At 69.4% G+C, this 57,671-nt stretch carries 26 protein-coding genes and 2 pseudogenes (1 of these 28 running past the window's edge); 16 read left to right on the top strand and 12 right to left on the bottom strand.

Annotation, left to right across the window (positions count from 1 at the left end; genetic code table 11):
* A partial coding sequence (locus tag ABIA32_RS30440; protein WP_370102490.1) for a ricin-type beta-trefoil lectin domain protein occupies window positions 1-6,692 on the bottom strand: 6,692 nt, incomplete at its 3' end.
* A 386-nt stretch (window positions 6,693-7,078) separates the two neighbouring features.
* On the opposite strand from ABIA32_RS30440, the gene ABIA32_RS30445 reads away from it, so the two are divergent.
* The 5 genes from ABIA32_RS30445 to ABIA32_RS30465 all read left to right on the top strand — a co-directional run bounded on the left by ABIA32_RS30445 (window position 7,079) and on the right by ABIA32_RS30465 (window position 17,896).
* Entirely contained in the window at window positions 7,079-11,542 is a 4,464-nt protein-coding gene (locus ABIA32_RS30445; protein WP_370102493.1) for a LamG-like jellyroll fold domain-containing protein, read from the top strand.
* Between the two features lie 79 nt (window positions 11,543-11,621).
* Window positions 11,622-13,916 carry a YncE family protein gene (locus ABIA32_RS30450; RefSeq protein WP_370102496.1) on the top strand — a complete coding sequence of 765 codons (2,295 nt, stop codon included), beginning with the start codon at window positions 11,622-11,624 and terminating at the stop codon, window positions 13,914-13,916.
* Between the two features lie 155 nt (window positions 13,917-14,071).
* Window positions 14,072-14,341, top strand: coding sequence for a hypothetical protein (locus ABIA32_RS30455; protein ID WP_370102499.1), 270 nt, complete (start codon window positions 14,072-14,074; stop codon window positions 14,339-14,341).
* 79 nt (window positions 14,342-14,420) lie between these two features.
* On the top strand, window positions 14,421-17,396 hold the full coding sequence (locus ABIA32_RS30460; protein WP_370102606.1) for a Helicase associated domain protein: 2,976 nt from the start codon (window positions 14,421-14,423) through the stop codon (window positions 17,394-17,396).
* Between the two features lie 176 nt (window positions 17,397-17,572).
* Window positions 17,573-17,896 (top strand): hypothetical protein, encoded by a 324-nt coding sequence (locus ABIA32_RS30465; RefSeq protein WP_370102502.1) that lies wholly within the window; start codon window positions 17,573-17,575, stop codon window positions 17,894-17,896.
* Here ABIA32_RS30465 and ABIA32_RS30470 read toward each other — a convergent pair.
* The 4 genes and pseudogenes from ABIA32_RS30470 to ABIA32_RS30485 form a co-directional block, all read right to left on the bottom strand.
* A pseudogene (locus ABIA32_RS30470) lies at window positions 17,888-18,233 on the bottom strand (transposase); the annotation flags it as partial. The gene ABIA32_RS30465 and the pseudogene ABIA32_RS30470 overlap by 9 nt on opposite strands.
* Window positions 18,234-18,292: 59 nt before the next feature.
* A pseudogene (locus tag ABIA32_RS30475) lies at window positions 18,293-18,355 on the bottom strand (hypothetical protein); the annotation flags it as partial.
* A 397-nt stretch (window positions 18,356-18,752) separates the two neighbouring features.
* Window positions 18,753-19,547, bottom strand: coding sequence for a hypothetical protein (locus tag ABIA32_RS30480; RefSeq protein ID WP_370102505.1), 795 nt, complete (start codon window positions 19,545-19,547; stop codon window positions 18,753-18,755).
* Between the two features lie 37 nt (window positions 19,548-19,584).
* Window positions 19,585-20,709 carry a hypothetical protein gene (locus tag ABIA32_RS30485; RefSeq protein ID WP_370102507.1) on the bottom strand — a complete coding sequence of 375 codons (1,125 nt, stop codon included), beginning with the start codon at window positions 20,707-20,709 and terminating at the stop codon, window positions 19,585-19,587.
* A 449-nt stretch (window positions 20,710-21,158) separates the two neighbouring features.
* On the opposite strand from ABIA32_RS30485, the gene ABIA32_RS30490 reads away from it, so the two are divergent.
* The 10 genes from ABIA32_RS30490 to ABIA32_RS30535 all read left to right on the top strand — a co-directional run bounded on the left by ABIA32_RS30490 (window position 21,159) and on the right by ABIA32_RS30535 (window position 48,935).
* The gene (locus ABIA32_RS30490) at window positions 21,159-21,482 is read left to right on the top strand and encodes a hypothetical protein (RefSeq protein ID WP_042379983.1); all 324 of its coding nucleotides are present in this window, start codon (window positions 21,159-21,161) and stop codon (window positions 21,480-21,482) included.
* A gap of 283 nt (window positions 21,483-21,765) precedes the next feature.
* Window positions 21,766-22,302 (top strand): hypothetical protein, encoded by a 537-nt coding sequence (locus tag ABIA32_RS30495; protein WP_370102510.1) that lies wholly within the window; start codon window positions 21,766-21,768, stop codon window positions 22,300-22,302.
* Window positions 22,292-23,791: a hypothetical protein gene (locus ABIA32_RS30500; protein WP_370102513.1), complete on the top strand. Its 1,500-nt coding sequence runs from the start codon at window positions 22,292-22,294 to the stop codon at window positions 23,789-23,791. Before ABIA32_RS30495 ends, ABIA32_RS30500 begins: the two co-directional genes overlap by 11 nt.
* Before the next feature lie 32 nt (window positions 23,792-23,823).
* A complete protein-coding gene (locus ABIA32_RS30505) occupies window positions 23,824-25,320 on the top strand; it encodes an SCO6880 family protein (protein ID WP_370102516.1) in 1,497 nt (498 codons plus the stop codon).
* 122 nt (window positions 25,321-25,442) lie between these two features.
* Complete coding sequence (locus ABIA32_RS30510; RefSeq protein WP_370102519.1) at window positions 25,443-26,690, top strand: ATP/GTP-binding protein; 1,248 nt, start codon at window positions 25,443-25,445, stop codon at window positions 26,688-26,690.
* The gene (locus ABIA32_RS30515; RefSeq protein WP_370102521.1) at window positions 26,687-28,507 is read left to right on the top strand and encodes a type IV secretory system conjugative DNA transfer family protein; all 1,821 of its coding nucleotides are present in this window, start codon (window positions 26,687-26,689) and stop codon (window positions 28,505-28,507) included. Before ABIA32_RS30510 ends, ABIA32_RS30515 begins: the two co-directional genes overlap by 4 nt.
* The gene (locus ABIA32_RS30520; protein ID WP_370102524.1) at window positions 28,500-29,153 is read left to right on the top strand and encodes a hypothetical protein; all 654 of its coding nucleotides are present in this window, start codon (window positions 28,500-28,502) and stop codon (window positions 29,151-29,153) included. Before ABIA32_RS30515 ends, ABIA32_RS30520 begins: the two co-directional genes overlap by 8 nt.
* 22 nt (window positions 29,154-29,175) lie before the next feature.
* Window positions 29,176-29,697: a hypothetical protein gene (locus ABIA32_RS30525; protein ID WP_370102527.1), complete on the top strand. Its 522-nt coding sequence runs from the start codon at window positions 29,176-29,178 to the stop codon at window positions 29,695-29,697.
* Between the two features lie 51 nt (window positions 29,698-29,748).
* Window positions 29,749-48,306 (top strand): UvrD-helicase domain-containing protein, encoded by an 18,558-nt coding sequence (locus ABIA32_RS30530; RefSeq protein ID WP_370102530.1) that lies wholly within the window; start codon window positions 29,749-29,751, stop codon window positions 48,304-48,306.
* A gap of 104 nt (window positions 48,307-48,410) precedes the next feature.
* Entirely contained in the window at window positions 48,411-48,935 is a 525-nt protein-coding gene (locus ABIA32_RS30535; protein ID WP_370102533.1) for a hypothetical protein, read from the top strand.
* Between the two features lie 4 nt (window positions 48,936-48,939).
* Here the strand turns inward: ABIA32_RS30535 and ABIA32_RS30540 are convergent, their stop codons facing one another.
* Both ABIA32_RS30540 and mobF read right to left on the bottom strand, forming a co-directional pair.
* Window positions 48,940-49,218, bottom strand: coding sequence for a hypothetical protein (locus ABIA32_RS30540; RefSeq protein WP_370102536.1), 279 nt, complete (start codon window positions 49,216-49,218; stop codon window positions 48,940-48,942).
* A gap of 21 nt (window positions 49,219-49,239) precedes the next feature.
* A complete protein-coding gene (gene mobF, locus ABIA32_RS30545; protein ID WP_370102539.1) occupies window positions 49,240-54,018 on the bottom strand; it encodes a MobF family relaxase in 4,779 nt (1,592 codons plus the stop codon).
* Between the two features lie 370 nt (window positions 54,019-54,388).
* Here mobF and ABIA32_RS30550 point away from each other — a divergent pair, with 370 nt between their 5' ends.
* Window positions 54,389-54,805, top strand: coding sequence for a hypothetical protein (locus ABIA32_RS30550; RefSeq protein WP_370102542.1), 417 nt, complete (start codon window positions 54,389-54,391; stop codon window positions 54,803-54,805).
* A 77-nt stretch (window positions 54,806-54,882) separates the two neighbouring features.
* Here the strand turns inward: ABIA32_RS30550 and ABIA32_RS30555 are convergent, their stop codons facing one another.
* The 5 genes from ABIA32_RS30555 to ABIA32_RS30575 all read right to left on the bottom strand — a co-directional run.
* Complete coding sequence (locus tag ABIA32_RS30555; RefSeq protein WP_370102545.1) at window positions 54,883-55,236, bottom strand: hypothetical protein; 354 nt, start codon at window positions 55,234-55,236, stop codon at window positions 54,883-54,885.
* Window positions 55,237-55,394: 158 nt separating this feature from the next.
* Window positions 55,395-55,844, bottom strand: a complete 450-nt coding sequence (locus ABIA32_RS30560; RefSeq protein ID WP_370102548.1) for a hypothetical protein — start codon at window positions 55,842-55,844, stop codon at window positions 55,395-55,397.
* A gap of 32 nt (window positions 55,845-55,876) precedes the next feature.
* Window positions 55,877-56,596, bottom strand: a complete 720-nt coding sequence (locus ABIA32_RS30565; RefSeq protein ID WP_370102551.1) for a hypothetical protein — start codon at window positions 56,594-56,596, stop codon at window positions 55,877-55,879.
* A 196-nt stretch (window positions 56,597-56,792) separates the two neighbouring features.
* Window positions 56,793-57,299: a hypothetical protein gene (locus ABIA32_RS30570; protein WP_370102553.1), complete on the bottom strand. Its 507-nt coding sequence runs from the start codon at window positions 57,297-57,299 to the stop codon at window positions 56,793-56,795.
* Between the two features lie 187 nt (window positions 57,300-57,486).
* Window positions 57,487-57,671 carry the 3' end of a hypothetical protein gene (locus ABIA32_RS30575; RefSeq protein ID WP_370102556.1) on the bottom strand. The gene runs 199 nt beyond the window's last position, so only the last 185 of its 384 coding nucleotides appear in the window; its start codon lies beyond the right edge, outside the window; it ends in the stop codon at window positions 57,487-57,489.

Here is a 57,671-nt window from a genome sequence, read left to right on the forward strand (position 1 = left end):
GTGGTCTGCTCGAGGAGCTTGCCGGAGGCGTCGTAGAGGTAGCTGCTGGCCTGGGCTCCGGTGCTGGCGGAGTCGGTGACGGTGCTGGTGCGGCCTTCGGGGTCGTAGGTGAAGGTCTGTGGGGAGGCGAGGGTCTGGCTGGCGCCGGGGGTGGTCCAGGTCTGGCCGCCGGAGCCGCAGGTCCACACGATCAGCTGGGTGCTGATGGTGGCGCTGGCGCCCGGGTCAGCCAGGCAGAGGTTGGCGGTGCCCAGGTTGGCGAGGTTGCCGCCGGGGGTGGGCTTCCAGTGCTGGGTGGTCTTGCTGCTGTCGCAGGTGTCGACCACGACCTTGGTGCCGTTGGCGACCGCGTCGCCGGCGGTGTCGAGGCAGACGCCCTTGCCGGTGAGCTGGACGGTGCCATCGGTGGCCATGGTCCACTGCTGGGAGATCCAGCTGTTGCAGGTGTAGATCTGGACCTTGTTCTCGGGCGTGGTCAGCGCCTGGGCGTCGTCGACGCAGAGCTTGCCGCCGCCGGAGAGGGCGAAGGCGGTGGCCAGCGGTCCGCTGGTGGTGCGCTTCATCGTGTTGCCGGCGTTGACGCCGCTGTAGCTGGGGTCGGTGTAGCTGGGTGTCTGGGTGGTGCTGCCCAGGGACGGGTTGGTGCTGGTGATGCTGGTGGCCTGGTTCGGGGTGGCGGCGCTGGTGGTGCCGTCGGTGCCGGGGTAGGCGATGGTCTGGGTGGTGTCGTTGGCGGCGTTGCCGGTGGTGTCGTGGTTGACCATGCCGGTGCGGTCGCCGAGCAGGTCGTAGCTGTAGGACTGCCAGTAGGGGGCGGGTCCGCCGACCGAGGTGGTCTTGATCGGGGCCGTGCTGGTGGTCTGCGGGGTGGCGTTGATGCAGCTGCCGGTGTCGCCGACGGTGGGGTCGGTGATGTTGGGGCTGGTGGTGCCGCCGGTGTCGCTCCATGCCTGGGTGAGGCGGTGGAAGGCGCCGTAGGTGAAGCACTGGGTGTCGTGGGTGGTGTTGTTCTGCAGGTCGTCGACGGCGGTGATCTCGCCGGCCTGGTTGTAGCGGTAGTTGACGACGTCCAGGGCTTGGCTGAGCGTCTGGAGGGAGGCGCTGGTCTGGGTGAGTGCGCCGGTGGTCTGGTCGTACTGGGCGGTGGTGGCGAACTGCTCGCCGCTGGCCTTGGTCTGGTAGTTGGCCTGGGTCTCGCGGCCGAAGGGGTCGTAGCCGGTCTGGCCGAGGTAGGCGGGGGCGCCGGAGATGCTGCTGCCGAAGCCGTTGAGCTGGCCGGTCTGCCAGTAGCCGTAGTTGACGGTCTCGGCCGGGAGGTTGCCGTCGGCCTGGTAGCTGGTGGTGTCGAGCTTTCCGATGGTGGGGGTGTAGGTGCTGGCGAGGGTGTAGGTCACCGTGCCGCTGGCGGGGGCGACGCTCTGGCCGGCGGCCGCGAAGCCGTCGCTGGCGGGGATCGTGAGCGTCGAACCAAGCGGCTGGTAGGCGGTGTTGTAGCCGGTCACGGCCTGGATGTAGGCCTTGCCGCTGGCGCCGCCGACGTAGCGGGTGGAGGAGGTCGGGTAGCCCTTGACCAGGGTGTCGTAGAGGGATCCGGTCAGCTGGTTGGCCGCGCTGGGGCTGGTGGTCCAGGCGCCGGTGTAGGTGCCGGTGACGCGGTTGTCCCAGTCGTACTGGTAGGACAGGGTCTGGCCGCGGCTGTCGGTGGTCTGCTGCAGGTTCCCGAGCACGTCGTAGGGGCCGAAGGTGCTGGTGCCGGTGTTGGGGTCGGTCTGGGAGGTCTTCTGGCCGAGCAGGTTGTACTGGTAGGTCCAGGTGTTCCCGGCGCTGTCGGCGATGGTGTGGACCTGACCGGTGGGCCAGTAGGTGTAGCTGGTGGTGGCGTTGCCGCCGGGGTTGGCCGACCAGGTGTTGCTGGACCACACCGAGGTGCCGGCGCTGTTGTAGATGACCAGGTTGGCGTCGTTCTGCAGCTGGATCACGGAGCCGCTGGAAGCGGTCAGGCCCGAGGTCCACAGGGAGGTGCCGGTGCTGCTGTAGACGTGCAGGTTGCCGTCGGTCCCGAACTGTGCGTAAGCACCCGCGCTGGCGGTCCCGGTCGCCCAGAGGGACTTGCCGGTGGCCAGGGAGTAGATGACCAGGTTGCCGTCGGCCTGCATCGCCAGGCGCACCGCGCCGGAGGTGAGCGAGGTGCCCGACGGGATGATCTGGCCGCCGGTCAGCTTGACCAGGGCGTCGGTGTTCTGGACGACGGTGGAGGTGGTCTGCCCGAGCGCGTTAGTGAAGCTCTGGGTGGAGGTGCCGCCGCTGCCGGTGATGACGTTGCCGTTGGCGTCCTGGATCTGGCTGTGGTCGGTCTCGTCCGCGCCAGGGTAGCTGGTGGCGGTCTGCCACTGCTCCACGCCCTGGTGGTAGAGCACCGCGTTGGTCGGCCGGCCCTGGCCGTCGTAAACGGTCGCCGACTCGGAGGGGACGTCGGTCTCCTTGGCTGCCCACAAGGTCGTGGACGGCGAACTGGTGGGCTCCGAGTACGTGCTGTAGCTCACCCGCGGCCAGCCGTGGGAGTCGTAGAAGCTGTCGCTGATCAGACGCCCGTTGATGCTGCTGCCCACCGGAGTGGTCTGGGTCTGGCGGGGCTGCAGCATCCCGTCGTAGATGGTGATCGACGTGGCGTAGCTGCCGTCGTCGCGCAGCGTGTTGGTGGTGACGGAGGTGGGCGCGCCGGGGGTCACGGTGGTGCTGCCGGGGGCCGTCGGGACGGCGCCGGGGTCGATCGAGTAGGAGAAGGATGTGTCGGGGGAGGTGGGGTTGGCGCTCATGGAGCGGCCGGGCAGCCAGACGGCGGTGCGTCGTCCGAGTGCGTCGTAGGTGATGTCGGTGACGCGGCCGTTGGTGTCCTTGTTTTCGGTGGCAAGGCCGCGCAGTGGGTCGAGCTGGCTGGTGGTGGTCCAGCCCTGGGAGTTGGTGGAGACGCTGGTGGTGGGGTTGGTGTTGTTGCCCGCACTCGTCCAGGCCGGGGTGAAGGTGCTGGTGGTGGGGTTGCCCTTGGCGTCCAGGGCCTTGGTGATCCGGCCGGCGCTGTCGTAGGTCATCGCGCCGGTGGTCTGCCAGTTCTCACTGCTGCCCGAGCACATGGTGCCGCTGGTGCAGGAGGTGGCGGCACGGGTGCCGGTGGCCTGGCCGGTGGTGTCGAGCTGCCCGAAGGTGCCCAGGTTGGTCAGGGTGCCGTCGCCGCCGTAGTAGACCTGCTTGTCCGAGATCAGAGTGGTCGGGGAGCTGCAGGAGCCGGCGACCTTGGTGGTCTGGTCGGGGTAGATGAGCATCATCGGGCTGCCGCTGGCGGGTGCGGCGTAGCCGGTGGTGGTGCAGTATTCGGCGGGGCTGGTTCCGGTCAGGTCGGCGGTGGCGTCGACGGCGGTGGGGCGGCCCTGGCTGTCGTTGGTGGTGACGGTCTGGTTCTCGCGCCAGCCGCCGTTCTTCAGCAGCGTGTAGGTGCGGCTGGTGGAGTCCTTGGACCGGTAGGACACGAGCGGGGGGAGGGTGGACAGGGCGGGCTGGGTCTGGCCGGCGTTGTCGGTGGTGTTCCAGTCCGTCCACGGGGTCTGTGTCACCGAGTCGGTCTGGGTGACGTCGACGACCGGGGTGACGGTCTTGGCGTCGATAGTGCCGCCGGCCGCGGTGTAGGTGTCGCTCTCCAGGGCGGCGCCGGCGAGCCAGTTGCTGTCGGTGACCGAGTCTCCGACCGAGTCGCTGACCTTGATGGAGCGCTGGGTGCCGTCCGACTTGTAGTCGCCGTCCATGCCCTGCAGATAGGTGGTGGTGGTCTGCGTGATCGGGTCGGGGGCGGTGCCGGTCTGGACGGTGACGGTGTTGTAGCCGCGGAACTGGTCCCAGGTGCGGTACTGGTCGTCCGTCAGCGCGGAGTCGTCGCGGTGCCAGGCCGGGGTGCCGTAGGAGTAGAGGGAGACCTGCGGCGCGGAACCGGCCGGGATCTTCGTCTGGCTGGGGGTGTAGGTCCCGGCGATGGTCAGGTCGGAGGCGGTGACCTGGTGGACGGTGACCTTGTTGAACCAGTCCTGGACCGGCTTGGAGTTGCCCGGCGGGTTCCAGTAGACCGGGTAGCACGAGTGCGTGTTTGAGTCCGCGCTGGCAAACGACAGGGTCAGGCCGGAGCAGGGGGTGCTGTTGTACTCGACGGTGATGCCTTCGCCGGTCTCGGTCTGGATCGAGGCGATCCTGGGCCGGTACAGCGGCGGCGCGGCGGGGCTGGCGTCGTTGACGCGGTTGTCGATCTCGGTGCCGGTGAAGGAGACCTGGTTCAGGGTGATCGCAGTGGTGCCGCCGTCGTAGGAGTCGGCGTTGCCGGTGTGCGCGATGGACTGCAGCCACATCACGGCCTGCAGCTGGCCCGCGTCCTTGGCGTCGACGGTGGTGCCGGTGACCGGGTCGACGGTGCCGCCGGCGTTGGAGTACAGCTGGCCGAGCTGGTAGGTGTCGACCGGCACCAGGCCCTTGTCGGCCTTGCTGGTCGGGTCGATCACGTGGACCTTCGTGATGACCTGGTCCAGGCGGGTGGTGGTCCAGAACGTCGGCGAGGAGGTGATGCACACCCCGGCCGGAACCGTGGTCGAGCCCTGCGGCAGCGTGGTCGAGTCGGTGGAGTTGCAGTTCAGGTCGTAGGGGACGTCCGGCCAGTTGGTGGCATTCGAGGAACTGATCGCGGCGGTGCAGTCGAAGCTCTGGCTGGTCTGGCAGCGCTGCTTGGAAGCGAACACCACCTGCGCCGCCGGGGTCCGGCCGGCCAGCTCGTCGGCGAGCTGGTAGCCGTAGGAGATCTGCGCGAGGGTGCCGCCGCGGGTGTACTTCGTCAGCGTGCCCGACCCGTTGGACGCCGCGACCTGGCCGCCGCCCAGGTCGTAGTAGCTGGTCTCCGTACTGTAGTCGTAGCGCTGCACGAAGCCGGTCGATGAAACGGTGAAGTCCAGGTTCCAGCGCCAGCCCTCAGGGCTCGAGCACTTGGACGCCTTGTCGTCCGTGGAGTTATAGCAGGGGTCCCCGGAGACCGGGTGCAGGACCGGGACACCCCAGGCCGAGTTCGTCGAGGAGTCGCCCGGGGTGGTCTGCGGGCTGGCATTCTCAGCGGTCGTGGCGGGGGCGTGGTTCGAGCCGAAGTAGGCGATCGACCCATCCGTGCTCAGGACCCGGTAATAGATGCCCTGGTACAGGCCGTTCTGCGCGCCGGACAGCTCCTGGACGATGGTGCCGTCATCGCCCTGCAGCCTCCACTGCGCCACGATCCCGGGAACCGAGGTGTCCTTGGTGGTGGACACCAACGTGCCGGAGTGGGAGCCGAAGGAGATGGTGGCGTTGTCGCCGCCCCAGCACTCGTCCCCCGAACCCTTGACGATGTGGTTGCCGCTCGAGTCGAGCAGGGAGTTGCAGCCGCGGTAGGTGCGCTCGACGAAGCCCGGCTGGTAGTTCCAGCCGTCACCGATCCACGAGGCCTGGGAGTTGCGGGCCGAGGTCTCCCCGTCCACCGCCTGCGAGTCGTAGGAGAACCCGACGCTGGGGGCGTTGCCGCCGATCGCCGAAGGCACAGCGATCGGGTAGGAGTAGGTGAACGCCCCGGTACCGGACGCCTGCCAGGACCCCGACGGGCTGAGCGAGGTCGCGGCGTAGTTGCCCTGCGAGCCCGCGTCACCGGACGAGATGCCGACCAGCGTCATCGACGAGGTGGTGTCCATCGGAGCCAGCGCGGTCCGAGCGGCAGAGCGCGAAGCGACAGTGCCGCTGCCCGCGGTCGCACTGCCGGATCCGAGGGTGAGGGTGGCGACCAGTTGGTCCGCGGTCGCGCGGTTGGTGAAGGCCAGCGGGGTGCGGGTGCTGCAGCCCTTCGCGCCGGGGGTGGTCAGTGCGCAGGCGGGGAGTTGGAACAGTTGCAGGCGGGAGCCGTAGCCGCCGCCGTAGGCCTTCGCCAGCGCTGAGTAGTCCAGGACCACCTGCACCGTGCCGGTGCCGGTCGCGCCGTCCGCTCGCCCGAGGCTGACCAGCATGCCGTTCGCGCCTGCGGCCAGGGCCTGTTGGTGCGACGCCACCTGCACCCTCACCTGCGTGGGCATCACCCCACCGGTGTTGGCGTGGGCGGTATGCGGGGCCGGTGCGGGGCCGACCCACACCGGCAGGGATCCGGCCTTGACCGGGCCGGTCACCGGCACGCTGCTGGTCGCGCCAGCAGTGCCGGCGCGCTGGGCCGCGGCCGCGCTCCTGCGGGCCGAAGCGCTGGCCGACGCCGCAGTTGCGCTGGTCGAGGGGTGCGCACTGGCCCGCGCGGTGGCTGAGGCAGTGGGACTGGGCGCGGTCGCGGTGGGCGCGGCAAGTGCGCGGGTGAGCGCGACGGTGCTGGTTCCGGCCGTGGGCCAGACGGTGGCCTGGGGCTGGTAGCGGCCGAGCGCCTTCACGCCCTTCGCCGCAGTGGCCGTCGGCAGGCCGGTCAGGGCGTGGCCGCCCACGGCCGGCGTCGCCGGCAGGGTTCTGGGGTTCCAGATGCCGCCGGGGAAGTGGTAGCCCGTCACGCCGTCGGCGACCGCCATCGGCGCGCACACTGCCAGCACCGCGGCCATGGCCGTCACGGTCGTCGCCGTACGCCCGAAGACCCGGTGCCGCACGCTCGCGAACCAGCGCCGCCTGCCACCCATCGAGAACCCCTTTGAGAAATGCGACGGCCTCTGACGGTCCGTCGATTGCGCAGACCATCCAGCACAGATGATCAGCGGGAGGCTATTGATGCCCAGGCGATCGCGCCATACCCTGTCGCGGCGCTATGACCTGCCGAAACGTCAAGTGCGTGTCGCAAGTGTCCGATTCATGCGGGGGCGAACGGCACGTTCGGGAGGCAAATCGGACATCGCAGCAGTGCTGCACCTAAAGCAGATGTGATAAAGCTCACTCCGCTTATCTGACGACTTATCAGAGGAATTTCTGCCCCATGCTGTCCGCTTCTGTCCGAAAGAGTCCACGGCGCGGGCGACCGCCCCGGTGGGCCCTCGCATCCGCCGTCGCCACCCTCATGCTGACCGGCTCCGTGACGCCCGCGTTCGCCGACGCCAGCACCCCGCTCCCCGATCCGTCACCGACCGCGAGCCCGGCACCGGCCGACCCGAGCACACCCACCGGGCCGATCCCCACAGCACTGGCCCAGGCCGCCGCCACCGGGCAGCCCGTCACCGTCACCGCCGCGACCACGCAGACCCACCAGCTGGTCGCCAACCCCGACGGGACGCTCAGCTCCACCGACAACCCGCTGCCCGTCCGGGTGCAGAAGAACGGCGCCTGGACCCCCGTCGACGGCACCTTGGGCAAGAACAGCGACGGCAGCTACAGTCCGGCCGCGACCCCCAGCGGCGTCACGCTGTCCGGCGGCGGCACCGGCCCCCTGGCGACGCTGACCGACCCGGCCGGCCACCAGCTCTCCTACAGCCTCCCCTTCACCCTCCCGGCTCCGACGGTCAGCGGCAGCACCGCGCTGTATCCGTCGGTGCTCCCCGGCGTGGACCTGTCGGCGTCGGTGACAAACCAGGGCGGCTTCTCCGACGTCCTGGTCGTGCACGACGCCACGGCGGCCGCCAACCCGGCCCTCAAGTCGCTCACTCTGGCCGCCTCGACCCAGGGCCTGACCCTCGGCACGGACACGGCCGGTGATCTGACGGCGAAGGCCGCCGACGGCAGCTTGTCCTTCGCCGCCCCGAAGCCGGTCATGTGGGACTCCTCCACCACCGCCTCGGGCAGCGCCTCGACTTTGAGCGCCCCCAGCTCCCCCTCGCCCTCCCCCTCGCCTTCCGGCGGCACGACGAGCGACGGCAGCGCCGCCACGTCCTCCGCTGCGGGCCCGGGCTCGAGCGCCAAGGTGGACCCGGTCGCCATGGCCGTCACCCCCACCGCGGTGACCCTGACGCCGAACGCGACGCTGCTGGGCGGTTCCGGAACCATCTACCCGTTGTACATCGATCCGTACACAAACCCTATTACCAGTGCGACCGGCGGCTATGACGAGGTGTACTCCAGCAGCACCTGCTCCGGGTCGCCGCAGTGGGACACCCCGCAGACCAGCGGCGAGGGCGTCGGCTACCAGCAGTGGGGCGGCAGCTGCGGCAACGGGCTGGAGCGGTCCCTCTACCAGGTGCCGCTCGGCGGTATACCCAGCACCGCGGTGGTGCAGAGTTCGCAGATCACCGCGCCGGACACCTACGCCGCTAGCTGGAACTGCTCGCAGAACCAGCCGGTCACCCTGCACACCACCGGGTCGATCAACTCCGGCACTGACTGGAACAATCAGCCCGGTCTGGACGACGCCAACTACGCGCCGGTGGCCACGACGGTAGCCAGCGGGTCGAACTCGAACTCCAGTTGCAGCAACAAGGACGCCGTCTTCACCGTCACCAGCCAGGTGCAGAAGCTGGTCAAGGCCGGCGTCACTTCCTGGACGATCGGCCTGTTCGGCGACGAGTCGCAGACCAGCGGCAACGTCAACTACCTGCGGTTCTCCACCGCGCTCAGCATCACCACCACGTTCGACGTGCCGCCGGACCTTCCGACCAACCCGCGGACCGCCCCCAACTCGGTCAACCCCGCGGACGCGGCGTGCAACAACGGCACCGTCGGCTGGATCGGCGCGGCCGGCGCCAACGGCGTCAGCTTCTACGCCGACAGCAAGGCCGAGATCACCGGTGAGCACGTCGGCATGAACCTGGACCTGTGGGACAACAACGGCGACAACGGCAGCGGCGGACCGAAGGTCCTCTACAACAAGTTGATGAACGGGAACTATCCGATCGGCACCGCCCTTGGCTCGGCCAGCGTCGCCAACCCGGTCACACTGCAGGACGGCCACCAGTACGGTTGGGGCGTCCAGGCCGTCACCAACAGCTCCGCGCACCTGACGTCCGCATGGGTATCGGAGTGCCACTTCAACCTCGACACCACCCCGCCCGCCACGCCCACCGTCACCGACAGCACGGCGTTCCCGCGGATCGGCGGCGGCGCGGGCACCGGCACCGCCGGCATCACCGCGCAGCTCAGCCTGCCGGTCAGCGCCGTCGACCCGCTGCCCGCCGCCACCTGCACCCTCTACCCCGTCAGCGGCACGACCAACGGCTGCTCCGCCTCCGGCGTGGACCACTTCCTGTGGAAGCTGGACGGGCAGCCCACCGCTGCCGACAACAACGGCTCCCAGAACGCGACTGCGGCGGGCAAGGACGCGGCCGGCGACCCGCAGGCCACCGCCACCATCACCGCGCCGGTCGTCAACTGGGGCGTGCACACGCTCTACATCGCCGCGGTCGACAAGGCCGGCAACCTGTCCCAGGTCCCGGCCAGCTACACCTTCTACGCCCCCTGGAACCCGAACCAGAAGATCATGGCCGGTGACCTCAGCGGCGACGGCATCCCCGACCTGGCCGCGGTCACCAAGACCGGCGATCTGAATCTGATCGCCGGCGGCAGCGCCCCCGGCACCACCCCCACCCTGCTGTCGACGGCCGCGCAGAGCCCGACGAAGGACAGCTGGGCCAACTACTACCTCGCCCACCGCGGCACCGCGTTCACCGGCGCGGTCGACGACATGTACGCCTACAACCACAGCACGACCGGCCCCGGCGCCGGCCACATGTACGTGGCCGAGAACGACCTCAACGTCCTCAACACCAGCGCCACCAAGGGCGGCTTCACCCAAGGGAACAACGCCGACGTCTCCAAGAAGGCTTGCCTGACCAGCGACACCACCCGCTGCGGCACCACGGTCGGCTACAACGCCACCGATTGGACCGGCGTCAAGCAGCTCACCGCCCCCGGTGACCTGTTCCAGAACGGCTCCAGCTTCGTGATCACCGCCGAGACCGTGCCGGGCAGCACCGTCCAGCAGCTGTGGCTCTACCAGGCCACCAGCGGCCCGGCCCTGATCAACCCGATCCTCCTCGGAGACGGCGACTGGTCCCGCTTCACGCTGATCGCCCCCGGCATCGTCGGCGGCACCGTCAACAGCGCAGGCGCCACCAAGGGCGGCACTCCCACCCTGTGGGCCCGCGACAACTCCACCGGCACCCTCTACACCTTCCCGCTGACGATGAACACCAGCGTCGGCCTCATGGCCGGAGGCACCGAGCAGGTCCCCGCCCTGATCCACGCCCCCACCACGGTCCTGCAGTCCAAGATCACCCCGCCCGGCAACCTGTGCCTGGACGACTTCGGCAACGGCAGCGCGGACGGCAACAAGGTCGACATCTACACCTGCAACAACAGCGCGGCGCAGGTGTGGACTCTGCAGACCGACAAGACCGTTCGCATCAACGGCAAGTGCCTGGACGCGGCCAACAAGGGCACCGCGAATGGCACTCTGGTCGACCTGTGGACCTGCAACGGCGGCACCAACCAGCAGTGGACCCAGGGCAGCACCGGCAGCCTGGTCAATGTCAACTCCGGAACCTGCCTGGCCGACCCCGGCGCCAACGCCACACTGGGCACCCAGCTGATCCTGTGGACCTGCGAAACCGGCCACGCCGAGCAGAACTGGGCCGGCCTGACCGCCACCGGAACCCTGCCCACCCCGACCGACCCGGTCGTACTGCCACTCACTGTCCCCAACGGCGGCACCATCGCCTCCCCCGGCGACGTCAACGGCCCCATCACCACCGCCAACCCGAACGGCAACCCGGACGGCAACCCCGACCTGTACACCATCGACGCCGCCGGACAGCTCACCGAATACCCCGGCGCGGCCCCCAGCGGCGGCGTCGCCACCTTCGCAGCGCCGCTCAGCCTGGGCACCGTCACCAACACCGCCACCAACTGGTGGAACCTCGCCGACGGCACCGGCACCACCGCCGTCGACTCGGTCACCGGCACTACCAGCGCCACCCTGAACGGCAACGCCACCTGGAACACCGACAGCGCCCTGGTGACGGCGAACCCGTCGCTGACCACGTCGAACCCCACCGGCACCAACCTGCAGCTGGACGGCACCACCGGCTACGCCGCCACCAGCGGACAAATCGTCACCACCAGCGGCAGCTACACCGTCTCCGCGTGGGTCAAGCTCAACACCGGCTACGACACAGCCAAGTACGACACCGCCCTGTGCCAGCGCGACACCACCGGCGCCCGCTGCGCCTTCTACCTGCAATACTCCCCCGCCCTGCACGGCTGGACGTTCGTCTCGCCGAACACGGACAGCGCCAGCGCCACCGCCTACCCCGCCGCCGGCAACGGCAACACCCCCACCGCCGGACAGTGGACCCACCTGGTCGGCGTCTTCGACGCCACCACCGGCAACATGAGCCTGTACATCAACGGGCGCCTCGCCGGGACCGGCAACAACCCCAGCCCCTGGAACGCCACCGGCCCGTTCCTGATCGGCGGCTCCGACAACGGCGGAACCGGCAGCCAGGCCGACTTCCCCGGCCAGATCGCCGACGTCCACGTCTACAACACCGCCCTCCCGGCCGCCGACGCCGCAGCACTGGGCGACAACACCCCCTTCGCCTGGCTCGGCTAACCCCAACCCACACACGCGGGTGCCCCGACCGGAACCCTCCGGTCGGGGCACCCCTCCCACTCCGGAGCACCCACGCGTCATGCGATCCCCCCGCATCCCCCTGGCCGCCTGCGCCACCGCCCTGGTCCTCGCGATCACCGGCGCCACCGGCCCTGCCGCCTCCGCCGCCGCGACCGGCACGCCGCTCGCGATCGCGCACTTCTCCCACCTGGTCGTCGACCAGGCCCACGGCCACCTGTTCGTCAGCGGCGGCACCGGCACGTCCGGCATCCTGGTCACCGACCTCCAGGGCGCCACCGTCACCACCATCCCCGAGACGACGGGCGCCACCGGCCTGGCCCTGTCCCCGGACGGCACCACCCTGTATGCCGCACTGCCCGGCGGCGACCAGATCACCGCGATCGACACCAGCACCCTTACCCAGACCGCGAGTTACCCCACCGGCCCGGGTACCCGACCGGACTCGCTGGCCTACGCGGGCGGCAGCCTCTGGTTCGGCTACGGCGTGGCCGGTTCCGGCGGCATCGGCTCGCTCACCGCCTCCGGCACCGTCACCCTGGCCGCCGACCCGAACCCGTGGCCGACCCCGCCGACCCTGACCTCCACCCCCGGCCCGTCCGCCGCGCTGGTCGCCGCCGCCCAGAACGGCGCAGCCTCCACGGTCTCGGTCTACACCGCCAGCGCGGGCACGCTGACGCGGACCGCGAACGGGCCACTCGCCATCCCCGACCTCGGCGACATCGCGCTCACCCCCGACGGCCACGACATCGTCGCCGGCTCCGCCACCGGCGTGGACGGCCGCTTCCACACCACGGACCTCACCCCCGACGGCCACTACCACTGGCCCCTGGCCGGCAACGTCCTCGCCGTGGCCCCCGACGGCACCGTCGCCGCAGCCTTGAACGACACCACCTACCGCACCCTGTCCGCGGACAGCAGCGGCGAGTACAACATCTACGCGACCGCTAACCAGGATCATCTCGCCCCGCACGGACTGGCCTGGGCCCCCGATGAGAGCCACCTGTACGCCGTCGGCCAAGACAGCACCGGCGGCGCTCCCACCCTGCAGGTGCAGTCCCAGCCCGACATCGCCCCGGTGGCGCTCCGGCCGTACCAGTCAGCGAGCGCGCCGGGTGAGCCGGTCTCGGTGGCCATAGGCCTCAACTCCGGCATGCCGTTCCCCGACGGCACCACGCTCCACGTGACCCGGTTCGACGCCACCCACCCTGGAGGCATCGCCCAAAGCGACATCGTCTACACGCCCTCAGCGGTCAACGGCTGGTCCTGGCCCACGATCCACGACACCGCGCCCCTGCAAGGGCCCTTGAGCTACCGCGTCGACTACCCGGGCGACGCGACCCACGCACCGGCCACGTTGAGCTTCCCTGTCGACGTGGCGAAGTACGCCCCCTACTTCACCCTCACCGCACCCACCACCAGCGCCCGCGGCGCCCAACTCGCCATCACCGGGCACCTGAACTGGCCCCACCCGGGCAACGCCCACCTGACCACCGGCGCCCTGACCGTCACGCGCACCGACCTGGCCCACCCCCACGGCACCGTGCTCGGCACCCTGCCGGTCGCCACGGACGGCAGCTTCACCCTCCACGACACCCCCACCATCGGCGCCGCCAACACCTACACCTTCAGCTACGACGGCGGCAGCGCCTACCTGCCCGCCAACACCACCGCCACCGTGCAGGTGGCACGCGCGAACACCACGCTGAGCGTGACCGCCAACGCCGGCGCCTACAGCTATGGCGCCTGGGCCCACGTCACCGCCCATCTCGGCGCCACCTACAACAGCCGCCAGGTCACCCTGTTCGCCCAGCCCTACGCCGGCACCAAGACCGTGATCGCCACCGGCAGCACCGACATCCACGGCAACTTCAGCGCCTGGTACAAGATCACCCGGAACACCGTCTTCACCGCCGCCTACGCCGGCGACTACCGCACCAACCCCGCCACCGCCACTAGCCGCACCGCCTGGGACTGGGCCCAGGTCACCACCCAGATGCTCCTGGGCATGAGCACCACCACCATCAACAGCAACCACTACACCGTCTACTACCGCGACGCCCCCGCCCAGGCCCCCCTGTTCCGCACCACCCTGGCACCGGTCCACACCGGCGGACACCTCCAGATCGTGCTGCAGCGCTACTACTCCGGCGCCTGGCACAACACCAGCGTCCAGACCGTCAGCTGCGCCGCACTGACCGACTGCCACTTCTACCAGGAATACCTGCCCTGGAAGTCCCTGCCCGACTACGCCCTCTACCGCATCACCGCGCAATACGTCCACGACAACACCGACACCACCAGCCTCGACACCTGGGGCACCTGGCAGTACTTCACCACCCACCCCCACCCCTGACACACGGACTGGTGGCAGCCCGACTTCGGCTACATCTGGCACGAGTAGCAGCGCATGACTGACCGGTGGGGGCGGGGGTGCCACTGCTCGCCCCCGCCGGCACCCGACTGTTCTCACGGAAATCCGATCGCATCACCGAGTCACCCGGAGCAGAAGTGTCACTCCACACCGCGGGCGTCATCAGCTACAGCGCCGTATTCACCGTGGCGGCGGCATGGATCATCGTCGGACTGCTGATCCTTAAGGGCGTGATCTGGCGCAAGCCCGTGCCCCGCAGCAGAGCCATCCCCACGATGCTCATCGGCGCGGGTATCGCCCTGACCACGGCCGCCCGCATCCCTACCGGCCCGTGGGCCGTGCTCCTGTCCCTCCCGGGCGTCGCACTCATCCTGGCGGGTGCTTACCGCCTCTGGCGCTCACGGTAGACCTGGTACCTAGCCCACTGACCCCACAGACCGGCACCTAGAGCCAAATGACATCCAGCGATCGGAGCGGCACGTCGTGATGGAGCTTCGCGAGCACCAGCGTCAGGCCCTTGACGCGATATCGGCCGCTCTGACCAGCGGCGGGCGGGGCCAGGTGGTGATGGCGTGCGGGGGCGGGAAGACGCTGGTGGCCGTCCGTGCCGCGACAGCTCTGGTCGGCGCGGGTGGGACGGTGTTGGTGCTTCTCCCGTCGCTAGGATTGCTCGCGCAGACGGTGCGCGCGTGGCGGGCCGACGCCGGGGTGCCTTTGACGGTGCTGGCGGTGTGTTCGGGCCAGGCGGCCGAACGCGACAGCGACAGCCCGACCGGTGAGACGCTGGCGGAGCTGGAGGCCGAGCTCGGCCTGGAGACGACCACCCGCCCAGACCGGATAGCCGCGTTCCTGACAGTGCCCCACCGCACGGGTGATGGTCTGCGGGTGCTGTTCGGCACCTACCACTCCTCGCCGCGCATAGCCGAGGCCTTCGCCGCCCACCGTGACGGGGTGCTGGCTCCGTTGGATCTGGTGGTGTGTGACGAGGCGCACCGCACGGCCGGTGACCGCGAGGCGGCGTTCGCCGTCGTGCTGGACGACGCGAGGATCCCCGCCGCGCGCAGGCTGTTCCTGACCGCGACTCCGAAGGTCCACACCGGCGCCGAGCGCGACCAGGACCTGGTGGGGATGGACGACGAGCAGGTATACGGGCCGCGCTTGCACACGTTGTCGTTCGCGCAGGCGATCGCCCAGGGGTTGCTGCAGGACTACCGCCTGGTGGTGGTCGGCGTGACCGGGCGCGAGGCCCACCAACTGGTCCTGGACAACTCGGAGCTGGACCTGGCGGAGCTCGGTGCGGGCAGACTCCCGGCGGCGACCGCCGCGGCGCAGATCGCCCTGGCCCAGGCCGCCGCTACGTTCGGCCTGCGCCGGATGCTGGCCTTCCACAACCGCGTTGCGCAGTCCCGGGCGTTCCACCGGAGTCTGGCCCGTACCGTGGCGGCGCTGCCCGCCGACCGCCGGCCGGTCGCCGCGCTGACCTCGCTCCACCTAGACGGTGCGATGCCCGGAAAGCAGCGCGCCGCCGCTCTGCAGCGGCTGCGGGACACCGGTCCGCGGGAGTGGACGGTGGTGAACAATGTGCGGGTGCTGGCCGAGGGTATCGATGTGCCCGCGCTGGACGGCGTCGCGTTCATCGCCCCGCGCGGCTCCCAGATCGACATCACCCAGGCCGTCGGGCGGGCGCTGCGGATCAGTCCCGACCGCGCCGCCCCGTCGGTGATCCTGGTGCCGGTCTACCTGGCCGAGGGTGAGAGCGGCGAGGCCGTGTTGGAGGATTCGGCGTTTCGGCACGTGTGGCAGATCGTCCGCGCGTTGCGCGACCATGACGACCGCCTGGACACCGCACTGGGTGTGCTGCGCCGGCGTCTCGGCGGCTACGGCGAGGGCGGGGAGCCGGCCCCGGTGCTGCCGGAGCAGATCCAGGTGTGTTTCCCCGGCGAGGTCGGTGCCCGGTTCCTGACCGCGTTCACCACGCGGGTGATCGAGCACGGCTCGGATTCCTACGAGTACGGGTACGGCGCCCTTCAGGCCTACGTCGCCGCCCATGGCGACGCGCGTCCCCCGGTCGACTACCGCACCGAGGCCGGCTACCGCCTGGGTGTCTGGGTCGGCCAGGTCCGCACCGCCCGGCGCCGCGGTCAACTGCGCCCTGGGCGCGCCCGCGACCTGGAGCAATTGCCCGGCTGGACCTGGGACCCGGAAGAGGCACGCTGGGAAGCGGGTTACGAGGCGCTGCTGGAGTTCGTCGCCGCGCACGGGCACGCCCGGGTCCCGCAGCGGCACCGCAACCCGGGCGGCTACCTGGTGGGCCGCTGGGTGGACAAGCAGCGCGCCTACGGCACCAGCGGCCACCACGTGATGACCCGCGAGCGGCGGGAGCGGCTGGAGGCGTTGCCGGGCTGGCTGTGGGTGCCCAGCCAGGAGCGCGGCTGGCCCCAGGGCCTGGCCGAGCTGCGCGCCTACGCCGGCCGGCACGGCAGCGTGGCCGGTATCAGCTCCGGTCTGGTGACAAAGGACGGCTACCAGCTCGGCCGCTGGCTGCACGCCTGCCGCACCCGCCACCGCCGCGGCGAGCTGAAACAGGCGCAGATCCGCGAGCTGGAGGCCCTGCCCGGTTGGCGCTGGCGCGTCCAGGAAGACCTGTGGCCCGCCGCGATCCGCGCCCTCCGTGAGTGGAGCCAGCACGACGGTCAGATCCCGATCCCGCACTCCTACGTCACTAAGGACGGCTTCGACCTCGGGGCTTGGGCGGTGCGGGCCCGGCAGCGGTTCGTCGACGGCCGGCTCCCCCTCGCGAAGGCGGCGGAACTGGCCGCCTACCCGGGCTGGACCTGGAGCCTGCCCACCGGCCACCGATGGCGGCAACTCCTCACCCACACCGAAGCCTTCCTCCGCGACCAGGGCCACGCCCGGATCCCCGTCAGCCACACCACCGCGGACGGCTACCTGCTCGGCCGCAACATCCTCGTGGTCCGCTCCCGGCACACGGCAGGCACCCTCCCCGCCAGCCTCCGGGCTGAACTCGACGCGATCCCCGGCTGGAGCTGGAGCGAGCCCGTCGACTACCGCGACGACGACCACTGGCACCGCCACCTGCAGGCCCTCCACGACCACGCCCGCACCCACGGCACAGCCGATCTCCCCGAAGACCTGATCACCCCGGACGGCTTGATGCTGGGTGCGTGGTCCGCCGACCAGCGCCGCGAACACCGCACCGGCCGACTCCACCCGGCCCGCGCCCAGGCCCTGGAAGCCCTCCCGTGCTGGGACTGGACCCGCGGCACCAAGTCCTGGCATACCCGCCAACACCACCAGGCCCGCGCCCGCGAACTCGGCTACCCAGACATCACCGCCCTCCTCGCCGCCAGCACCCACCTCACCCACCGCCAGATCGGCACCCAGATGCGCGTCTCCGACGCCACCGTCGCAAAATGGCGCACCACGACGGCGGGGCGCTGACCCGATTTGCCCCACCCATGCGCCATCCGGGACTGCCCGACCTCCAGCTCGCGCCCTGACCATCATGCGGGTGTCGAGTGGATGGTGGTCGACGAGTCCATCGAGCCGCGCCGTCCCAACCCGCGCGGGGGGGTGCCCCTATGGGTTTGGTCAAGGTCATGGGTGAGGATGGCGGCATGACGACCTGGTTCCGCACTTACTACGAGGACGAGGATCTGTGGCTGTACTTCGAGGCTGACGATGGCGGTTGGGCGGCGCGCCAGGTCGAGGTCCGAGGGCAGGACTCACGGCCTGCAACGGCTGCTTCGTTGGCCGAGGTGCTCCATCTGCGCGATCACGCTGATCTTGCGGCGATGAGTCGCTATGAACGGCAGTTCGGTGTTCTCGCCGAAGGCCGTATGGAGGGCTGGCAGGACCAACCCGAGGCCGCCGAGATTTCCGCGGCAGAGTTCGAGCGGCTGTGGACCGAAGCGAGGCGGACGCTCGGCGAGTCAGCCTGACCTGGCGAGTTGGGGCTCGTAGAAGGTGCCGTCTCGGAGCATGGCGAACAGGACGTCGGCTCGGCGGCGGGCGAGGCAGAGCAGGGCCTGGGTGTGGTGTTTGCCCTGGGCGATCCTTGTCGTAGTAGGTCCGCGAGGCGGGGTCGGCCACGGCGGCGAACGCGGACAGGAAGAAGGCCCGTTTGAGCTGCTTGTTCCCGCGCCGGGAGGGTTGTTCGCCGCGGATCGATGACCCGGAGCTGCGGGGCGCGGGGGCGAGGCTGGCGTAGGCGGCGAGGTGGGCGACGAAGGGGAAGCTGCCGCCCTCGCCGACGTCAATGAGGATCCTGACTCCGGTGCCGGACGGGTGTGTGCCGCTCGCGTCCGACCTCCCTCCAGAGGTGCCGCGCATCGCGCTCCGACGGCTCGCTTTCGGCGCTCCCGCCGCTCGATCCACCTGTCCAGGGGTTCGTCCTCCATGGCGGCCCTCCGCGGTTCAGATGCCCCAGCCTCTCAGAACTCTCATGCCAAGACAGGTCTTTGGCCGCGCAGTGCACTCGATCGAGTCCAGGCGAGGAAACCAAGTGGCCAAACCGACGGCGACTCTCCGACTCCCCACTGGCCAACAGGCGGCACCTTAGCGCCGAGAGCCCCGGCGGGTACGCCAGCCTCGAATGCTCACCCAGCTCACTCCGACCGCAGCGATGACGAGGGCCTCGAACGCCACATGACCGCCGCCGGCCTGTCCGTGAACCTTGCCCGCAACAAGGACGCCCGCGGCCACCAGGACATAGGGCAGGAGGAAAAGAACGAGGCGGCCCACGCGTATTGGATTCATGGAGCCCATCCTTCCTGAATGAACATCAGCTATCCAGTGTTACAGCTTCGTTCGCGACTCAATCAGTCGATGCGCAATCTCGGCCCGCGGGATCGGAACCTGATTGAGCAGCTCGATCAGTGCCCGGCTCGTTGTGACGGCGTCGGCGGGTCCGAGCTGCCGCCAACACCCAACCGCGTTACCAGCGGCTCGCACAGTGCTTGGATGCTTGGAGCCGAGCTCCCGTCCCCACAGCCTGGCTACGAAGGACCAGAGCTGCAGCCCATATTGGAAGTCGCCACTGAGATGCGCCAGGTCACCGCGAACGGTCAGGGCTGCCAACATGGAGACGTGGGTGGATGCGTAGATCGCGGATAGCTCGCCGATGAGCTCGTCAGCGCTGCGGCTGGCCATAGCGAGATCTCCACCCCGCGCCAGGCTCAGCACGTTCACCAGGCGGGTTCGGTAAGGCTCGACAAGTGGTTCATACGGCCGGTCCGGCCGCACAGGTTCCCAGGTAGTGGAGGGATCAGCCAGTTGCTGGGAATCACGCTTTGGGATCCATGGCTGACCTGCATCCTGCCCGTCCCCTGGCAGGTTGGCGGAGACCGTCGACGGAATGGAAGCGGTCTCCGGGTGACCGATGGGCAAGCTCGCGCCGTCGGGACGAACTTCGACCTCAACGGTGTAGTCGGCCTGTTCATCGTGAATCAGAGCCCGTACCGGCGCCTCAAGAGCGGCGGCCTCCAGGGCGAGGTGTCGAAGGACCGCCTCGTTCAAGGACGCTCCCGGCGGTACCGGGAAGAACTCGTCGTCGATGAAGCAGCTTCCGTCAGTGGCGATGCGTACGTGCACTGAGCTCTCCATGAGCTTTGTTGCCTCCCCCGTGATGTCAGAACGTTGCTGCTCCGCCGGCTCCGGGGAAGCTGGGCGCTGCCCAGCCCCGATAGCGGAGCCTCCAGTGCCCGTCGGTGATATCTGAGCGGTGGACGATGGCGATCACGCCTTCGCCCTTGTAGGAGTCGAAGACGTCGTTGCTGGCGACCATGTCGCCGCCCAGGTACAGGGCTACGTGGCCGGCTGGCTCGCCACTGTCGTAGAACAAGAGCGCCCCGGCAGGCGGACTGTTGTCCCCCGGGTGGGCCAGGCCCGCAGCCACGAGTCGTTGCCAGTGCTCGTTCGCGGTATTGGAACCGGAGTAGAGCCAGCCATAGGACTGGGCGACGAAGTTGTCGCACCTCTGGTACCAACCTCTACTTCCCGCCTCCTTGCGGGCAGCCGCGATGGCCCGGGCCGCTGTGCGCGGGTTCTTGACGTTGAAGTTGGCGACCGGATCGTTCCCGCCGGTGCTTGCGCATCCGGTTGAGATTGACGTCACTGCCGACGTTCCCCAGGTCATCGAGACCACGGCGCCGGCGGCCCGTTCCCACTTGGCGTAGGCGTACGGGAAGCCGCTTCGTTGTACCGACTGAGCGACGGTGCTGAGAGCGCCGGTCTGCCAGTCGGGAACCTTGACGAGTGCATCGTAGAACTTGTTGGAGGCGTAGACCGGGTCGGTCAACTGGGCGACAGTTCCCCAGCCTTGGCTGCGGCGCTGCTGGAAGAGCCCTACCGAGTCGAGGTTCCCGGAGTCGAGGTTGTTGAGGCTGGACTCCTGCATCGCAACGGCCACGGCGATGACGGCAGCCCGCGGCGAGAGTGACCGGGTCCGGGCCACATTGGTGATGGTGGCCGCGTTCCGCAGTTGACTCGCGTTCCACGCCGCGACGGCCTGGGGCCCCTGAGGGTTGAGAGGCACGATGACCTGGCCGCTGCCCGACTTCGTTGTGCCCTCAAAGACCGTGCTGCTTCCGCCTGTCCCGGCCCCCTGCTGTCCGGTGCCGACCGATTGAAGTCCTCCCGTACAGGTCTGCGCGTTCGCAGTCCCCGTCACTTCCGCAACGATGAAGAGGGGCAGGGCCAGGACAGCGAACACGACGACGAGAGCTGCGACGACCCCGCAGAGGGTGGCCTTCATGCTTTCCTGCTCGTACACATGTGTTTATGCACAGCCCCAGTAGAGCATCCATGGCGCATGTCGAGCCAGGGTTCGCATACCTCATACGACTCGCACCCGGCCGGACGGTGGCGAGCCAAGCCCGGAGCCCTCCCCCCTCTGGATCAAGTCGAGGCAGTCAGGAATCGTGGGGCTCCCGGGGCTGCGCGCCTGCCTCAACATCCAGATTAACCATGGCCGACCTGGCAATTCCATGTCGCTCACCAAGCACCATGCCCGAGCAGTGACTCTGGGAGCTGCGGGAAGTCGATGTTGGCATTCCACTTGTTCGCCCTTTATTTGGCGCCATCAAGAGCGCCGGTCTCTCTCGCCATAACGTAAACGTGTGTTTATACTGTGGCCTCTGGCGTCGTTCCGAGCTGCCTCGCCGGGATGCACGAATCCGTCGAGGCCTGGGAGGGAGTTGAGTTATGTCGGCTGTGCACCATCTGGTGGAGCTCGCCGCGAACGGCAACATCGGGGGGCTCGTCAACGGCGTCGCGCCGAACTGGGGCCCCTTCTCGGCGCTCGGAAACACAGCAAAGACCGTGATCGACATCGTGATGGCCGCCGTCATCAGTGCACTTCTGGGCAGGGCGGCGCTGGGCTCCTTCCACATCAAGATCGGGGAGGGGCAGAACGACATTGCCCAGGTCAGCAAAGGCAAGAAGGAGGTGGCCGGCTCCCTGATAGGCGCCTTCGTCGTCGCCTCTCTCGGCACTGTCTTCACCATCGTCTACGGGATGGGGATCTGAGATGGCAGCCCGAGGACGCCAGGAACGGCGCGGCACGCGAGTCATCACTGACGAGACCTCGCCGTCCAGCGCGAAGCAGCCGCCGTGGTGGCGTGGACTCGCTATTGCCGGATCGGTGCTGGCGGCCCTGCTCGTCATGGCGTTGGCGGTCAATCTGACGAAGGGGAACCCGTCTACCCCTGCCAGCGCGGGCACTCCATCGCCCACTTCGAGCGCCGGGACTCCCCCGCCCCAGTCTGTTACTGGCGCTGGCGGGAACCCCAGCACAGCAACCCAGAGGCTCGTGGCCGGCGTCCCCGTGGGCTACCCCGACACGCCGGCAGGTGCTGTCCAGGCGGCGGTCAACTACGAGCTTGCTCGATCCTCCGCGAGCTACTTCACCGGCCCTGCGGCGCGGCACAAGATCATCGACGCGATGGCGGCCTCCGGGGCGCGCCTGCAGATGATCAGCAACGAGGACGCAGCGATGAAGCCGCTGCTGGTGTCACTGGGTATCAACGGCTCCAACGCGAACACGCTGGTCGCGCGGGCTGCGGCCCTGGGCACCAAGTCCGACAGTTACTCGGACCAGGTGGCCACGGTCGAGGTATGGATGGCCGGAGTGATCGGCACGACCTCGAAGAGCGCCCCGCTCCCCGTCTCAGCCTCGTGGGCCACCTACACGCTGACCCTCCAGTGGGAGACGGGCGACTGGAAGCTGGTGTCCGTGACCTCGGCCGACGGCCCGACGCCGTTGGACACCGGGTCGGGCAGCCCGAGCTCCGTGGACGACTTCCGTTCGGCCAACTCCTCATTCGATGCGCCGCCCTATGTCGGCTGAGGCGATCAAGCGCCTGGCGGCGCGACTGCGACTGGTAGCCGTGATGGCGACCGTAATGCAGCTCTTGTTCTTCGCCGGCCGGGCCCGAGCAAATGGAAGCAGCGGGATCTGCAAGGGCATCCCGTTCGCCGACAAGCTCTGCGGCATCGTGCAGACGGTCAACAAGTCGATCGACTTCATGAACGACCCGATGGGCTACATCGCGCAGTTCTTCAACAACGCCGTCGCCAGCTTGTTCCACGAGATGGTCAAGGCGCTGCTGTCGTCAACGACCATCGACTGGAGCAATGCCGGCTTCCTCCGGACGTACGGCCTGGCCTTCGGAGCTTCGACGGTCCTCACCGTGATCCTCTGGCTGATCGCGGTTCTGAAACGAGCGCTGCAGGGAGTTCCGCCTCTGCAGGCCGCAGGGGAGTCGATCGGCTTCCTGATGCTCTCCGTCTTCGTCACCGCACTGGCCCCTGCGGCGGTCGCCTACGCCACCGAACTCGGCGACCAGGCAGCAGCCGTCATGTTCGCCCCGGTCTCGTCGGATATCGGGAGCATGGCCAGCAGTGTGTCGGTCGCCCTAGGGGTGCTGATGGCTATCCCCGGCGGCCAGGTCATCGTGATCTTCCTGGCGCTGGCGATGCTCTCCGCCGTCGCAGGAGTCTGGATGGAGCTCATCATCCGAGACGCACTCATCCTGTGCGGACTGGTCTTCGGCGCCACGGCGTTCAGCGGACTGGTCGACAGGAACCTCTGGGGCCACTGCAAGCGGTGGATCGGGGTGATCGCCGGGATCATCGCGTCCCGGTACGTCACCTTTACGACCCTCGCCCTCGGCACAGGACTGGTGTCCACCAACGGCACCGGGCCGCCCTCCATCGGCCAAGCATTCGCCACGGTCTTCACCGGCATCGGTGTCCTGTGGCTCGCGCTGTACCTGCCGTTCACGCTGGCGAAGTTCCTGCCGGTCGTGGGTGACGAACTCCAGGCCATGTACGCCGCCAGAGACGACTTCAAGGGCCGCGCACAGAACGTCGGCGGCAAGGTGGGCGACACCTTCGGCGAACTCAGGAACCGCCTCGGCGGCGGCGACGGGGACGGCGAGGGGGACGGCAGCGCCGAGGGTGGCTCCGAGGAAGGTGACTCCCCCGCAGGGAACGCGTTGGCCGCGAAGGATGCAGCCGACACCGCCAAGAAGGAGGCCAAACAGACCGCCGAGCGGAGCACCTCCAACGCGATGGGAGGGCCGGGCGAACCACCCGCTTCCTCGGACACCTCAACCAGCAACGCAGGATCAGGACCGGAAACGAGCGAGTCCCGGCCCGATGCCGCCGCTGACCCATCAGCCACCAGCAGGACCACCAGCTCCAGCGCTGACTCGCCGGGCGCGCAGACCTGGGTTGCGGACACCAGCCGTGGCGCCCAGCCGCCGCCCGTCCCGCCGGCAGACGAACCACCGATGCCCACTCCCCCGGAGCCTCCAGAGACGGAGTCCTCGTGATCACCAGCCGAACGCCCGGAAGGTAGCGCCCGATGCCACGGACATTCACCTTCCCCCGGCCCCGGCCGCGAGGTCTCCTCGGCCGGAAACTTGAAGCCGATGACCAGTACATCTTGTGCGGTGCCTTCGTCTCGGGCCTCATCGCCGGTTACCTCGTCGCCAACATCATCGTCAAGGTTCTCGTCTTCGCGGCCATCGCAGGATCGGGCACCTGGGCCACCCTCGCGCCCTACAAGGGTCGGACCTGGGTGCGGTGGTTCGAGATCCGCCGCACCTACAAGTGTCTGCTGCGCGACGGCACTCTGCTCTACCGCTCCAAGGCCCCGGAGGCTGGGTGGCTGAGCAGCGGCCGGCGGGTGCCGATCGACGTGCCGCCCGGGGCGCCGCGGAACATGGAGTGGATCACATCGCGCACGGCGTTCGGAGAGATCGCCTTCGTGCTGCAACCTCACGAGCTGTGGTTCACCGCTGCCCTGGAGGTCGAAGCCATGCGGGACTTCGGCAGCCTCGACACCGACGACAAGGAGGCCTTGATCAGGGCCTACGAGTACCTGCTCAGGTCGACGGCCGACAGCGGAGGGCGGATCCGCCGCCTGCAGTGGATCACGAGGATCATCCCCACCGATCCAAACGCCCACCTGCGCGACGCCGCAGCACGGCGCGACTCTGCCGCCCCGCAGTGGCTGGAGGACTCCTATTCCGAGCTGGTCAGGCAGGTCGCCGTCACCGCCGAAGACCGCCGCCTGATCCTGGTCGTGGGCATCCCCTACAGCACGGACCTCGTGGCGGAAGCGCGACGCTACAACAGCCTGCACGAGGGATACGGCATCACCCTCGGCAAGGAGGTCGAGTCCTTCATCCGAGGACTGGCCCGCGGCCAGCTCAGACACATCCGGAACTACGACGAGGCCTTGCTCGCGTCCTACCTGCACCACACCTTCGACCCCAGCCACTGGATCGACGACACCACAGGCATGGACCGCGTCACGGCATGGCCCGCCGAACTCGACGCCCGCCCCGCCGACCGCGTCGTCTCCCGGAGCTGGAACAGCTCAGCGAAGGCCTGGCACTCGCGCACTGCCTGGATCAAGCAGTGGCCCGTCATTCCGGTCGGGGTCAACTTCATGGCGCCTCTCCTTCTGTACGTCTCGGACGTGATCCTCTCGGTGGCGGTGACCATGGACCTCGTCCCCACCGATCAGGCCATCACCCAGGCCATGGCCGACGCCACGGCCGAGCTCGGTCAAGCCGACAAGCGCGCCGGCAAGATCGAGGACCCGCGTGAGCGCAAGGCGCAGAGCGCGTCCGTGGCCACGATGCGCGAGATCGCGGACGGCGCTGCGGGCGTGCGGCTCACCGGCTGGGTGACGGTGACCTCGCCCGACGCCGAGGCACTTCGCCGGGACTCCGACACCACGCGCAATGCAGCCACGCGCAGCGGCCTGCGCCTGGAGTGGATGGACCACGAGCACCACCGCGCCTTCGCCAACACCCAGCCCTTCGCGGGCGGCCTCATCAAGGAGAGCTGACCGTGATCCTGGACTCCCTCCGCCGACAGACGCAGACCCGCCGACGCGCCATCCGATCCACGACCACCAACGCGTGCGGCCTGTACCCCGCCGTCGGTGCTTCCAGCATGGACCCCCGAGGCGTGATCATCGGGCGCGAGGCGTACTCGGGGGCTGCCTACATCTTCGATCCATTCATCCTGTACGACCCCAAGGCTCGAATCAGGCTGCCCAGCGGCCACATGCTGATTCTGGGGAAGTCCGGGCACGGGAAGTCGGCGCTGGAGAAGACCTACGTACTGCGACAACTGCGCTTCCGCGACCGGAGTTTCTGCGTCCTCGACGCCCAGGGGGAGGACGGCGCGGGCGAGTGGGACGGCATCGCGCGCGAACTCGGCATCACCCCGATCCGCCTGGTCTACGGGGACGTCGGCGCCACCGAGGGGATCCGCATCAACCCGCTCGACGGACGAATCCCGCAGGAGCACCAGTTCAAGATCCTCGTATCGATGTTCGAAATACTCGCGGGGACGGTCATCACGTCGCAGTGCAAGTTCGCCCTGGCCGAAGCGCACAGGGCGGCGGTGGCCAAGGCTGGCTCGCAGCAACGCGTCGTAATCCTCTCCGACGTACTCGACGCCCTGACCGCGCCCAGCGCGGCGCTGCTGGGTCAGCAGCCCGTGAGCCCCCATGAGCTGGCCGACTGGGGGCAGCCGGCGGCCCTCGCTCTCGACGAACTGTGCAACCCGCACCGCGACTTGGCCGGCCTGTTCGACGGTCCCACCAGTGACGGCATCGACCTCGACGCGCGGCTGATCGTCTTCGACCTGACCCGCCTGCCCCGTGAGGGTGAGGCGATGCCGCTGCTCATGGCCGTGATCGGGCCGTGGATCCGCTTCGGCTGGATCAAGTCCGGCGACAGCATCAAGAGAACGCTGATCGTGGAGGAAGCCTGGCACATCCTGTCGCACAGGCCCGTGGCCCGCTTGTTTGAGGAGTTGGTCCGTTACGGTCGCCGACTCGGCTTGAGCTTTATCGCGGTGATGCACCACCTGGCGGACCTCGTGCTCGCGCACGCCCCCGAGGCTGCGGCCATCCTCAAACTCACCGCTGTCCGGGTGCTCTACCACCTGGACCGCGCCGAGGCAGACATCACTGCCGACTACCTGGGCCTGCCCTCGTGGGCCCGTGACGCACTCGCCGACGGCGCGAACGTCTGCGCGCCGGGCCGGGCTATCTGGCAAGTTGGTTCCCGGATCAATCTTGTGGAACATATCCGTACAAAAGCTGAGATCCGGTTGACGGATACCAACCGCAGGATGACCGAGAAGGCGACCGCCGCCGCAGGTCAGACGCCCATGGTGGCAATGCGCAAGGGGGCTGCCGCATGACGCCCAAGGCTGCCACCCCCAAGACCGCGGCACGACTGCGCCCTGGCCGCGACGCAGTGTGGATCGTGCCGGTGATCGGCCTGTTGCTGCTCACCGTGCTGCTGTGGGCCGCCGCCGCCGTATCCGGTCTCTTGGCGCACGGTCGTCCGGCTGCGGTGAGCTGGGATGTCGCGGGCACAGCGCTGCGGGGCATCGTCGCGCACCCTGGCAATCCTGCCGCCGCCTGGCCCCGTCGGGACGGGGTCGGCGGGCCCATCGCCTACTGGGCGTCTTTCGCCGCGCTGCTCATCGCCGCCCTCTACGGCACATGGAAGACCTACTGGTGGTGGAAGCGCCGGGGAGCAGACGGCGCGGACGGCAAGGCCACCGCAGCACAGCTGGAGAAGGCGATGGGCGAGAAGCAAGCCCTGGCCCGCGCCGCGTCCCTGCGACCGGACTTGTACGAGACAAACCCTACGGCCATCCAGATCCGCGACGTAGCGGTGTACATCGGCTGCGCGGACCCCTCACAGATCCACCTGTGGATCACGATCGAGGAGTCGATGATCCTGGTCGCTCCGCCGCGGGAGGGAAAGACCAGCCAGATCATCCTGCCGGAGATCCTGGAGTTCAAAGGCACGGTCCTTGCCACCAGCTCCAAGACCGACGTCCTCTACAACACGGCCGAACTCCGCAAGGAACACGGGCCGGTGTGGGTGTTGGACCCGACCGGACTGTCCGGCTGGCCCTACCAGCTGCGCTGGCCGCTGACCGCCGGCTGCGAGCGCTATCAGGTTGCCCGTAAGCGGGCCGAGACCCTGGTCGCGACCACGAAGAGCGATGAGGGTGTCTCGAACGGCGGCTACTTCGCGCTGAACGCGAAGACGCTGATCACCTGTTGGCTGCACGCGGCCGCCCTCAACGGACGACCGGTGGCGGATGTCCTGGCGTGGGCGGCCGACCCGGACAACCGCGAGGCCGTCGACCTCCTGGCGGAGAAAGGCAAGCACAGCCTGGCTCAGGCCCTGGCCGGTCAGCACACCGCGGCAGAGGAGGAGCGGAGCGCCACATGGCGTACCGCCCAGCAGTCGTTCATCGCCCTCTACGACGACGCGGTGGCCGAGATCTTCGCCCCGCCGCTGGACGCGGAGGTCTTCGACATCGACAAGTTCCTCACCGAATCCGGCACCCTGTTCCTGATCGGAGAGGAAGAGGAAGGTTCCGCCTTCGCGCCGTTGAACGCTGCCTTCGCGAAGGCGCTGTTCGACCGGGCCAAGGCCATCGCCGGTCGGGCGCCGAACGGCCGGCTCCCGATCCCGTTCGGGTGCTTCCTGGACGAGCTCGCCAACGTGGCTCCCCTGCCGGAGATCCCGTCCCTGATGTCGGTCAGCGGATCACAGAACATCTTCATCCTCGCGGTGCTCCAGTCCTACGCCCAGGCGGAAGAGCGCTGGGGACCGCTCGGGGTGAGGAAGATGTACGCGGCCGGCACGGTGAAGCTGTTCCTCGGCGGTATCTCCGATCCCGAAGAGCTCAAGTCGTACTCGGCCCTGACCGGAGAGTTCGACGAGGACGTGGAATCCATCTCCGATGACGGCGACCGGATCTCCGTCTCCACCTCGTTGCGCCGCCGCCCCGTCCTGGAGCCCGCCGACATCCGGATGATCCCCGAGCGCGGCGGCCTGGTCATCCACCGTCGCACCCCCGCCGTCCATGTCAGCTTCGTCCGCGCCCACGAGGGGCCGCGCGCGCAGGAGATCAAGGACGCCACCCGAGCCGCCCGGCAGCTGGTGGCGGACAGCGCGGTGCCGCGGGAGAAGGCGGGTACGCATGAGTAGCGGGGGCGGTGGCTTCGACGACCTCTTCGATCAGCTGCGCGGGATCACCGAAGAGCTGGTCAACGTCAACGCTGAGCTCGTACTCGTCAACGAGCGCGTGGGGATGCTCGAAGAGCGCCCTGCCGCGTCCGACGCCGCAACACAGCAGGGCGAGCAAGCAGAGCTGGAGCGGGTTCCTGGGGCCGCCATCTCTTGGACCGAACTGACACCCACACAGCGCAGTGTGCTGTGGCCCCAGTTCGTTCTCTGGACGCTGTGGCTGGCCGACCGCTACGAGGTGACCAACGACCAGATCCCGCGACAGTGCTGGTGGAAGCACGGAGCGCTGGTCGAAGAGCTGACCGCCTTGTGGACCTCGCACCAGTCTGCCTACGCGGCCGAGGAAGACGCCGGCTCCGCCCCCTACCTGTGGCAGGACGCGCTCTCGCGCGCAATCGAGCGGATCGGCCGTCTCTGGCTCGGCAGCTGCCGCAACGGCCAGCACAAGGAACGGCACCGTCAGCCGTGGATCGGAGAAGAGCAGTACCTGGAGGAAATCCTCCAGGTCTACGGGCCTCCCGGCGCAGACCCGCCGCAGGGCCCCAACGAGAACCCGGAGACGCCGCCATCCGAGGCGGGCGACGACGACCGACCCGATCAGGACTGACCTACCCAAGGAGAACCCCGTCATGACGATGAACAGATACGGACGCGAGGCCCGCGCCTACTGGCGCCGCTGGCTGCCCCAGCGCTACGCCGCCCTGCCCGACCCCATCACCTTCTTCACCAACCTCGGAGAACAGGTCGAGCAGCAGGTGGGCGACCTGTGGGACTCCCTGGTGGTTACCGACCAGGTCCCCGCTGACGAGACCCACGAGCAGCGGGTCGGGCGCCTGGGCCTGCTCAAGGCCACCGCCGAGTACGAGGTCCTGGCAGAGCTCGTCCGCCTGCCCCCCGAGCCGGGAGCCGGCCTTGAGAACGAGGACGAGGGGCTGGAGAGCGACGCCGAGTTCGAGGCCCGCATCCAGCGCACCCGCGAGCACACCGAGTGGCTGGCCAGCACCGCCGACGCCCTGATCGACGGCACCACAACGCTCGACGAGCTCGACGACGACCAACTGCGCGCACTCCTGGACTACCTGACGCCCTCCTGGCTGCGCGTGCTCGGGACCTCGGTCGACGACCTCCGCGCCCGCGGTCGGCAGCTGTAGCCGCAGCGGCCCCGCCGACAAGCACTCGAACGACGTACGTGGAGGAAGACCGTGTACCAGACACCCCGTCGACTCTCCGAGCTGGACGCCGAGGCCGCCGCAGGATCGATTCTTCTGCGCGCCGTGACCAGCGTGTCTGAGGCGGCTTGTCAGTACCGCCTCTACGTCATCGGACACGACCACCCGGCGGCGGACCCTTCCGAACAGGGCCGGTTCCTCATCGTGCGCGTCAGCGAGGACGGCGCGGTGCACGAGGTGTCCGCGCCGTCCGACCTGCAGCACCAGGAGTGGGCGGAGGACCTGTTCGACCAGCTGTGGGACGGCTTGGAGGACGGGACGCTCCCCGGCGACGGCGACCGTGAGGAAGCCTTGGCCGAGGCCGTCGTCTCCGGTCTGGTCCCGGAACCGATGGCGGCCGTCGGTCACACCGTGCGGCCGGCGGAACCCGACACGGCTTGGACTCCGACGGACGACCACACCGAGGAGCTGGCTCCTGGCGTGCGGGTGCTGTACACGAGCTCCGATCCACAGCCCGCCGCCGACCCCGACGACCTCATAGAGGCGGTGGACCTCATCGAGGCCGTCGTCCGCGGTCTCCCCGACCCGGTGTCCGGCAGCATCCTGGTGCAGGACGTGGACGAGGACGACGAGCCCTACCTGGTGCCGGTCGAGAGGATCGTCTCCCACCACGTGCCGACGCCGCAGGAGGTGGCGCCCGCGTCGCCCTTCCGGCCGGCTGGGCAGCAGGATCTGGCGCCGTCCGGGCGCATGGCACGGGTCCGCGCCAACATCGCTGCGATTCGTGTCCTGCACACCCTGCGCTGGGAGAGCCGCGCGGCCACGCCCGACGAGCAGGCTGTCCTTGCCCGGTGGAGCTCCTGGGGTGCGGTTCCAGGGATCTTCGATCCGCGCCAGCGCGACTTCGCCGCCCTTCGGGGAGAGCTCCGGAGCCTGCTGACGGAAGCGGAGTGGCACGCGGCCGAGGCCACGACCAGGAACGCCCACTTCACAGATGCGTCCCTGGTGGAACCGGTGTGGAAGGCCTTGGTCGACCTGGGCTTCACCGACGGGCGCGTCCTGGAGCCGGGCAGCGGCAGCGGCAACTTCATCGCGTTCGCGCCCGACTCGGCGCAGATGACCGGGGTCGAGCTGGACCCGGTGACGGCCGAGATCTCACGAGCGCTGTACCCGGACGCCGAGATCAGGAACGAGTCCTTCGTAGCCACCCGCTACCCCGAGGGGTACTTCGACGCAGCCGTCGGGAACGTCCCGTTCGACGAGATCGCCATGACGGACCCGCTCCACAATCCGCTCAGGCTGGCCACGCACAACCACTTCATCGTCAAGGCGCTGGAGCTCACGCGCCCCGGCGGACTGGTAGCGGTGCTGACCAGCCGCTACACCATGGACTCGACCGGGCGGACCGCGCGTCTGGAGATCGCTGACCGCGCCGACCTGGTCGGTGCGGTACGACTGCCCGCCGGCGCCCACTGGAAGGCGGCAGGGACCAAGGCCGTTACAGACCTGCTGATCCTTCGGCGGCGGGACGGCGAGCCGCCCACCACGCCGCCGGACTGGGTTGGACTGTCCCAGGTGGCAGTGGACGAGGAGACCAGCATCCTGGTCAACTCCCACTTCAAGAGGCACCCCGAGATGGTGCTGGGCACCCACGCCGTCACCAGCAGCCAGTTCACCGACAAGGACATCACCGTCCGTCCGGACGACGGCGTCGACCTGAGCGACGCTCTGACGCAGGCGTTGGCGGAGATCGCACGCAAGGCACGCGAGGAGGGGCTCACCATGAGCGCGTCCCCGGCCGCCGAACAGCGCACCGCCGTGGAGCGGCGGGTCGAGCGGATGCGGTTCGCCGAGGAGATGTTCGGCAATGACCTCGACCGCTTCGAGGGCACCGTCATCGATCAGCACGACGGAACGTTCCTGCAGATCGCAGGGGGTGAGCTCAGCGAGAGGAGCGTCTTCAAGAACGCAGGCGACGAGCTCACCTCACTCCTGCGGCTGCGGGACACTTACGTCTCCCTGCTGAGTGCCGAGTCCACCGTCGGAGCTGAGGATGGGGCAACAGCCCTGCGTACTCAGCTCAACGACCACTACGACGCCCACACCGCCAAGTACGGCGCCCTCAACGTCCGCCAGAGCAGGCGCGACCCGCGCACCGCCCACGGCACCTTCCGCACGGACCCGTACGCCGCTGGCGTGTATGCGCTCGAAATCTACGACCAGGACACCGGGACCGCGAAGAAGTCCGCGATCTTCACCAAGGCTGTCACCCACCCGCAGCAGGAGCAGAATAGCGCCGACACGCCGCAGGACGCGCTGGCCATCAGCCTGAACCGCTACCGCGAAGTGCGCCTGGGCGAGATCGCCGAGCTACTCGGCCTGGAGTCGCTGGAGGAAGCCCGCGAGGCGCTCGGGGACCTGGTCTTCAATGAGCCCGGCACCCAGCGGCTCGTGCTGGCCGCGGACTACCTGAGCGGTGACCTGGGCGAGAAGCTGGAGCAGGTGGAGTCCGTCTTGCGGATGGTCTCACCCGAGCTGCGCGAGCAGCACCCCTTCCAGGCCAACGCCGAAGCCCTGCGGCGGACCATGCCCCCGCCCAAGACGCCTGGCGACATCGAGGACATCCAGATCGGCGCCACCTGGATCGCCCCTCGCCACTACCAGGACTTCATCCGCCAGCTGCTGCAGTCCCAGTTCGTGGACGTGGCGTGCGAGTCCGGGGCCGACTGGGAGGTTACGGCCCCCCGCGGCGTCCTCAAGTCCCGTGCGGCCACCGTCGTCTACGGCACGGCCAAGCGCAACGCCGTCGAGCTCTTCCAGCGCCTGCTGCGGCGCAACTCGCTGGTCGTGCACCCCGGCAAGGTGGACGAAGACGCCTCCCCGGAGGACATCTCCAACGCCAAGCGCGTAGCTGCCGAGCAGACCGAGCAGGCCGTCGCGAAGGCGGAGGAGCTGAACAGGCTGTTCGGTGACTGGCTCTGGCAGGACCACGAGCGCGCCACCGACGTCCTGAACACCTACAACCGGCGGTTCAACTCCTGGGTGCCCTACCAGGGCGACGGCAGCCACCTCACCTTCCCCGGCCTCTCCGACCAGGTCGTACCGCGCCCGCACCAGCGCGCCGGCGTGGCCCGCGCCCTGCACGAGGGCGGTCACAGCTTCTTCGACTACGAGGTCGGATTCGGCAAGACGTACACCATCGCGATGACGCTCATGGAGATGAAGCGCCTGGGCATGGTCAGCAAGCCGTGCGTCGTCGTTAAGAACCCGACCGTCGGCGACTTCCGCAACGACTTCCTCAAGTGCTACCCGACCGCGCGTGTGCTCGCGATCGACAGCGCGGACTTCAACAAAGACACGGCCGCGGCCTACATCGCCCAGATCGCCAACGGCGACTGGGACGCGGTGATCCTCCCGCAGAGCCTGTTCAAGCGGATCCCGGTCTCGGGCCGCGGCCAGGAGCAGTTCGTCGCCGACCAAACCGCCGAGTACCGCGCCCGCATCCACAAGATCCTCACCGGCAGCGACGACGCCCTCGCCCCGGAGCTCAACCCGGGCGGCGACCCGCTCGTGGCCGAATCCCTGGACGTGGCAGCCGCCAACAGCGCCGATCTGCGGCAGGTCAGCAGCCGCACCAAGGACACCATCAAGCGGCTCCAGGGAGACCTCAAGCGCCACACGCAGCGCGCGCAGAAGAACCTGGTCAAGAACACGATGACCGGCATCTCCTGGGAGCAGACCGGCATCGACGGGATCGTCGTCGACGAGGTCCAGGACTTCGCGAACGCCGAGATCGGCGCCAACAACTCCGAGCTCTCCCTTACGGTCTCGGCGCAGTCCCGGGACCTGATGGTCAAGTTGCGCAACCCGAACAACCGGGTCGCCATCGGCTCGACCGGGACGCCGTTCCCGAACGCGATGCCGCAGGCCTACGTGATGCTCAACTACTTCCGCCCGGACCTGCTGGAGCGGGCCGGCCTGTCCGCGTTCTCCAGCTTCCAGGCGCAGTACCTCACCGAGACGATGGCGCCGGAGATCTCTCCGGAGGGCATCCCGCGCATCAAGGAGCGCATCGGAGCCTTCCGCAACGCGATGAACTTCTCCCGGCTGTGGAAGTCCATGGCCGACGTGAAGACCAAGGACGACATCAAGCTCCCGATCCCCGACAAGTACACCGAGACCGTGGTCGTCCCCGCCACCACCCAGGACAAGACGTTCATGGCGGAGATCGCCGACCGAGCGGAGATCGTCCGCGCAGGGGAGGTCGACGCCTCCGTCGACAACCTCCTCAAGATCAGCAACGACGGCCGCCTTGCCGCCCTGGACCTGCGGATGGTCGGCTGGGAGGCCGACGGCCAGGGAAAGCTCGACGCCGCCGTGGAGCGGATCGCCGCGATCTACCACGAGCACAAGGGCCGCAAGTACACCGACCGCGACGGTGCTCCGAACCCGCTGACGGGCGCGCTGCAGCTGGTCTTCTCCGACCGTGGCACCCCCTCCGACAAGGCCATCAAGGAGGGACGGTTCATCGCCTACCACTACCTGCGCGATGAACTGGTGGCCCGGGGCCTGCCCGAGGACATGATCCGGTTCGCGCAGGACGCCAACACCGCGGAGGAGAAGGCGCAGCTGTTCAGCGACGCACGCCTGGGCAAGGTGGCCATCCTGGTGGGCTCCACCGACACCATGGGCGTCGGAGTCAACGTCCAGGACCGAGCCATCGCCCTGCACCACCTCGACTGCCCCTGGCGGCCCAGCGACGTCACCCAGCGCGAAGGCCGCATCGTGCGGCAGTTCAACCAGCACTACCTGCAGCAGATCCCCGTGCAGGTCTACCGCTGGGTCAAGGAGGGCTCGTTCGACTCCTTCATGTGGCAGACCGTCGAGCGGAAGGCACGATTCACGGACCAGGTCCGCACCGGCCGCGACCGGGCCGAGCAGGAGCAGGCCCTCGACGGCGACCTCGGCCGGGACTACCTGGAGTTCGGCGAGATCAAGGCCATCGCGACCGGCAACCCGCTCCTGCTCAAGCAGGCGGCAGCGGACGAAGAGGTCCGCCAGCTGGAGGCCGCCTACACCAACTGGAAGCGCACCGAGCAGCACCTGCGCAACGTGGTCGACTCCGCCGACGAAACCCTCGCTACCGCCCAGGGCTTCGCGGACCTGGTCGGCAAGGCCGTTGAGCGTCGCGCCGCGAAACACACGGAGGAGTTCCGCGCCGAGCTTCCGGGCGGCACCGAAGTCACCAAGCGCACGGAGGCCGCGACCGCGCTGCGAACGCAGTTGTCGTTGATGCAGCGCCGCGCCGGCCGGGAGGGGCGCAGCCAGTACGAGCACGTGGCTACGGTCTCCGGTCAGATGATCATGGCTCGGGTCAACAACGGCCACGACTTCATCGAGTTCACCATCCGGGGGCTGGGTGAGGTCCCGCAGGCCATCTTCACCGTGGACGACGTCAACGCCGCGCTCGCGCCAGGGAAGCCGCCGGTCGGCCTGATCACGCGCATCGAGAACCACATCGGCAAGCTCGACGGGCTGCACACCACCCTGCAAGGCGTGGTGGAGGAGCTGCGGCAGGAGATCGAGCGGGCGCAGAAGCTCGTCGGCAAGCCATTCGGCAAGATGGACCGGCTCCTGCGCGCCCGCGCCGAGCAAGCCCAGATCAACTCGGACATCCAGGCGCAGGCCGAAGGCCGGGCGCGCACGGAGGACGATCCGGCAGAGGCAGCCGCGCCATCCCAGTCGGCCGCCACCACCATGGCCACACCCGCTGCCCCGTCCTCGGACGCATCCTCCCCCGACAGCAGCGGGCTGTCAGCCAGGCCCGGGTCGCCGCCCACTGCCCCGTATGTCGACCGCGCGGAGAGCTGGGCGGCCGAGGAGTCCGTGGCCAACGCCTATCGCCAGTGGGCAGAGCGGCTCGGGGCGCACCTTGACCGCGGCTCTGCGGAGGAGCGCAGCCTCACGCAGGCAGCGGAACTGCTGCTGACCGAGAGCTCGGGAGCGCGCCAGAGTCGGCTGCTCGGCTTCGACCACCTCACCGGGGTGCCGGTGGTGGAGGACCTCGCACGCCAGATCCGTGCCGTCGCCGAGCAGTGGGACCGCCAGCAGCGCAACCCGCAGGCGGTCCGCGACACCTGGCAGCTGTCCACAGCCATTCGGGATCACGCCTCCCGGTACCGTGCCACCGTCACCGACCCGGGCAGCGCCGAGTACCGGCGCTGGGCCTCCACCGACGAGCCGGTCAATGTCGATGTCCAGGCGGCGGAGGACGCGGCAGCGCTCATGGACCCGCTGGGCCAGTACACAGTCACCGGCCCGGGTGGGCTGAGCGCCGCCCCGGCCCCTGGCGCCGACCTGGCCGCCGGCGTCGCGCAGCTCATCGCCGACGGGGCTCGTGTCGAGCAGACCGCGACCGGGCTCCTCCTCACCCTGGCTGACGGGGCCCGATACGACATCGTCGATGCCACCGCGCTCGACGTCGAGGAACCCGAGCCGCTGATCGGGGCCGACGCGGAAGTACAGGCCCGAGTCGCCGCCTCGGACATGGACACGCCTCGTTCCTCGCTGCCGAACATCGAGTGGGCCGCCGCGGTGCTGGGGCACTACGTCGACTCGGCCGAGCTCGTCGCTGGCCGGGAGCTCGTCGCATCCACCGGACGCCAGCTGGAGGGCATCCTTCGGCAGCAATCCGCGGCGCTGGAGGACGAGTTCGCCGCAGAGCTCTCCAACGCACTCACAGCGGCGCACGAGAGCACCCAGCTGTCGCCGGAGGAAACGCTCGGCATCTACGATCGCCTGGCCCAGGCTGCCTCCGCCCTGGTCGACAGCGGTGAGGGAGAAGTGGCTGCGGTCGCCGAGCGGCTCCAGCTTCGGACGGAACGCCACCTGGCACGGATGCAGGCCCTCGGCAACCATCTGACCGACGAGCTGATGGACGCCTCGGCGCTGGACCCGGAGTCGCTGGCGGTCCTCGGCCGGAACGACCCCGCGAAGGAACGCCCCACCCCGTACAGCGACAGCACCCACCTCAACCTCAGCCGCAGCATCCTCTTCCAGACGTACGACCGGTGGCCGCTGGTGTCCGGCGGCGGGGGGAAGGCCGAAGCCGCTCTGCGCGGGGCAATGTGGGAGCGCCGCGAGATGCCCGACACCCGCTTGACGGCAGTGCTGCCCGAGTGGCTGCAGGTCGTCGCCCTCGCGATGGGGGCCGCCGACACAGCGGAGGGCGAGACGCGTGCGATCCTGCGCGATGTCGCACAGCGCGCCTTCCAGCATCACCAGCACCTGTCAGCCCACCAGCTCGCAGCGGCCGAGACTAGTCCCTACGAAGACGGCGAGGCGTTCACTCAGGGTGCCGAGGACCTTGTCACCAGTTGGGAGACCTGGCTCGCCACGGCCACCGCCCGGGAGTTGGGCGAAGGCGACGGTTCCCGCCCGCAGGACGCCCCGTTCACAGCTGCCCGCGCCGCCATGGAGGAGGTTCGGGAAGCCCTGCGATCGGTGGAGCTGGCCTCGATCGAGGACGGCACTCTGGACGAGCTCACCCGGCAGACCACCAAGCTCGCGCACACCGCCTACGCGCTCGTCCTGAGCATGCGCGAGGAAACCTTCCGACAGCGGGGCGACCAGCAGGTGCTTGGCCGGCTGGTGCGGACGGCGTACGAACACGCCGCAGCCTGCCGAGCGGCGTCGCTGCGGCCTGCCGCGGCAGCGCAAGTCCGGCGAGGCGTCGCCCAGCGGCAGATGGCCTTGGGGAACATGCCGGAGGCGCCTGCGGCTGTGCCCGAGGCAGCCATCCCCGTCGTCAGCCACGCGGCACCGCTGGAGATCGAGCACGATTACCGCAGCACGGTCGTGCGCGGCACCTCCAACCTGCCCTCGGACACCGAGGTTCGGCGGCTGCTGGACCGACTCGGCTTCAAGTACAAGGGAAAGCAGAGCCACTGGATCCTGCCCCGCTCCGGCGCGCTCGCCGACATGTACCAGCGCAACGAGCGCATCCGCCGCCTCGTGCAGGAACTGTCGAAGCTCGGCCGCAGTCACCGGATGATCGAGACCACAGTGCAGGAGCCGCCGGTCGAGATCCGGATCCCGGTCGGCGAGCCCTACGCCACTCGTGCTGAGGCCGAGGAAGACTTCGGGGCGGCGTTCTCCGCCTACTGGAGTCTCAGGGACACCCCTGCGGGCAGACGCCTGATGGGCAGCGACGGTCGTCCGGACGGCCGTGCCGTCCATGCCGCGCTCGAAGACCTGCGTCAAGGCGCTGTGGGCTCCAACCTGGATCCGTTCGCCCACGCGGGCGACGCCGTGGCGCAGCGGTGCGTCGAGCTGGCCCGCGCCACCCAGACCATCTCCCAGCATCTCGCAGAGGAGAAGTACCGGGCGCCGGCGGCGCTCCCGCACCTGCGGGCGATGACGCAGTACGCGACGCTGCTGGCGTCGCGCATCAGCGCTACCGTCGCCCACGAGGGGCGGTGGGAGGAGTTGTTCGCCACCCCAGTGTCGGCCGCTCAGCCTGCGGCGGACGCCGGAACCGCCCTGCATTCCGATGCCGCTGCGGTACTGGTCGGGCCCGCACCACGTGCTGACGACGAGGTGTCTGAGTCGACCGTGGCACCGGCCTCCACCACAGCGGACCCGATGTTGGCGGGCCCCTACAACGCTGACCAGCTGGCTGCGGCGGTCGAGCGGATCAACTCCCTGGTCACTGACTTCCTGCGCGGCACAGAGATTCTGGCCTTCATTGACACAGACCTGCACGAGACCGTCAAGGCGACCTGGGAGACCGCCGACACCGCTGGACGCGTCGCGCTCACCGGGGATGATGAGTTCGCCGCAGCCCTGGCCGCCTACAGCAAGGCCGTAGACGCCACGGGCGCCGCTGTCCGTGTGATGGAGCGGGAGCGGGCCCGTATCTCTCCGGCCTTGAGCGCCCCGGCCAGCGACCTCATCGGCGCGACCGAGGCGCACATCGTTCGTCTCTCCCTGACCTACCGCATGGAGCAGGAGGCCAGGGAAGCCGGTCGCGCACAGCGCGCCCGGGAGCGCGCAGCTGCCACGGCCGCCCACGACGCGCGCGTCCACGCCGAGGCGCGCGACTGGGTGGTTCGCGCGGCGTCCGCAGCCGATGGCGTCCTCGCCTGGCTGCACCGTGTGCCCGAGGAAGAGGCCCGAGCCAAGTTCGACGAGTGGCTGAGCTACCTGATCGTCACCGACCCGGTGTCCGGCGCTGGAACCCGTTACGAAGACTGGATCGGGTTGAGCAGCCGACCCAGCGCCCGCACGGACATCGCAGCGGACGCGTTCGCCGCGCTCTACACCACGCCGTCTGCCCCGGACGAGACCCCTGGGACGAGCCCCGGCACCGCGGCAGTGCCGGACGGCCTCGACGCGCTGATCTCCGGGTTCGACACCCTGCCCGCCTACGAGCAGGCAGGGCCCAGCGCCGATGCCCGGCTCGCCGTCATGGCCACGCTGTCCCTGCCCGACGGCACCGTGCACGACGCGCTGCTGCTGCTGCAGTCCGTGGAGGACAGCGACGACGAACTGGACGACGAACCCGTCGTGCGTGGCGCCCAGATCCTCCCCTCGAACAACCTGCTGTCCACCAGCGTGGAGGGGCGCTGGTTCGCCGGGGACCTGCTGTCCATGCAGGGAGCCCGCGTCATCCCCCTGCGAGAGCCGATCCCCTGGGCAGCCGTTCGCGAGCTGGCGACCGGCACCTACGAAGCCACGCTCCAAGCCCTGCTCCGGGACCACGCAGCCGCAGCCACAGAGGCCGACATCGTTCCCGGGGCCCCCGCCGAGGCCGGAGAGACCGAGGCCGAGACCGCTCACGGACCCGTGAACACGACGACCGGTCAGGAAGAAGAGACTCCGTCGCCCACGACCGATCCCAACGGTCCTGCGTTGGCGGAAGTCGCACAGCCGGCGCAGCAGGTCACCGAGGGGGCCGCCGCCGACGACCCGAGCGGCCTCGCGGAGTCCACAGAGCTGACCAGCCGTGAGACAGCACTGTCCACGCAGGAGGAGAGCATGGCGGATACTGCCGACACAACGGCTGAGGGTGCCTGGTCCGGCCGGATCAAGATCGTGACGGAGGGCCGCGCGGCGTTCGTCACCGGCACCGGTGGCGACTACTTCCAGCAGGAAGCAGACCTGCGGAAGTTGCTCAAGAGGGACCAGAACTTCGCCTTCCGTGAGGGACGCTGGCGCTACTCGGGTCGGGCAGCGAACCGGGAGCGAGTCATCGGCGAGGTCCGTGCCTACCTCCGGACGAAGGATGCTGAGGCTGCCGCGGCCGAGGCGTCCAAGGCGGCGGCGCAGTACCCTCCGACCCCTCAGCAGCAGCGGATCATCGACGCCGTTCTGGCCGGGAAGGACGTCGCAGTCCAGGCACTCGCTGGAACCGGCAAGACCTCGACGCTCCTCATGCTCACCGAGAAGCTGCCGAAGAAGCGCATCGCCTACATCGCCTTCAACCGGGCCATCGCCGACGAGGCCCGCCGGAAGTTCCCCCGGCGCGTCACCTCCGGGACCAGCCACTCCTACGCTCGAACTGCCCTGCGCAACACGCCGCTGTGGAACAAGGTCTCCCGAGCAGGCAAGAACGGAGGCGCGAGGTTCCCGAAGGACGTCGCACCGGCCCTCGGCCTGACCAAGCCCCTGAAGTTCAAGGACGGGGGCCTCGAACCGCAGGAGGTCGCCCGGATCGCGCTGACCGCCGTGCGGCGCTACCGCGAGAGCGCCGACGCCGAGCTCGGCCCGCAGCACCTCGGCGAGCGCTGGGCGGACAGCCCGGTGACCGCCCGGCTCCTCGGGTACGCACAGCAGATCTGGGACGACAAGGCCGACCCGGAGAGCAACAGGTTCTTCTTCGAGCCCGATGACTACATCAAGGTCTGGGCCCTGGGCAACCCGCGACTCTCCTTCGACCTGATCATGTTCGACGAGGCCCAGGACGTCACTCCCGTCCTGAAGAAGGTCATCGCCGACCAGCAGGCGCAGAAGGTCGTCGTCGGCGACAGCCACCAGGGCATCTACGAGTTCCGCGGGGCAATCGACGCCCTCAAGGACTGGCCGGCCGACGAGACCCTGCCGCTCACCCAAAGCTGGCGGTTCGGCCCGGGGGTGGCGGCCGTCGGCAACGCCTACCTCCGGCTCCTCGATAGTGACCTGCAGTTGGAGGGGAATCCCGGGCTCGACACCAGCATCGGTGACGTGGACGAGCCCGACGCCATCCTCACCAAGACCAACATCGGAGCCATCGGAGCAGTCATCGAAGGCTTCGACCAGGGCAAGCGCGTCGCCCTGGTCGGCGGCGGGGGCGACATCGAGGCCATCGCCAAGGCTGCACAGGACCTGCAGAACGGGCGCCGCACCAAGCACCCGGAGTTGAAGGACTTCGCCGACTGGAACGAGGTCCGCGAGTTCGCGGACGGCGACGAGGACGCCAAGGCGCTGCAGACCCTCGTCCGGCTCGTCGACCGCTACCGCCCCGACGGCCTGCTGCGGATGATCCAGAGCCTCGTCCCCGAAGACGCGGTGGACGAGGAGAGCCGGCCGGAGCTGGTCGTGAGCACCGCACACAAGTCCAAGGGACGGGAATGGGACAACGTCCGCATCGGCCCCGACTTCCCGCAGCCGAAGGAGGACACGAACACCGGAGAAGTCATCCTGCCTGCGCCAGCAGAGCTTCGCCTGGCCTACGTCACGGTGACCCGGGCCAAGGGCCGACTCGAACTCGGATCGCTCGACTGGATCCAGTTGATGGACCCGGACCTGATGGCACGCGTAGCCGCGAACCGCTCGGCGGAGGTCGCCCCCGCCGAAGAGGTGGTCGACACCCTGGCCAATGCGGTCGCCGAGATCGATGCGGCGGCCGAGGCATCGACAGCAGCCGCGCAGCCGGCGGCCCCACTTCCTGCCCCGTTCCAGGGGCCTCATGTGCGCCTCACGCTGTTCAGGAACGGCTTCGGCGTCCCCGTCCTCAACCTGCTCACCAATGAGGGCAACCTGGCGATCCGGGAGCTCCCCGCCATCGCCGACTCCACCCTCATTCACGGGCAGATCACCGTTGCCGTGCCCGAGCTTGCGCGCCCCGGCAGCGTGGACCATCAGCTTGTCTCGACCGAGGAGACGACAAAGTGGCTCGACGCCCACCTCCCGCACCTCGCGCATTCCCTGTGGGCGGACACCGCCGTGCGGCCCGCGCTGACCGAGGCGGTCCGCGACGCGCTCCGCGACACCCTGGCACCCAGCACCGATGAGGTAGCGAGCTGGCTCGCCGAGGGCCTGCGCGAGGAGCAAGTGCTCCAGGCTTCAGTCCGCGAACGGGATCAGTACACCGAGGAGTTCGCGCGAGCCGTCGCCGTCCTGGCCGACGAGTTCGTGATGGCTGACGGCGCGGAGTTCCTGGCGTGGACCTACCTGGACGGCGACAACCGCGACGTGATCCTCGACGCGGCCGGCCGCCAGCTCTTCGCCCAGCTGCGCCAGACAGCCGACGCCATGGCGGACAACGGAGTGGAAACCGCCGCTCCGACACCGACGGCGCAGGACATCATCGCGGGCCCCGCTGTGGTCGAGGAGAACCAGTCGGCGTCTGCCTCCGGTCTCGCTCAGGCGGCCGATGCCTCGAATGACGCCGCGGAGCCGGCCCGGGTCGCCAATGCCGAGCTGGCTCCGTTGCCCTGGGACGCAGCGAAGATCCGACAGCGCGGTGTCGCCGGGCTGCGGAGGGCGGAGACGAACGCCGTCCCCAACCTGCACAGCAAGATCGTGGACGGCGTGGGGCGAGGCCAGGAGGTCGGGGACGTCTGGAGGCAGGACAACCCGTGGGCCCAGTTCCACTCGAACTTGCGGCATGTGCTGGCCGCCCTCCAGGACGACGAGCCCGCGTACCGCCTGGTCGAGGACGTTGCCACCGAGCTGCAGCGCAGGATCGAGCAAATCGCCGACCGGGCGGCAACCCACTACAACGAGCTGATCGCGCCGCTCTCCGGAAGCCCGGCCCAACTCGGGTCCCTCGCAGAGAAGTTGACAAACGACAATCGCATCCCGGAGATCGGCGACGCGTTCGTGCGCGAGGCGCTCATCCTGGTCCTGCAGACTCTGGACGAGGCTGAGCAGACCGAAGCCGGCCGTGAAATCAAGAGCACCGTCGTGCGCGACGCACTCGACCAGGTAGTGGGCCTCGCCGGAGTCCGCCTGCACCCGGGCGGCGAGTCAAACCCTGGTGTGGATGCGGCGCTCACGCCCGTAGAGGTCCAGCTCGACGCAGCTCGCGAACTGATCGCGGAGCTCGCTCTCAACGCTGCGGCGCTGGAGAACTACAACCGCATCCGCACCCTGATCGCCGACCACGAGCAGCAGCAGGCCCGGACCGCGGCATCCGGCTCCGTGGCGACGGAGCCGGATGAGGAGGTAGCGCACCTCGCCGAACTGGCCGAACCCGGCAGCGCCCCCGTCGCCGAGACCGAGCCCCTGACGGACCACGACATCGCCGTGGTGCTCGGCCGAATCTCGGACCACAGCTTCGCCCAGTGGATCTTCCACAGCGACGGCGACAGGAAGCACCACCCGCAGCTGTACGACGGCTACTTCAAGATGCCCGCCGGCCCCGGCCAGGCCGAGAGCAGCGAAACAGGGAGCGCGTACTCCCGCAGCGGCGGCCTCGACATCAGCGTCTCCGACGGGGGGACCGAGGTCCGCACTGGCAAGTTGACCTGGGCCAAGGCGCTCAGCTGGCTACGCCCGGCGCTGACGGTGCAGCGCAAGGAGATCCTGGACAGGGCTTGGAGCACCGGCAACGCCCTGGCCAGGACCGAGGACGCGTTCCGTGTGATCGGCGAACACGACCGCTTCCGTGCAGTACGGCAAGAGGTCGAGCAGGTCTGCAGCGGCCTGGTTCGCACCTTGATCGACGAGTCCCTTCAAGCCCACCTGACCGGGCAGGCAGAGAACCTGATCGCCCGCAACCGACGCGACGCCAACGAACCAGACGACGGGCTCATCAGCTTGGAAAGCCTCGTCGACCCCGACACCGCCCGCGAGCGCGCAACCGGTGAGCAGACTTTGGAGCGGCTGCGGACGATCCGCGCCGTACTGCCCGACTACCACACCCAACATGTGCCCCTGAGCGAGGTCGCGGCCGGAGACGCCTTCTGGAGCGTCTCCCCGCAGCGCCTGCCGTTCGTCGCCCAGGGGCCCGCCGAGGTATCGGGCGGCGCTATAACGATCGCTGGCGTGCTGGGCCTCCCCTCCGGCCAGAGCCGCCCCTACGACTGGTCGCACGATCACACCGATCTAACCCGACAGGTCGCGAAGCTGCTCCTGCCCGCCACACTCGCCGGACTCACCGACGTTCCCGCCGACGACGTCACCTGGTTCACGACCCAGGCGACCCCCGACAGCGCGGCGCAAGCTGTCGAGCAGACGGAACCGGAGCCGGAGCCGGCTGCACCAACAGCCGCTGCGGCTCCCGAGGAGGACGTACCAGACGCGGCGCATGACGAGGCTGGGACGGACCTGGAGGAGGGGCAGGCGGCGCAATCCTCGTCCACCACGCAAGCACCCCCTGCGTCGGCGTCCAAGGAGGAACCGCCGCCTCCTGCTGCGCCGTACACCAGCTTGGAGGACTTCACCGCCGACCTGGACGAGACCCGGCAGGCGTTCGGCGCGTGGAGCAGTTCGCTCACCGTGCGCCGACTCAACGAGCGCGCCCGGGAGATGCGCAGTCTCACGGATGGACCAGTCGTCAACGAGGCAGAGCAGATCGAGGAACGGTGGCTGGATCTCATGACAGCCCTCCTCGGCGCACGCGAGATCGACGTGCAGGAGACAGCCCACAGGTTGCGGCAATTCGACGAGGCAGCGACTGCGGCCGGGCGGTCGTTGCAGGACATGGAGTCGTTCGCCGACGTCGCTGACCGTCGGGCGCTCCAGGCGTCAATCGGCGGCGTCCGGATGGCTGCGGAACGGCTGGTTGCGACCGCGTCCCTGGGGACAACTGCTCTCCAGAGCAACGCCGCGGAGAGCATCACCACCGAACCTGTCGGTGACACCGCCACCGTTGTCGAGGGCGGCGATGGGGCCCCCGACGCTTCCGGCGAGGTGACGGACGAACAGCTGCCCGGCTGGAACGGAGCCACTCCGTTCGCGGCCGAGCTCGCCCAGATGCGTAAGACGCACCAGGCGTGGACGGCGTCCATGACGGCCACCCGCCTGACCGACCCTGCCAACACCGCCGGCGGGGAACTCGCGGCCCGGATCCAGACCGCGTGGGAGCAGCTGGAGCCGGTCACGCGGGATCGCAGCAGCGCCCCTGCGCTGATGGCTGAACAGCTTCGCCAGCTGGTGGAGGCGGTCATCGAAGTCGGCGGTGCCCTGACCGCCAGCAGCCAATACGCCTCGCCTGCGGACCGGCACGTGCTGCTCGCGCTGGTCAGCACCGCCAGCAGGATCGCGGACCAGATCGAGGCTGCGTTCAGGGCCCAGAGGCCGGAGCCCGTGCAGGACACACCAGAGGCACCGGCCGCCGACCGCGCAACCACGCAGGCGATCGCCGACAGGATGCGGAACGTCTCGCCCTCGCAGCAGACGGACCACAAGCCGGACCGGAGCACGAAGCTCGCGCAGGCAGCGTGGCGTACGGGGGTGCGCAGGGCCGCTGAGGGTGAGTTCGGCGCGACCGCGACGGAGGCCAGGGCGTTCGGCGAGTGGTACATCGCCCAGGGCTACCAGTCGTCCAAGGACATGCCCCGCGCCGAGCTGGCCAGGCTGTACGACCAGTGGCGGCGCGGCACCGCTGCGCCGGACAAGGCCCAGGACCCGGCCGTCCCCGGTGAGCAGGAGACAGACCCTGCGCCTACTGCGGAGGCAGAGCCCGCGTCGCAGGCGCAGACGACGACCGTCCCGGAGGCCAGACCGGCGATGCAGCCCGAACCTGCCCCAGAGGCAGAGGTTGCCCCTGAGCCGACAGGCCCGCTGGTGGTGGAGCCGGAGGCAGCATCGGTGCCTCTGCAGGAGGCCGAGACCGAGCCGGATCTCGACGCCGAGGCCGATTCCGCTCCTGCGGCAGAGCCCTACTCGCCCGACATGCCGGAGTCCGCGATCGAGCAAGACGACGAGCTCGCTGTGTTCTCGCAGGACGACCCGGGAGTCGAGGCCGAACCATGGGTCGACGTCATCGGGGAAGGCATCGTCGGCGACACCGAGGTGGTGGACGAGCCCGACGCCGTAACGCAGTCACTGGAGACCCCAGCTCGCGCGGAGCGCCCCGCAGCGGCGGAGGTTCCCCCCGCGAGCATGCCGAGCGGGGCGGCGACCGATGCCGCCGAAGGCTCTGACCAGGGCACCGCCGCGCAGAGCGTGCCCACCGTACCCACCCAGGAGGAAGCGGTGGCCGACCCTGCTGTTCCCGGAGCCGTCGAACAGGACGAACTCGACAGGCATTTCGCCAGCGTCGTGCAGGCGCTCAGGTCCCCGGTGCGACTCAGCCCACAGGATGAGCAGCGGCTAGAGCTGCAGTATGCGGACCTGCGCCGTCACTTGAACGGTCTTCTGGGTGCGCTCGACGGCGCCCCGGTCCAAGCGCAGAGTACGGAGCCGTCGGTGGACGCGGCCGACGCGGCGGAGTTCGACGCTGCGGTCGGTGCCACGCAAGAGCAGGCCGGAGCGTACTGGGGCACCCCGGAGTGGCAGTCCATCCGCGACGTCCACCAGGCCGGCCAGGCACTGCGCTCCGCCGTGCGCGAGGCGGTGATGACCCATGCGGAGGCCCTGGTGCGGGACGTCCGGACCCATGGGCTCGACCGCACCATCCAGGCATGGACCGCGCGGGCGGTCTCGCACGGCGCGTTCCTGCTGGCGCGGCGTCTGGACGGCAGCGGCATGCGCGACTCGGCGGCCTGGCGCGCGGCGTGGCGGCTGCACCGCGCGGCCTCGACCCGGGCCGACCGCCTGACGGGGCTGCTGCCCGCGGGGCAGCGGATCGACTTGGCCAGCCAGCTCCGCAGCGCCTGGCAGTGGCTCGCGAACCGCATAGAGAGCCCCATCGCGGACCGCGGCCTCGACGGCGTGGACGACGTTGCTTCGGGCCAGCAGCTGTCGTTGGTCGCCCGCGGCTTCGAGGCGGTCAGGGGTTACTACCAGGCCGCCGCCGACCGGATGGCCGAGTGGGCTCAGCATCCCTTGTGGCGGCGAGTCGTCACCGTCTTCGAGTCAGCGAACGAGGTGCTGGGTAGGGCGTGGGCCGGACTCCACCGGCTGGGGGCTGATCATGCCACCCTGGGCACGGGCCGCACGCTGTGGGTGCGGACCCTGGAGATCATCGCTCACTCCGCGCGAAGCCTGCTGGACCGTCTGGAGCACGGAGGGAACCGTGACGGCCTGCGGTGGAACGCTCTGCGGGTGCTGCACCATGCCGCCGAAGAGGGCATCTCTCACCTGCGTGGTCTCCTCCCCGAGCACGTCAACAGTCCTCTGGGCGCCTACTACGATCCCGACCGCGGTGCCACGATCAGGGAAGTATCGGTCTCCGCTGCGACTGCGGGTGCGGAGCCGGTGGCTGTTGCGGAGGTCGGGGAAGCGGACCGTGAGGCCGCGGCCGGTCCGGCGACCACGGCTGCCGGATCGATCCCGCGGGAGGAGTCGCAGGCGCCGGAGAACTGGGAGCAGTTGCGCGACGCGGTGGACTTCGTGGTCGGTTCGACGTTCGCAGCTGAGCTGCTCGTCAGGAGGCGCCTCTCGATCGACCCTGAACAGGCGGTCCACGTCATGGGGAGGTTGGAGGGGCTGGGCATCGTCGGGCCGAAGGAAGGTGCGCAACTTCGGCCCGTGCTGGTCCACGATCGCGAGGAGGCGCGGCGCATCCTCGCGCGGGCGCAGGCGCAGGAAGCCGGGCATCTCGACGCTGCGCCGGAGGGACAGCAGGCTCCGGCAGCTGCGAGCGCTGCACCTGCCGACCTGGGCGAACCAGCCGCGGTCGTCGCGAAGACGATCCAGGCCGATCAGGTGAGTACGCCTGTACTGCCGCAGCGGCAGCGTTCCGCCGACCGCCCTGGCCCCGGCCAGCCGAGGCCGACGGCAGCGCAGCGTCAGCCCCTCGCCGACCCGGGGGCGTCCACGCAGGCGGTGCTGAACGTCCAGGCCAGGAGGCTGGCGGACAGGGCGAGCTTCGCCGTCTCGGCGGCGTCCAGTCCCCGCGAGCAGGCTGCTGCGACCACGCTGCAGACCTTGGCGGCGAAGACCCAGGACGCGGCAGACCTGATGGCGCAGGGGCCCACCGCCGCCACGCCCGAGCGCGGCGCGCTGATGGCAGAGCCGTTCCTGCGGGCGCTCCGTGTGGTGGCGGCAGCCAAGGGTGCCGCCCTGCCGGAGGACGTCGTGCAGAGCGCCTGGGCGGCGGCGGTGAAGGCCACCGGAGGGCCCAGGAGCGGCGGCCCTGGCGCCGGTGGGCCCGGCGCGGGAACAGCTCCGGCTGGAAAGGGCGGCCAGCAGCGGCCCGACGACCGCAAAGCTCAGCAGCGGGAACAGCGGCAGCGGCAACAGCAGCAGCGCGTCACGCCACACGGCCCGCGCATGTAGGAGAACGCAGCCGGTGTCCCCACGCAGCCGCGCGGGGCACCACGTTCGCGCGGCCTAGCCGTGAGCTCGTAGGTCTTCACATATGACGGCAGAAGGGCAAGGAGATGAGCAGCCCCTTTGGTGGCGGTTCTCCGGATGCGCGCCTGGAGGAGCTGGCACGCGAGCTAGCCAGGGCCTCGATGATCAGGCTCGCGGGGGCCGGGCAGCTGGCGCTGATGACCGACGCACAGTTGAGCTCGGCCCGAGGGAAGGCTGCGGCGGATGCCGTAGCTGCACAGCGGGCGTTGAACCGGGTGCGTGAACTCAGCATTGCTGGCCGCCCGGTGGACGACGCTGTGGTTGCTCGGAGCCTGCTCGTCCGGCAGACCGCGGATGACCTGCTGCGCGTCACCACGGAGCTGCAGCGGCGGATCCGGATGGACCAGCGTCAACGGGCGGCGGAGGCCGCAGTCCGGCGTGCTCTGGCTGACGCCTTGCTGCTTACGGCGGCCCAGAACGCTGCGGCTGCACGGCAGTTGGAAGAGCGGGCCTCCGACTCGGCGCGGGCACGGCGGCACGCGGAGGCGGAGGCCGAGCTGCAGCAGCACCGTCCCGAGACTGCGGCAGGGTACGGCGGCGTACGGCGGTAGCGGTTCACCCCTCGGCCGGCACCAGGAGCCTGCCGTGGAGCAGGTCTCGCACGGCGTCTTCGAGGATTTCCACGGTCCGACGCAGCTCGTGGTTCTCCGCGACGAGCGGGTTGTCCTTGTCGGGGTTCTTCTCGAACGCCGCGTCCAGCCCTGCGAGACGCTCCTGCAGTGTGCCCTCCGGCGCGTTCACCCCACGGGCAGCCATCCGCGCCTCTCGCTCGGCCGCCCACCGGGCCAGCTCGCCGCGCTGCTCGGCGCTGAACTGGTTCGAGCTGTCGTCCATGTCCGTTCTCCTCTGCGCTTCTCAGGTGCCTGGTCCCCGGCGGGGGCCAGAAGTCGGTCCGGGGCGCTGCTGAAGCTGCTGCTCGTCCGCAGCGCGTCGGCGGGCTCGCCGCCCAGGGGCGGTCTCGGGGTCCGGGCGGGCGGCCGACTGCGCCGCCAGGCCACGGTGGGCACGCTCGGCGTCGCGCAGGGCCGTGATCTCGGCCAGTCTCTGCTGAATGCGGGAGCGCTGGAAGAGCGTCATGGCGGCCTGGAGTTCCGACCACGCCAGGCGTTGCTCCTCCTCGTCCGGGCATTCACCCAGCGGGTCCGCAGCCTCAGTCTGATGCATCATCCGGTAGGTCGCCAAGGCCGTTACCAGGTCCCGCCATTGCCGCTGCTGCTCTGGGTCCTCGGCGTCCGGAGCGGGGATCTGCTGCACCCACTCCTCCATCGGAGCCTCCGAGGCCATCGCCCGGAACAGGGCCACGTCCGCGAACGCGGCAGCCGCGGCCGAGACCGCACCGCGGTCCTGCGGGTCCGCGATCTGGCCCTCCAGCATCCGAAGCAGCAGGTTCTCCGCCGTGCGGGCTGCGATGCGCATCCCCTGGGACGGGTCATCGGGCCGGGCGACAGCTGCTGCCCACGCCCGTGTGCGACGGGCGACCAGGTCAACCCGCTCCTGGAACACCGCCCAGGCGTGCGCGTCTCGCGGCTCATCCGGCTGCGGGCCTAGGCCCACGGCGCTCTCGTCCAGCCCGTAGCGTTGGCGCCACACCTCAACCAGTGCGGCCGTGCGCTCCCACAGGGCACGCAGCTCGCTGTCCGCGCTCGGCACCGGCCCGAGGGGCCTGCTCCACGCCGGCGGCTCAGCCGCCAGCAGCATGCCGTTGTGCTGCAACCGCTCGGCCAGGATGATCCGCCGCTCCACCAAGTGCTGACGCCATCCGGCCGGGGTGTCCTGGTCGCGCAGGGCTGCCGACGCCGCCAGCCAGTCGGGCAGTGCTCCGGAGTGGTCCGGGGTGGGCGCGGGCCCATCAGGAAGCCGGGTGCGAAGACGACGTTCGGCATCGACACGGTCCGCGATCACCTGCGCCAGCCGCAGGCGATCCGCCGCAGCCTCCTGCCGGTAGTGGTTCTCCGACAGCTCGGCGATGGTGGTCTCCAGTGGCTGGCGCGCGGTCCGGCTGGCGCTCGTGCGGGGCTCGCGCTGCCAGTCCTCGCGCATACGGTCCAGCGGCTGCATCGCTCGCCGGAGCCGCTGCTCCCTGCGCAGCAGCGAGTGTTCTGCGGCGGCGAAGCGCTCGCCTTGCTGGTCGCCCTCGGCCTCGGCTTGCCGCATCCGCCGGCGGGTGTCGGCGATGGCGTCGGCCAGCTGGCTGCGGGTGAGTTGGCCGTAGGTACGACGCGGCCAGGCGGGGTGCGGCAGGCCCTCGACCACGACGGGACGCGGCTGTCCGGCCACGGCTGCGTCGGCGCGCTGAAGCTCCTCCAGCGCCTCGGCGCGACGCTGCTGCGCGCGGTCGAACAGTCGCTGCAGCTGCTCGTTCGTTAGGTCCCGCAGAGGGCGACTGCCGCCGGGCTCCGCCTCGCGCTCGGCAGCGCGTTCAGCCGCCCGCTGGCCCTCTTCGACCACCTCGTCGATCCGCCAGGACAGCACGGCGGACAGGAATTCGGCACCGTGGAAGTCCCGTTGCCCGTACGCGGTTTTCAGTAGACGGCCGGCGTCCCAGCCGACGGCCTCGCCCTGGGCAAGGGAGCGCTCGACCGCGGACCAAGCATCGAGGGCGATGAAGTCTTCAGCGGCTGCCCCGAGGACGCGGCGGGCGAGGGCCCGCAGGCGGTGGGACTGCGCGCGGGCGTAGACGTCGGTGTACTCGGCGGCCAGCCGGCGGATGCTGTAGGTCCGTTCCTGTTCCGCCTGGATGGCCTCGTGGGCGGAGACCGAGGCGCTGTTGCTGCGGGCGACGGAGTCCAGGACATCCTGCATGCTCCGCCCCTCCTCGGCGACGACGGCCAGGCGGTTGGAGAGCCGCCCACGAGTGGCCATCACGTAGGCGGACTCGCGGCTGGTCCGGGCGGTCACCAGGCCGTGGGCGGTGTCCACGGTCAGGCCCTGGGCACGGTGCACGGTGCAGGCGTAACCGAGCTGGCCGTGGCGACGCAGGTACCGGGCAGGTAGGACCGCACGTCCGTGGTGCCCGGTGTGGCGGACCGTAGCGTTGCCGTTGTCGTCCAGGGCCTCGATCTGCCACTGGTCGCCGTTCTTGACCCAGTCCTTTCCGCCCATGGTCAGCAGACGGCGCTGGTTCCGGCGGGTGACGATCAGGTCGCCGACGGCGGCCTGCGCGTCGTCTCGCAGGGGGATCGAGCGGGAGAGGTCGAGCTGCCCCGAAGCGACCTGGAAGCTCTGGGCGCGAAGGTTGAGCTCCCGGACGCTGTCGTCGTCATCGGCCATCATCAGCGACAGCAGGCCCTGCTCCGTGTCGGCCTGCCACACCTGAAAGACGCGGTCGAGCATGTCCTCGCTGTTGCCGCCGATGATGCGCCCGTTCGTGAGGTGCCACGTCCACGCGTCGGCGGGGTCGCCGTCGCGCAGTGCCAGGGTGGCTTCACTCTCGCCCTCGGTCCGGAACCGGTGCAGTTGCTCCAGTTCCACTGAGCCGACCTCGCGGGCGATCAGCCGCAGGACGCCACCGGACTCCACAGCTCCGAGTTGGGCGGGGTCGCCGATGAGCCGGACCATCGCGCCGGCGGCGATGGCGTCGTCCACGATGCCCGCGAGACGGCGCGTGCCCGCCATCCCTGCCTCGTCGATGATGAGGACGTCGCCGGGCCGCAGCTGGCAGTCGTACCGGACGCGACGGCCTTCCGCGAGGCGATGACGCTGCTCGGTCCAGCTGTGCAGCGTGTGGGCGTCCACGTGGAGATCGGCCTTGAGAACCGCAGCGGCACGGCTGGAAGGTGCGAGCGGAATCACCCTTCCGCCCGAGGCCTGAACGGCGTCGCGAACGAGCTGCAGCGCGGTGGTCTTGCCTGAGCCGGCGGGCCCGATGCCGACCTGCACGAGCCGCTCCGAGCAGGCGAAGCTCTCCGCCAGGCGCCGTTGCCCGGTGTCCAGCTGCGGCCCGGCGAACACCGTCGATGCCTGCGCGAAGACCTCTGCCGAAACGGCGGGGATGGCGGCGGACAGCGCCGCGTCCAGGATCCGCGCCTCGGCGGCCAGGACCGCCGTTGAGGTGAAGAGTCGCGACTCCCGGCGGCGGTAGATGCTGGTGCCGTCGGCTCGCTGCAGGGGCGCGAAGGCCGGGTTGATGTCCGGCGGGGTGATGTCCAACGAGCCGTTGGTCAGAACCAGTTGCGCGACGTGTTCGGCCAGTCCGCGAGTATCCCCGCGCCCCTTGGTGGCCCGGACGATGTGCCGCCGGGCCTCCGCCAGCACGTGCCGCTCTGCCCAGACCGCCCGCTCCTCGGAGACAACCCCCAGCACGTCTTCGGCGAGTTGCTTCAGATCGAGGGACGCCACCGGATCGCGGTCGCGGCCCCCAGGGCTGACGGCCTGACGGCAGCGCTGGAGCAAGGTGTCGATGCGAGAGTCGCCGAACACCTCGACGGCCTCGGCCCGCCACGCGGCCCGCAGGTCGAACAGGGACCGGGCCTTCTTCTTCTTGGGCCGCGTCTGCTGCGCGGCCTGCTGGATCAACGCCATCCGAGCGGCGGTGTCGGGCTCCTTGCCGTACCTCCGGCGGTAGTCCGCCAGGAGCACGGCCAAGTCCCTGCGGATGTCCTGGGCGCGCTTGGAGAAGGCCTCGACCAGGTCGTCGTCAATCCCACTGATGGCCATCACCGGCCGCTTGCCGGGGGTCACTTCGCGCTCTTCCGCCTGCACGCCGAGGCGTCGGCACAGCTCCTCAATCACGCGCTGGTTGTACAGCTCGCTGGCCGCGACGCACATGGCGTAGAGAAGCTTTCCATCGATGGTGCGCCACTTGCCATCAGTGCCCAGCACCTTGTTGGCCACGACGACGTGGTCATGTAGAAGAGGGTCTCCGCACCGGCTGTCGTAGTGCCTGTAGCGCGCCGCGATCAGGCCTCCGCAGACATCCTCCTGGGCGATCCCGTTGATGCCGGTGCGGGTGGCCAGGGCGTGCTCTTCGATCCAGGCCAAGGTTTCCTCTATGGCCTGTTCGTGAGCTGCTTCGACCTCAAGTCGGGTGGCCTCGTCGCCCAGTGCCCAGATGATGGACCCGTACTTGTTCCGGAAAACATGGTCATAGCCGGCAACCGCCTGGCGGGTACAGGCGGTGTTCGCACTGATGTAGCGGCTCAGCTCCTCCGCGTCCTTCGGGGAGCGGCCGAAGTCGGCTCGGAAGGCGATGGCGCCGACCTTGCCGCGCTGCTGCTTGCGCTCCTCGTCGGTTGCCGTGCTGCCCTTGCGGGCCTCGAACGCCTGGATGGCGTCCTGGATTTGAGCCGCCAGTGGGCCTTCGGTCTGGTCGTAGCGGTAGTAGCGCCGGCCCAGTCGAACCAGCCGCATAGCCTGGGCGGACGTCGCTCCGTCGGCGATGGCCTGCTCGATGATTTGCTCTGCGTTCGGATGAAGTCCCTCGCCGTACAAGGCCTGCATCTGGCTCTCGGAAACGGTGCCGGAGACACCGAGTTCGGCGATCCCCCTGCCGACCCAGACGCCGGGCGGATTGCCGTCGGCATGGTAGTAGTCGCCGATCTTCCGGTCGGCCGTGCGGCGCTCGTCGCCAGTCGCGATCTCTCGCGAGTAGTACAGGTAACCATCACCAGCGGACAGCTTGTGAATGGTCATCATATGTTCAGCTTACCTTGTGACATTGTGAATGCAAGAGCTTTGATCGTGAAGGCAGTTGAGGTGTGGAAGGAGAGGTGGAGAAGGCGAGGAACGAGCCGAGCCGCCGAGCCGACACACCTCAACTGCCTTCACGATCCGCGCAGCGCAGTGGGCCGTCCCCAGGTTGCGCTCTCCTGAGCGCAACCTGGGGACGGCCGCCGTTCCGGCTTGTCCACAGGAAGACGATCACGAATCCGCTTCGGCTCGGCCGTAGCTGAAGGAGCGCCAGCAAATCGGACGGCTCGGGACCCTCCGGGTCGGCCGTCGGCGGGTGACAATGGCGGGGCAGTGATCAGTCAGGGGAGGGGCACCGGCCAGTCTGGGGAGGACGATGATGGCGGAACGCAGGGGCTCGCGCGCGGTCGCGGCACGCGAGAAGGCAAGGGCCCGCACGGTGGCAGCTCGCGAGCGGGAGCAGCGCCTCGAGGACCTGGCGACGACGTGGTTCGAGGTAGGCGAACAGATCGGGGATCTCCGGGAGGCTGCGCAAGCGCGGATCGACCAGTACGTGACCCGGATCAACGGTGATCTGGGACAGCAAGTCAGCGAGCTTGAGCAGAGGTCGACGGAAGCCGCGGCGGAGATGCTGGAGCTGACCAACGCCTCCGATGTCGCCGACCGCCTCGGCATCCCCCTCGCAAAGGTGCGAGAGATCAAGGCAGCACGGGAGGCCAGCGGCGCGAGCGGCGACGCTGTGACTGCATCAGGGCCGTCACCTCTCGCGCAGGCCGGCTCCGTGGCGCCGTAGCGGGCGAGCACGGGAAGCAGAACGCGTGCAGCCCCGCCCTGACTGTTACCACTCAGAGCGGGTCTGCACGCGCGGATTCAGCGCTGTTCGGCGGGTGGAGCGATCACCCATGATTGTGGGCTCAGCGGTGCTGGCGTCGGTGTCACGGGAGCTGTTACCGGCGCTGGCGAGACGATGGGAGCGGGGCCGAAACCGCCAGCGGGGCCCGGCACTCCGGCGGGCTTGGGTGCGCGGCGCAGTACCGCGCCGGCGCCGACCTCGATCCGCCAGGGCTGCTCGGTGCTGAACAGCATCCAGAGCGGTTCGCCGTCTCTGGTGGTCCTCTCGTACCTGCTCAGGCGAAAGCCGACGGTCGATCCGTCCGGCGTGATGACTTCCACCGCCGCGTCGATCCACTCCGGAGTGAGGTCTTCGATGGGCCGCTCGTCCATGGTGGGCTGAGTCACGGGCTCCCCTTTCCCGAGGGCGCCTTGCGGACAGGCGCTGAGACTCGACACTACCTCTGCCGCACCCCGTACGGGCTGGCAAAAGGGAGGTCCCTCCCGGCACCCGTAAGGCCGGAAGGGACCTTGTACTGCGGCAGGCGGCGCTAGGAGTCGCTGCGGTGAAGCGTCAAGCGGCGGGCCTCAGCACGCCCTCGGAGGTAGTCGTCCTCGAAGTTGCGCCGGAGGTAGTCGTTACCATCCATCGGCTCGGACGGGCTCGGGATGTCGCTGTCGTACGTCGTGCACCCGAGGACGAAGGCGTACTGCCGCTCGGACGCGAAGAGCTGGCTGCCCCAAGGCTCCCAGCACCACATGCCGTCGCCGATCGGGTAGCGCTGGTGGGCGTCCGGGAAGACCAGGAGGACTCCGCCGTCGCCGTCGTGGGCGGCGGTCCAGGTGAATCGGACGGCGTCCCCTTCCCAGGCAGCGGTCACCTCGCGGGTGTCCGCGCTCAGGTCGTCGATGATCTGGCAGACGGTCTGACGGCTGAACAGGTAGGTGGAGGAACGGTCCTGGGGCAACTTGGTCGGCAGGCCGAGGTAGGGGCCGTGCATGGTGGCCTCGACGGTGACGAGCGTCGGCTCCCCTACCGGCTCTTGAACGAGCGAGACGCGCAGGAGTGTGATCCACTCTGGGCGGGGACGGAGTCGCTCAGAGCGGTGAGGAGCCGGTCGTAGTCCGAGTCGCCCAGGTCGGCCGGGAACCGCGAGCCGTCCGCGTAGATCAGCGTCGTGGCCCGAGCGTCCCAGTAGAGCGGGATCCCGGCGCAGTCGCCGCCCATGTATGCCGCGCTGATGGCCCCGGTCTCCAGGCCGATCAGCGCTGCGCCCTCGTGGCGCTGCGGGATGCCGCTGATGGCGTCGCGCGCTGCCTTGATGACCCGGTGGTCCGCACAGGGGACGAGGTGGCGGACAGGGGCGAGCATGTAGTCGCCATTGTCCGCCGTGACGGCCCGCTGGAGCGGCCCGGCATAGCCCCGTCCGCTTGGGGTCGCCCGGTGCTGGAGCTCGCCGGCGGGGCTGGTTCCGGCGGGCTCGCGGGTGCGGCCGCAGTGCCCGCACGGGCCGTCGATGTCCGGGTGGCTAATGCGGTAGGAGGCGTCCTCGTTCATCACCAGTGTCGTGAGGGCGTTGGTCTCCTCGGCACCGAGCTGCAGGGTGTGCGCGGGGCCGCCCGGGTCGGTGATGGTGATGGTCGTCATGGCCGTGGTGTCGTCACCGCACATCGGCCACTCGGCGAAGAAATGGGTCAGGGTCTGCGCCAGGACTGAGCCCGGTGTCAGTGCGGGGTTCTGCTCTGCTTCCATGGTTGTCCCTCCGGGACCGGCAGGTGGAGCGGCAAAGACTTGCCCTGTCTTCGCCGCAAGGGTGTTGCAGGTGCTACGTGGCCACGGCAGGGCTCGAACCTGCGGGCTGCGGTGTTCACCGCTGCCCCACCGGCGTTCGCGGCCTTGCTGCTGCGCCAGCTGAGCTGCTGGCGCAGCAGCACCGTGCGGACCCGGCCTACTTCGAGGCCAGACCTTGCTCTGCAGCGCGCTGCCTGAGCTGAGCCAAGGCGGCTTGCGCGTAGGGGGTTTGATGCGGCGGACCGAAGAACGGGAGGTCGAGGGCCATCGCGCGGGCGTCGTAGGCGAGGTCCGCGAGGTGCAGGCGGGTGAGGTCGTCCAGGTCCGCCCTGCGCGCCCGAGTGCGCGCGTCGTGAGCCATGGCCAGAAGCTCAACAGTCACCTGGGGTACACCTTCGGTGGCATCGCGCAGCAGCTGGAGTGCGTGGGGAGTCTCGGCGTGCTCAGCGACTCCGGGCCGGCTGGTGATTCGCGCGGCTACGGTGTTGGCCGCACTGACGCGGGCGGCTATGGCTCGGACCCGGTCGCCGGTCATGAGCTGGTGGTGAACCCTGGCCGAAAGGCGGGTCGCGGCGTAGGCGAGCCGGTACAGACGACGGACGTCGCGGTCGATGTCGGCTCGGCGCCGCCTGAGGGGCAGCCTGTACACGTTGGTGTCGTTCATGCGGACTCCCAGGTTGGGTGATGGAGTCGCACGGGGACTTGCCCTGTCCCGCGTGCTGTCTGCATGTGCGTGGCCACGGCAGGGATCGAACCTGCGGCCCGGATGCTGTCGCCCGTCCGTCCGTCTCGCGAGGCCTTGCCGGTGGACCGAGGGCGACTGCCTCGGCCCACCGGGGTTCACCTGGGGGCTACTCGTGGCCTTCGCCGTCTTCGTCGACGAAGAGGAACAGCTGTGCCATCTCGGGGTCCTGCTCGACCATGCGGACCATCTCCCACTCAGGGCCGCCCTTGGCCTCGATCAGGGAGCGGCAGAGCGCGCTGTACTCCTCCTCATCGATGGGGCGGATCTCGTACTGCGCCAGGAACTCGTTCA

The sequence above is a fragment of the Streptacidiphilus sp. MAP12-20 genome (assembly GCF_041262525.1).
Classification (GTDB): domain Bacteria; phylum Actinomycetota; class Actinomycetes; order Streptomycetales; family Streptomycetaceae; genus Streptacidiphilus.

What these genes read in the sequence shown, in the direction of transcription:
- ABIA32_RS30450 (WP_370102496.1), top strand. Translation starts at nt 11,622, where the DNA reads ATGCGATCCCCCCGCATCCCCCTGGCCGCCTGCGCCACCGCCCTGGTC.
- ABIA32_RS30460 (WP_370102606.1), top strand. Translation starts at nt 14,421, where the DNA reads ATGGAGCTTCGCGAGCACCAGCGTCAGGCCCTTGACGCGATATCGGCC.
- ABIA32_RS30465 (WP_370102502.1), top strand. Translation starts at nt 17,573, where the DNA reads ATGACGACCTGGTTCCGCACTTACTACGAGGACGAGGATCTGTGGCTG.
- ABIA32_RS30485 (WP_370102507.1), bottom strand. Translation starts at nt 20,709, where the DNA reads ATGAAGGCCACCCTCTGCGGGGTCGTCGCAGCTCTCGTCGTCGTGTTC.
- ABIA32_RS30490 (WP_042379983.1), top strand. Translation starts at nt 21,159, where the DNA reads ATGTCGGCTGTGCACCATCTGGTGGAGCTCGCCGCGAACGGCAACATC.
- ABIA32_RS30500 (WP_370102513.1), top strand. Translation starts at nt 22,292, where the DNA reads ATGTCGGCTGAGGCGATCAAGCGCCTGGCGGCGCGACTGCGACTGGTA.
- ABIA32_RS30505 (WP_370102516.1), top strand. Translation starts at nt 23,824, where the DNA reads ATGCCACGGACATTCACCTTCCCCCGGCCCCGGCCGCGAGGTCTCCTC.
- ABIA32_RS30515 (WP_370102521.1), top strand. Translation starts at nt 26,687, where the DNA reads ATGACGCCCAAGGCTGCCACCCCCAAGACCGCGGCACGACTGCGCCCT.
- ABIA32_RS30520 (WP_370102524.1), top strand. Translation starts at nt 28,500, where the DNA reads ATGAGTAGCGGGGGCGGTGGCTTCGACGACCTCTTCGATCAGCTGCGC.
- ABIA32_RS30525 (WP_370102527.1), top strand. Translation starts at nt 29,176, where the DNA reads ATGACGATGAACAGATACGGACGCGAGGCCCGCGCCTACTGGCGCCGC.
- ABIA32_RS30535 (WP_370102533.1), top strand. Translation starts at nt 48,411, where the DNA reads ATGAGCAGCCCCTTTGGTGGCGGTTCTCCGGATGCGCGCCTGGAGGAG.
- ABIA32_RS30540 (WP_370102536.1), bottom strand. Translation starts at nt 49,218, where the DNA reads ATGGACGACAGCTCGAACCAGTTCAGCGCCGAGCAGCGCGGCGAGCTG.
- mobF (WP_370102539.1), bottom strand. Translation starts at nt 54,018, where the DNA reads ATGATGACCATTCACAAGCTGTCCGCTGGTGATGGTTACCTGTACTAC.
- ABIA32_RS30550 (WP_370102542.1), top strand. Translation starts at nt 54,389, where the DNA reads ATGATGGCGGAACGCAGGGGCTCGCGCGCGGTCGCGGCACGCGAGAAG.
- ABIA32_RS30555 (WP_370102545.1), bottom strand. Translation starts at nt 55,236, where the DNA reads ATGGACGAGCGGCCCATCGAAGACCTCACTCCGGAGTGGATCGACGCG.
- ABIA32_RS30560 (WP_370102548.1), bottom strand. Translation starts at nt 55,844, where the DNA reads ATGCACGGCCCCTACCTCGGCCTGCCGACCAAGTTGCCCCAGGACCGT.
- ABIA32_RS30565 (WP_370102551.1), bottom strand. Translation starts at nt 56,596, where the DNA reads ATGGAAGCAGAGCAGAACCCCGCACTGACACCGGGCTCAGTCCTGGCG.
- ABIA32_RS30570 (WP_370102553.1), bottom strand. Translation starts at nt 57,299, where the DNA reads ATGAACGACACCAACGTGTACAGGCTGCCCCTCAGGCGGCGCCGAGCC.